Source organism: Olsenella sp. KH1P3, assembly GCF_900167315.1.
GTDB lineage: Bacteria > Actinomycetota > Coriobacteriia > Coriobacteriales > Atopobiaceae > Olsenella_J > Olsenella_J umbonata_A.
Map to the genome: position 1 here is coordinate 1 of NZ_FUWQ01000006.1, position 55,845 is coordinate 55,845.

The window sequence follows — 55,845 nt, forward strand, 5'->3', positions numbered from 1 at the left end:
TGGCAGTACCAGCAGGCCGGGTGGTGCAACAGGCTGAAGGAGGCGGGCGTCGTGCAGAGCATGTCCCGGAAGGGCAACTGCATCGACAACGGGGCGACCGAGCAGGTGTTCGGCCACCTGAAGGACGAGTTCTTCCGTGACCAGACATGGCCGAGCTTCGACGCGTTCAAGAGGGACCTCGACGCCTACGTCGTCCACTGGAACACGAGGAGGCGTCAGGTTAAGCTGAAGGGACTGACCCCGGAGGAGTTCCGGAATCAGTCCCTGCATGCGGCCTAGGCCGCTTTATTTGCCCGTCCAAGAACTGGGGCGCAGTTCACTTGGGAGGGGGGCCTTTTGTTGCGTGACGCCTCGGGCGCCACGCCCAACCGAAGCATCCGCCCGCTGGTACATGCAAGGCAGCGCCAGTAGGTAGGTAACCGTAAGCTAGAGAGCAGCCAGTTTTTCGGAAAGGTTTTGCAAGGGAGAAGACCAAGCACTTCTCGCCCGATGACGCCGCCGGCGTCCGGCGAAAGGAGTTCCGATGCTCTACAAGACCCTGAACAACGGCGTACGCATGCCCATGCTGGGCCTCGGCGTGTACCAGATGTCCCCGAACGAGACCGAACGCTGCGTGCTCGATGCGCTCAAGGCGGGATACCGGCTGATCGACACCGCGCAGTCCTACAACAACGAAGAGGGAGTCGGCACGGCCATCGCCAAGAGCGGCGTTCCGCGCGACCAGATCTTCGTCACCAGCAAGGTCCAGGTCAGCAACATGAACTACGAGCGGGCGCGCTACTCCATAGACCGCAGCCTGCGAAAGCTCAGGACCGACCACATCGACCTGATGCTGCTCCACCAGATGATGGGTGACTATACGGGCGCATGGCGTGCCATGGAGGAGGCCTACGAGGCCGGCAAGCTCCGCGCCATCGGCGTGAGCAACTGCCACTCGGAGCGCCTGGTCGACATGGCCCTCATGGCCGAGGTGCCGCCCATGGTCAACCAGATCGAGACGAACCCCCTCTGCCAGCGAGACGACGAGCACTTCGTGATGGATGGCCTCAGCGTCATCCACGAGTCCTGGGCCCCGTTCTACGAGGGACGGCAGGGCATATTCTCGAACCCCACCCTGTCCGAGATCGCCCGAAGCCACGGCAAGACCGTCGCGCAGGTCATCCTTCGCGCGCTGATTCAGAAGGACATCGTCGTGATCCCCAAGACCACGCACCTGGGCCGCATGGAGGAAAACCTGGACGTGTTCGGCTTCTCTCTGACCCGAGACGACATGAGGCGCTTCGAGATGCTGGAGGACCCCAACTACAAGAAGCTCTTCGACCACCGTGACGTGCGCACGGTCAAATGGCTCCTGGGCGAGATAGTCAAGAAGCAACAACTGCGCGGCGGCACGCTGTACTAGACAGCGCACCGCCGCACCACATGCGTTCTTTGGGATTCGGCTATTTGCCGGCCTCCACGAGTTCGACCGCCATCTCGCGCAGCTTGAACTTCTGCACCTTCATGGAAGGCGTCATGGGGAAGTCGTCCACCACGAACACGCGCTTGGGAACCTTGTAGCGCGCGATGCGAGGAATCGCCCACTCGCGCACGTCTGCCTCGGTGAGGCCCTCGTAGCCGGGCCTCGTGCGGATGAACGCGCCAACGATCTCGCCGTACTTGGCGTCGGGGATGCCCACGACCTGAGCGTCCAGGATGCCCGGGTGCCCCAGCAGGAAGTTCTCGATCTCGAGCGGGTAGATGTTCTCACCGCCGCGGATGATCATGTCCTTGATGCGGCCCGTGACGCGATAGTAGCCGTCCTCGTCGATCATGCCGAGGTCGCCCGAGTGCAGGAAGCCGTCAGCATCGATGGCCTCCGCGGTCGCCTCGGGCATCTTGTAGTAGCCCTTCATCACGTTGTAGCCCTTGCAGCAGAGCTCGCCCGGCTCTCCGGGAGCGCAGGTGTGGCCGTCGACGGGGTCGATGATGCGAGCGATGATGGGCGGGTGCGCCAGACCGACGGTGGTGCACTTGTGCTCGACGTCGTCGTTGACGGAGGTCTGGGTAAAGACGGGGCTGGTCTCGGTCAGGCCGTAACAGATGGTCACCTCGCGCATGTTCATGCGCTCCATAACCTCGTGCATGGTCTCGGGCGGGCAGGGACTGCCGGCCATGATGCCCGTGCGCAGGTGCGAGAGGTCGAAGCTCTCGAAGTTCGGGTGGTTGAGCTCGGCGATGAACATGGTGGGCACGCCGTAGAGTGCCGTCGCCTGCTCGCGCGAGACGGCTTGAAGCACCAGGCCCGGGTCGAACTGCTCGACGATGATCATGGTCGATCGATGCGTCAGCGATGCCATGACGCCCAGGACGCAGCCGAAGCAATGGAAGAACGGAACCGGGAGCGTAATGCGGTCCTCGGAGCCCAGACGCTGCCCCTCTCCAATGAAGAAGCCGTCGTTGATGATGTTACGGTGGGTCAGCATGACACCCTTGGGGAAGCCCGTCGTGCCACTGGTGTACTGCATCATGACGACGTCGTTGTTGTCGAACTTTTTCTCGGCCTCGCGCAGGGAGTCGTCGGGCATGTAGGAGCCCAGCAGGATGAGCTCGGGCACGCTGTAGCAGCCACGGTGCTTCTCGGGCCCCATGTAGATGATGCTCTTGAGCATGGGATAGGTCTCGGACTCGAGGCGCCCGCGCTCCTGCGTGAGGGTCTCGGGCACGAGTTCGCGAATGATCTCGAGGTAGTTGACGTCTCGGAACGCGTCAATCACGCAAAGGGCCTTCATGTCGGATTGCTTCAGGACGTAGTCCAGCTCGTGGCTCTTGTAGACCGGGTTGACCGTGACCATGACGACGCCGATCTTGGCACTGGCGTACATGAAGGTGAGCCAGTCCGGGATGTTGCGCGCCCAGACGCCCAGATGGTCACCGGGCTCGAGGCCGATGGCCAGAAGGCCCTTGGCAAGCTCGTCGGTGCGCCGGTCGAAGTCGGCGTAGGTCCAACGCAGGTCGCGGTCGGGATAGACCACGAACTCGTGGTCGCCGTCGACGACCGTCTGCTTGCGCAGGTACTCGCCTATGGTCAGCTCGGTGTGAAGCGGGTAGTCGGGAGCACCACGCGGCGGCAGCGGCTTGTCCTTGGGCCACTGGTCCAGGGTGAGGTGCTCGGGGTTGGTAATGGCCGCGATCTCCTCGGGAATGTTGATGCCCTGAGGGTCTGCGGCTGGGTCATAGCTTGACATGACGTCTACAGCCATTGGTCGCACGTCCTTCTCTGTTGGTAGTGAATTGTCTGCGAGAACGATGACTCGTCGACGGAGCCAAAGCCAAAGATCGGCTGGCTACACCGGCGTGTAGACGACTGCTAGGAACTTTGCCTGCTGCTGGTTGTAGGCACGAACCTGGTGGGGCACGATCGAGTCGTAGTAGATGGACTCGCCAGGCTTGATCAGGTAGTGCTCGTTGCCATACTGGACCTCGAACTCGCCCTCGAGGCCGTAGAGCCACTCCTCGCCCTCGTGCCCGACGAGCTTGTGGTCAAGCTCGCCCGAGGGGTCGATGGTGATGACGAAGGGGTCCATGTGACGGCTCGGACGGCCCGCGGCAAGACTGAAGTAGCGCAGGTCACCAGCATCAGACGAGGTCTCGAGCGACGTGAGGCGCGTGACCTCCTCCATCTGGTCGCCGCTCACGTACACGGGACCCTCGTCGTCGGCGTCGTCCATGAGCGTGCCCAGACGCACGCCCAGGGCACGCGTGACCTTGATGAGAGGTGCCAGCGAGGGCGGCAGCGCGCCATCCTCTAGGCCCCGAATGACCTCCACGTCGCAGTCGCAACGGTCAGCTAGGTCCTGCTGGCTGATGTGATGCGCGTTGCGCAGGGTTACGATCTTCTGGCCCAGCTTGGATGCCATGGGTTCCACCTCTCGATTTGCTCATGCCTATACGACAGCGCCCGCAGGCGCGTACAACGAGAATAGGCACTCGCACCCACGGATGAAAGCATTTGTAACGTTATGTGAGAAGAACGTAACGAAACCACTTCGAAAGACGTTCCTAGCGATTGTTTATCTGGTCGATCCACTCGGAAACGGCATCGTAAGTGTCGTGCTCCTCGAAGCGCATGGCCTTGAGCCACTCGACCCTCGTGTCCAGGGCGGCAAGCTCCGCCACGGCATCGTCGATTCCGGCAACGGCTGAGGTGCAGAAGGCGTAGACCTTCCTGCCGGCGAGCCCGGCGCCCTCGACGTAGGCGTACAGGGCACGCGGCGCCCTGTCGAACCAAATGGGGAACCCCACGAACACGGTCCCGTACTGGGACAGGTCGGGCAGGTCGCCCGCCAGCTCGGGCCGAGACTGCGCGTTGTCCTGCTCTCGCCTGCAACGCGAGTCGTCGTCGGCACTCAGGTCGGCCTCCACGTACGGCTCTTTGGTCTGCAGGTGGAAGCCGTCCGCGCCGCCGAGGATCTGGCACATGAACTTGGCGATGGACTCGGTGTTTCCCGTCTGCGAGAAGTACAGGACGAGCGTCTTGTCGCCCACCTTGCCCTCCGCCTGCGACGAGGACCCGGACTCGCTCGCGTCCTTCTCGTCCTGGGCGGCAGGCTCGAGAACGGTAGACCCAGAGCCGGAACCGCCTTCGTCCGAGGCTCCGGCGCCACCGCACGAGCTCAGTACCGCTGTGACGAGCGTGCCGAGTCCCAGCCCCACGAACCCCCTGCGGCTGATGCCGCCGAGGCGTCCGTCCTTCAGGTCGTCAAAGGTAACCATGTCGCTCCTCCCCCAGCCCCCTCAGAAGGCCCCAGAAGAAATCCGTCTGGCGTATGGGGGTTAGTCTACGTCAGGACGCGATACTGGTTGGGGGCATTTCGGCCACTGCAGAGTCGTCCCCCAACCGTCTGCATCCTCGTGCTCCTGGCAATTGCGGGCCAGATTGCACTGGAGCGCACGGGACGACGCGAGCCGGGCTCCTTCGAGTCGCATCGCGTTGCCCCGTCGGGCCTCCTCTCCCAATGGGGGCAAAGGCCGGGGAAGACGATATGCCAGGAACCCTTCAGCCCACGACGAGCGAGACGAGTGCAAGGTAGGCGCCGGAACGGCCTAGAACGTGATGTTACCGACCTCGGAGAGCTTGAGCCCCTCGTTGCGCTCGACGGCCCAGTTGACGTTCCACTCGTTGGTGAACAGCAGCAGGCGGCCGCCGCGCATGTCCTCGACGCGAAGGGTGTCTCGCGTCAGGTTGAGGCTGCGCAGGTCGAGCTCGTCGGGATCGTTGGTGATCCAACGAATCTGCGTGTACGGCAGGGGTGTGCGGCGGATGCCCACGTGATACTCGCTCTTGAGTCGACGCTCGAGGACATCGAGCTGAAGAACGCCCACGACGCCGACGACGACGCGCTCCATGCCCATGCCCCACTCGCGGAAGATCTGGATCGCGCCCTCCTGCGCAATCTCTTCCATGCCCTTGATGAACTGCTTGCGCTTGAGGGTGTCCACCTGCTCGATGCGCGCGAAGTGCTCGGGAGCGAAGGTGGGGATCTGCGGGTACTTGACGTGGTGGCGCATGTCGCACACGGTGTCGCCGATGCTGAAGATGCCCGGGTCGAACAGGCCCACGATGTCACCGGCATACGCCTCGTCGACGATGGCACGGTCGTCGGCCATCATGCTCGTGCCGGTGGCCAACTTGAGCTTGCGATCTCCCTGGACGTGCCAGGCATCCATGCCGCGCTCGAACTTGCCCGAGCAGATGCGCACGAAGGCGACGCGGTCGCGGTGGTTCTTGTCCATGTTGGCCTGGATCTTGAAGACGAAGCCACTGAACTCGTCGGTCGCGGGATCGACCTTCTGGCCGGTCAGCGTGTCGGTATAGGCCAGCGGCTCCGGCGCCATGCGCAGGAACTCCTTCAGGAACGGCTCGACGCCAAAGTTGGTGAGCGCGGAGCCGAAGAACACCGGAGAGAGCTTTCCGCAGCTGACGGCATCCATGTCGAACTCGTTGTCGGCACCGTCGAGGAGCTCGATGTCGTCCATCAGGTTCTTGTGGTTCTCCTCGCCGATGAGCTCGTCCAGCTTGGCATCGCCGAGCTCGGCCTCGATCTCGCCAACCTTCTTGGTCGCGTTGGCGTGGCCATCGCCCTGGAAGGCGAGCACGTGGCGCGACTGGCGGTCGAACACGCCGCGGAAGTTGCGTCCCGACCCGATGGGCCAGTTCATGGGATAGGTGTCGATGCCCAGAACGTCCTCGATCTCCTCCATGAGCTCGAAGGGGTCGCGCGTGTCGTGATCGAGCTTGTTGACGAAGGTGAAGATGGGGATGTGCCGCAGGGTGCAGACCTTGAAGAGCTTGATGGTCTGGGCCTCGACGCCCTTGGCGCCGTCGATAACCATGACCGCCGCATCGGCGGCCATGAGCGTGCGGTACGTGTCCTCAGAGAAGTCCTGGTGTCCCGGCGTGTCGAGGATGTTCACGAAGTGGCCGCCGTAGCTGAACTGCAGGACGGAGGAGGTGACCGAGATGCCGCGCTCCTTCTCGATGTCCATCCAGTCCGACACGGCATGCTTCGCGCTCGCCTTGCCCTTGACCGAGCCGGCCGTCTGGATGCTGCCGGTATACAGGAGGAGCTTCTCGGTAAGGGTCGTCTTGCCCGCGTCAGGATGCGAGATGATGGCAAACGTCCTGCGCGAGGAAATCTGGTCGGTAAGGTTGGACATGCGCGTTCCTTCTGCCGCGCACCACAGAAACCTCTGGGCTGGCGCGACAACTCGTCGAAAAATAGTGATTAACCTGTGGCATTGTATCTAATGGGACGGGTCGGCTCTAGAATGACCCCATGTTTGACCGAATTACCTCATTTGTGCGCCAGCAGCTCATGCTCTGCATCGCGCTGGCTGCGGCTGCCGTTACCACCACCATCGCCGGAACGGGCCCCTCGGAGGTCGCCCAGTCCATCGACTATCGCGTGCTCGCGCTCCTGTTGTGCCTCATGACCTCGGTCGCAGGGCTCGTTGGCTGCGGAGTGCTCGACCGCATGGCGCGCCAGCTGCTCGGCCGGGCACGCAGCACGCGAACGCTCAGGCTCGCGCTGGTGCTGCTCCCCTTCTTCTGCTCGATGCTGGTGACCAACGACGTGGCGCTGCTGATCTTCGTGCCGTTCGCCATCACCTCGCTACGCATGGCCGGACGCCAGGACGAGCTTGCCCACCTGGCCGCCTGCCAGGCCGTGTCCGCCAACCTCGGAAGCATGGTCACGCCCATCGGCAACCCCCAGAACCTGTTCCTCTACCTTCGCTTCGGCATCGACCCCATCGAGATCTTCCTGGCGATTGCCCCCTACGCCCTGCTCTCGCTTGTCCTGCTCGTCACGCTGTGCGTCGCGAGGAGAAGCCAAGCGGTCGAGAAGTACGTGGCGCCCTCGGGGGCGACGGGCACGGAGCCCAAACCGTCCAGCGCGGAGGGCAACGGGTCACGCAGATGCCTTCTGCCCATGTACCTCGCGCTCTTCTCGCTGAGCATCCTCACGGCGCTTCGCGCCGTGCCTTGGCAGCTGACGCTCCCCATGGTCCTGCTCGCGGTCTTGGCGCTCGACCGCCACGCGCTCAGCAAGGTCGACTGGGCCCTTCTTGGCACGTTTGCGTGCTTCTTCGTGTTCTCGCACAACATGGCGCGCATCGAGGCGGTGACACTGGTGCTCGGATCGGCCATGGGGACCGCGCCGTTCCTGACGAGCCTGGGCGCCAGCCAGGTCATCAGCAACGTTCCAGCGGCAATGCTCCTTTCCGGCTTCGTCCAGAGCTGGAGGCCGCTGCTGCTCGGCGTCGACCTGGGAGGGCTGGGCACGCCCGTCGCTTCCCTTGCGAGCCTGATCGCGTTTCGCATCTACCGCATGTCTCCGCACTCGTCTGCGCGGCGCTTCATGCTGCCCTTCGCCGCGCTCAACGTCGCCCTGCTGGCCTGCCTCTGCCTGCTATACCTGGCAATCGGCTAGTCGCCGCTTCGACGGGCGCTGAACCGTGCGAAAAAAGAAAGACGCCCCCGGCGATGCCTGCAGGCGTCTCGTCGAGAGCGTCGGTGCTTCTTGGCCAAGAGATGGCACTACCAGCTTAGGAGCTCATAGCCGTCGTCGGTTATCACGATCTGGACCTCCCACTGCGCAGAGTCGCTACCGTCCTTGGTCCGGACGATCCAGCCGTTCTCCTTGTCGATGGTCACGTCGGGGCCGCCGGCGTTAATCATGGGCTCAATCGTGAAGCACATGCCCGGCATCAGGACGGGGCCGGTGCCCTCCTCGCCCACGTGCGGAACGAAGGGCTCCTCGTGGAACTCGCAGCCGATGCCATGGCCGCCGAACATCTCGACCACGCTGTAGCCCGCGTCCTCGGCGACCTTCTGGACCGCAGCGCTCATGTCGCCAAGGTGGCCCCAGGGCTTGACGGCGGCCAGGCCGGCCTTCACCGCCTCGTGGCAGACCTCGACCAGGCGCCTACGCTCCTCGCTCACCTCTCCGATGCAGTACATGCGCGAGGAGTCCGAGTAGTAGCCGCCCTTGATGGTCGACATGTCGACGTTGATGATGTCGCCCTCCTTGAGGACGTCGTCCTCGTTGGGGAAGCCGTGGCAGACCACGTCGTTGATGGAGGTGCAGACGCTGTAGGGGTAGCCCTCGTAGTTGAGGTCGGCAGAGACCGCGTCGTGGGCGGCAAGGTACTCCTCGACCCAGGCGTTAATGTCGGCGGTGGTGGTGCCGGCGCAGATCTTCTGGCCCACATAGTCAAGAACGCCAACGTTCACCTCGGCAGACGCCTTGATTCCCACAACGTCGTCAGCCGTCTTGATGAGCGAGCGGGGCAGAACCTCCTCGCCGTCGGTCCAGAGGCGCTCGAGACGCGCGTCGATGGCAGAGTGGCACTTCTTGTACTTCTTTCCGCTGCCGCACCAACAGATGTCGTTGCGACCAGGAACGGACAGGTTGTCATACATGATGATCTCCCAATCAGGTAACTCTTTTTCTAGTGAGACCTTACCCCTAGAGAGACGGGCGTTGCGCGCAAAACGAGCGAATCGCGCAGTCTCCAGCGGGCCGCCGCAACTCCATGCGACAACGCGCATGGCCAGCCGCGGCAAGCACGGACGAGGGCATTAGTCTGGACAATTTGTCCATACGGTTAAGCTTGCCACCCGTCGTTGCAATTCCTTCTCCCCTGGCCTAATATGCGACGCGTTCTCAATTTGAAGGCAGGAGGTTCCGGTGGCACGAGGCCGATACAACACGGCGCATCGCGAGATGGTCACACGCTGTCTCGAGTCGCTGGGAGACCACCATGCCACGGCATCGGACGTGTTCGACCGGCTGCGCGCCGATGGCGCCGACGTGTCGCGCGCCACGGTGTACCGCCAGATAGAGCACCTGGTCGAAGAGGGCTCGGTGATTCGCTTCACCCCCGAGGGGGAGCGCCGCGCCTGCCTCCAGCTCGTGAGAACGGAAGGCTGCCGCGACGAGCACTGCTACCACCTCAAGTGCACCGAGTGCGGAAGGCTCATCCACCTTGACTGCGATGAGGTCAAGCCGCTTCTCGAGCACCTCGAGCGCGAGCACGGCTTCACGGTGGACGTGCATCGCACCGTCCTGATGGGCGTGTGCAGGGACTGCCGGAAGGAGCGCTGATGCCCCTCCGTCGCCTCGTCACAGACTGCCGTCCCGTCGCACGCCGCGCTGTCGCCCTGCTCGTCACGGTCACGCTCCTGCTGCCCGCCGTCTTCGTGGCCACGGAGGCCAAACACGACTGCACGGGAGACGGCTGCGTCGTATGTCAGGTCCTGCGCGGGGCAATCGCCCTGCAAGGCACATATGGCCCGACCCCCAGCAGGCCCCAGATGCCGCTCGCGCTTCCCCGTGCGGCGGCGCTGACAGTCGTCGTAATGCAGCTCCTCCTGATGGCCGAGACGCCCATCACGCTTAGGGACCGAATGGACGACTGACGTTCCACGCGCACCTCGACAGAAGTACCGCGTCACCCATGACGCCTAGGCATCGTCATCGCGAAGGAACGAGCACACATGAAGAAGAGCATCATCGCGGCAGCGGCAAGCGCCCTGCTCGCACTTGCCTGCGTAGCGGGCTGCGCATCAGGAACGGCCAGCAACAACCAGAGCGGCTCCGACCAGGGTCAGGAGACCAAGACCGTCAAGGTCGTCGCGTCTTTCTACCCCATGGCCGACTACGCCAAGAAGATCGGCGGCGACCGCGTCGAGGTCGTCAACCTGGTGCCCGCAGGCACCGAGCCCCACGACTGGGAGCCCTCGACCGACGACATGAAGACCCTCGAGAGCGCGGACGTCTTCGTCTACAACGGCGCCGGCATGGAGAAGTGGGTCGACCAGGTTTCCGACACGCTTTCTAACGACAGGCTCGTGAAGGTCGAGGCGTCCCAGGGCATCCAGCTGCGTGCGGGCGCCGACGAGGAGCAGGGCCAGTATGACCCCCACGTCTGGCTCAGCCCGCAGAACGCCAAGGTCGAGATGGCCAACATCCGCGACGCCCTGATCGCGGCCGACCCCGGCGGCAAGGACGTGTACGAGAAGAACTACGAGACCTATGCCGCGAAGCTCGACGAGCTTGACCAGCAGTACCAGCAGAGGCTCTCGGCCGTCCCCAACAAGAACATCGTCGTCTCGCACCAGGCGTTCGGCTACCTGTGCGACGCATACGGCCTCAACCAGGTCGCCATCGAGGGCCTGGACGCAGAGTCCGAGCCCGACGCCAAGACCATGGCCGAAATCGTCGACTTCGCCAAGGACAACCACGTCAAGGTCATCTTCGGCGAGGACCTGGTGAGCCCCAAGGTCGCCCAGCAGATCGCCGACGAGTCCGGCGCGCAGTGCAAGGTGCTCAACCCGCTCGAGGGGCTGACCGACGAGCAGCTTGCCGCAGGCGAGGACTACTTCAGCGTCATGGAGAAGAACCTGGACGAGCTCGTCGAGGCCCTCTCGTGAGCATAAGCGCCGTCAGGCTGTCGGGGGTTAGCTTCTCGTACCGAGAGCACCCCGTTCTTGCGGGGGCGAGCCTCGAGCTCGCCCCCGGCGAGTTCTGCGTTCTCGCGGGACAGAACGGAGCGGGAAAGACCACACTCACCAGGATCATCCTCGGCGAGCTCGAACCCGACGGGGGATCCGTGGCGGTGTTTGACCGGACACCCACCGCCGCGATTGCGGACGGCCTCGTGGGATACGTTCCCCAGCAAAGCCCAGACGACTATCGCCACATCCCCCTGACCGTTCTCGAGCTGGTCCAATCCAACCTCAACGCAACGCGGATCCTCCCCCACCGCCACGCCCGGGAGCGTTCCCTCGCGCTCGAGGCAATCCAGAGGGCGGGGCTCGCCGGATTGCACGACCGATTGGTCGGAGAGCTCTCCGGGGGCCAGTTCCAGTCCGCCCTCCTCGCCCGCGCGCTCGTGAGGAGCCCCTGGCTCCTGCTGCTCGACGAGCCGACGAGCAACCTGGACGACGCCAATGCGGCGGCCCTCATGCAAACCGTCTCCCAGGCTTCCGAGGGCGGGATGAGCACCCTTCTGATCACCCACGACCTCGCGCGCCTTCCCAGGCTCTACGACAGGACGGTCGTTCTCGGCCACGGCGTCATACATGAGGAATCGGACGAAAGGAGCGTCCACAATGGGCTTTGACATGTTCGAGTACGCCTTCATGCAGCACGCCTTTGTCGCGGGCCTCGTCATGGGCGTCGCCATCCCCTGCATCGGAGTCGTGGTCGTGCTCAGGCACCTCTCCATGATGGGCGACGCGCTCTCGCACGCGTCGCTGGCAGGCGTCGCCGGGGGCCTCGTTGCGGGAATCGACCCCGTAATCGGGTCCATCGTCGCCTGCCTGCTGGCCGCCGGCTCCACCGAGTTCGTCCGCAAGCACTTCGCAGGGCGCCAGGAGCTGGCCATCGCCGTCGTGCTCGCCTGTTCGGTAGGACTTGCGGGCGTCCTTTCGGGGTTCACGCCCAACGCGGCGAGCTTCTCGAGCTTCCTGTTCGGCAGCATCGTCGCGGTAAGCGACCGCGAGCTCGCCGTCGTGGTGGTGGTCGGCCTTGCCGTCGTCGCGTTCTGCGCGACGTTTCGCCGTCAGCTGCTGCTAGTCACCCTCGACGAGCAGCAGGCCCGTCTGGCCGGCGTGACCACGGGCGCGCTCAACGTCGCGTTCGTCATCGCGACGGCCCTTGCCATCTCGGTGGGCTCGCGCACCGTAGGCGCGCTGATCGTCTCGTCGATGATGGTCGTGCCGGTGGCCTGCGCGCTGACCGTCGCGCGCAGCTGGCGCCAGATGGTCGCGGTCTCGTGCGGCTGCGGCCTTGCCATGTCCGCAATTGGGCTCGTCATCTCCTACGCACTTGGTCTCAAGCCCGGCGGCACCATCGTGCTCGTCGGCATCGCCATCCTCGCCTTGCTCGCAGCGGGCAAGTCCCTGGCGCACAGGAATTCGAGGGGGTAGGGGCTTCGCGGAAGGCCCCGACCCCGTCCCTTCCCCGCCGACGATTTGCCACCAAAGAGGCAAGAAGTAGCAGGTCAGCCATGCGCGCGGCGCTAGGATGAGTCCATCCACGTCACTCGGGGGGCAGACATGACGACACGCCAGGAGAGCGCTCGGACCGGCGGGAGACACAAGAGATTCCCGCACGGCAGAGGGAAGCGCAAGGCAGACCCACGTCCCACCCTGCAAAGCGCCGGGCTCAGACCCCGGAGCAGGGCGGAGGGGGCCAGCCTCGCCATGGCGTTCGCCTTGCTGAGCCTCGCCTTGGGCCTGCTGGTAGGCTCTGCGGTGTTTCTCGTCATGAACCTCTCCGAGTGGCTCACCAGGCTCATCTGGGAGAGCCTCGGCTCGAGGCTGAGCATCCCCCTGTTTCCGCTCATCACCTGCACGCTCGGGGGCGCCGTCATCGGCGTATGGACCTACGTCTCGAACGACCGTGTCAAGTCCCTCGAAGAGGTGCTGGGCGAGTTCAAGCGTACGGGCTCCTACAAGACCCAAGGGGCCATACGGCCCGTCGTGACCTTCCTTCTGCCTTTGGCCTTCGGCGGCTCCATCGGATTCGAGGCCGGTCTGACCGGCCTCATAACCGCCGGGTGCTGCTGGGTTCGCGACCGCATCAAGCGCGCGGGGCTGAGCGTCGCCAGGCTGCACGTCGACGAGGTGGCCGACGCCTCCATCGCAGCCTGCGTATCGGCCATCTTCGCGACGCCGCTCGCCGGCATCGTCGCCGGAGTCGAGGACGCGTCCAAGCCCAACGCGAGCGACTACACCATGCGCCGCGGGGCCAAGGTCGCGCTCTACACCGCCGCGGCCTTCGGCGCGTTCGGCGGCATTCTGCTGTTCACCCGCATCTTCGGCTCCTCGAGCGGATTGCCGCGCTTCGACTCCATCGCGGTCGGGGACATCCGCCTGCTTTGGGTCATCCCCTGCATCGTTGCGGCATACGCCATGACGCTCCTGCACCACGCCTCGAGGCGCTTCTTCGCGTCGGCAGCGCGCCGCCTGGGCACCGGCGCGGTCGGCACCGTTGCGGCCCCCGTCGCGGCGGGAGCCCTCATGGGGACCGTGGCGACGTTTTTGCCCTACGTCCTCTTCCCAGGCGAGGCCCAGACCGCGGAGCTCATGCGCGAGTGGTCCGGCTGCCCCGCAATCGTCCTGCTCGCGACCGGCTTCGCCAAGGCGGCGATCACGCCCATGTGCCTCAGCATGGGATGGATGGGCGGAGACTTCTTCCCCAGCATCTTCTCGGGAGTCGCCGCAGGGTACGGCCTCGCCGCGCTCACGGGCGCGGACCCCATGCTCATGGTCACGGTCACCACGACGGCGTTTCTGGCCGGCGTCACGCGCAAGCCGCTGCTCACCCTGGCCATCCTGATTCTGTGCTTCCCGGCCAACGGGCTCATCTGGATGGGAGTCGCTGCCGTCATAGGGGCGGCGATGCCACTTCCGTCCTTCTCCTCGCTCGACGGCGCAGCCGACGCGCCCTCCATCGCCTCGGACGAAGGGGTCTAGCCCATGGAGAAGGACCTGCGTCCGCACCCCAAGGTCACACCGCGACCCTTCAGGTTTCGCGCTCTGGGACCCATCATACGCGCAGCTGGGCTGGGGCCCTGGACGGCCAGCTTCGTCATGCTGTTCGTCATCGCCTCCATGACGCTTGCCATGGCTGAGCCCGGCGTCAGGGGACTCGGCGACGCCGCCTGGATCCTCTTCCAGGCGGTCAGCACCATCGGCTTCGGCGACATCGCGGTCAACTCGATTCCGGGCCGCGCGGCGGTCGTCCTTCTCTCCGTCTACTCCATCTTCTACCTCGCGCTCATCACGGGTGCCGTGGTCAGCTTCTGCCAGGAGCGCATGCGCGCCTCGCGCGACGAGAGCGTCGCGCGCTTCATCGACCAGCTCGAGCACCTGCCCGAGCTCTCGCACGAGGAGCTCGTCGAGCTGTCCCAAAAGGTCAAGCGTCTCGACGGCAGGCGCTAGCGCCACGAAAAAAAGAGCCGGCCCCACACGGGGACCGGCCCAATCATCGTCTCGCTTCTTGCGCGGACGCCCGCAACCCTACAGGTCGAAGAGCGTCATGCGGTCCTCGTCCGATATCGAGGTGCCGGCGGAGGGCAGCTTGTCCACGACATAGCGCGCTGGGTCGGCGTCGGGCCCCAGGAACTCCTCGGGCTTGCCCACCGCGATGACCTCGCGCCCCTTCTTGCAGGTGAACGCGATGAGACCCTGGGTGCTGTTGGTGGTCTTGGTCTTCAGCAGCTCGGTGTTGAACGTTATCAGGCGCTCGTCGTTCGAGAAGAGCGTCACGTCTCGGTTCTCGCTCAGGACGATCGCGTCGACCAGCGGGCTGCCGACGTAGATGGCGTTCTTGAGCTTCTTTCGGTTCTGCTTCGTGACGTAGCCGGAGAGCGCGACGCGAGCCACGCGGCCGTTGCGGAAGATGTAGAGGATGTCGCTCTTGTAGTCGCCCGGATCGAGCACGTGGATGATATTCTCGCCATCCTCCATCTCGAGCTTGGTCGCAAGGAAGGTTCCCAGGTCGGCCGACTTGGTGTCGGACAGCGTGCAGACCTTCACCTTGTAGCACTGGCTCTGGTCGGTCAGCACCAGGAGCTCTCCCCTGTTGGTCGATGGGAACTCCAACCAGGGGGAGTCGCCGTCTTTGTACTTGAGGTCGGCCCCGGAGCGCAGGACGCGGTCGGTCAGCTTCTTCAGGTAGCCTTCCTTGGACACCATGATGGTGACGGGATAGTCCTCGACCTCGGGCTCCAAGGATACCTGGACGATGTCCTCGGCGTCGACGATGCCGGTCTTGCGCGGCGTGACGTACTTCTTGTTGATGGCGGCCAGCTCGTCGTAGATGACCTGCTTGACGTTGTCGTCGCTGCTCAGGATCTTCTTGAGGGAGGCGATCTCCTCGTCGAGGGCCTCGATGTCCTTGGTCCGGTTCAGGATGTACTCGCGGTTGATGTTTCGCAGCCTGATGTTCGCCACGTACTCGGCCTGCACCTGGTCGATGTCGAAGCCCCTCATCAGGTTGGGCACGACATCGGCCTCGAGCTCCGTGTGACGGATGATGTCGACGGCCTTGTCGATGTCGAGCAGGATTGCCTCGAGGCCGTGCAGCAGGTGCAGCTTCTCGGACTTCTTGTTCAGGTCGAAGCGCACGCGACGCCTCGTGGACTCCATGCGCCACGCGACCCACTCCGCAAGGATCTCGCGCACGCCCATGACCTTGGGGTAGCCGTCGACCAGCACGTTGAAGTTGCAGCTGAAGGTGTCCTGCAGCGTGGTCATCTGGAACAGCTTGGCCATGAGCTTCTCGGGGTCGGTGCCGCGCTTCACGTCGATGGCGATGCGCAGGCCCGAAAGGTCGGTCTCGTCTCGGATGTCCGAGATCTCGCGGACCTTGCCCTCCTTGGACAGCTTGACGATGCGATCGATGATCACGTCGGTCTTGGTGGTGTAGGGAATCTCGTAGACCTCGATGATGCGCTCGCTGGGCAGGTAGCGCCAGCGCGAGCGAACCTGGAAGCTGCCCAGGCCCGTGTTGTACACGCGCTCGAGCTCCTCGCGCTTGTAGATGAGCTCACCGCCGGTCGAGAAGTCGGGCGCCGACATGGTCTTGAAGAGGTCGTAGTCGGGGTCCTTCAGGAAGTGCATCGTGGCATCGCAGACCTCGTTCAGGTTGAAGCCGCAGATGTCGCTGGCCATGGCGACACCGATGCCCTTGTTGGCCGAGACCAGCACGTTGGGGAAGGCGGTCGGCAGCAGGCGCGGCTCCTGCATGGCGCCATCGTAGCTGTCGACGAAGTCGACCGGGTCCCTGTCGATGTCCTTGAAGACCTCCGCGCAGATGGGCGACAGCTTCGCCTCGGTGTATCGCGAGGCTGCGTAGCTCAGGTCGCCCGAGTAGTACTTGCCAAAGTTGCCCTTCGACTCCACAAACGGGGTGAGAAGTGCCTCGTTGCCGGTCGCAAGGCGAACCATGGTCTCGTAGATCGCCGCGTCGCCGTGGGGATTGAGCTTCATGGTCTGGCCAACGATGTTCGCGCTCTTCTGGCGCGCACCATTGAGCAGGCCCATCTTGTACATGGTGTAGAGCAGCTTGCGGTGCGACGGCTTGAATCCGTCAATCTCGGGGAACGCACGCGACACGTTGGTGCTCATCGCGTACGGCATGTAGTTGACCTCGAGCGTCTCGGTGATGGGCTGCTCCAGGACCTCGGAGTGCAGGCCGATGACGTTGGGGTTGTCCACGTGCTTCTTCTTGGGCGAAGCCTTCTTCTTTCTTGCAGCCATGTCCCCTCCTTACTGCAGGTCCAGTTGGTCCAGATACTCTTTGCCGTGCTCGGCAATGTGGCGCTTGCGTCCCGCGTCGTCGTTGCCCAGGAGCAGGTTGAACATGCGCTCCATCTGCTCGACGTCCTCGGGCAGGACCTTGATCAGGTGGCGCGTCTCGGGGTTCATGGTGGTGAGCCACATCATGTCCGGATCGTTCTCACCAAGACCCTTGGAGCGGCTGATCGAGCACTTCTGGTCGCCAATCTCCTGGAGGATGCGGGCCTTCTCGGGCTCGGTGTAGGCGAAGTAGGTCTTCTCCTTGCAGTTGATCTCGTACAGGGGCGACTCCGCGATGAAGACGTAGCCCTCCCTGATGAGCGTCGGGACAAGGCGGTAGAGCATCGTCAGGATCAGCGTGCGGATATGGTATCCGTCGACGTCGGCATCCGTACAGATGATGACCTTGTTCCAGTTGAGGTTGTCCAGGTCGAAGGTGCCCAGGTTCTTCAGGCGCTTGTCCTTCACCTCGACGCCGCAGCCCAGGACGCGCAGCAGGTCCATGATGATCTCGGACTTGAAGATGCGCGGGTAGTCCTCCTTAAGGCAGTTGAGGATCTTGCCTCGGACGGGCATGACGCCCTGGAACTCCGCGTCGCGAGAAGTGCGGCAGGCACCGGCCGCGGAGTCGCCCTCTACGATGTAGACCTCTCGGCGCGTGCGGTCCTTGGAGCGGCAGTCGATGAACTTCTGCACGCGGTTGGCCATGTCGGTCTTCTGCTGCAGGTTGGTCTTGATGCTCTGGCGCGTCTTCTCGGCGTTCTCGCGCGAGCGCTTGTTGATGAGGGCCTGCTCCATGATCTTGTCGGCCGACGGCTTGTTCTCGATCAGGTAAGTCTCCATCCGCTCCTTGATGAAGGCGGTCATTGCCTGCTGGATGAACTTGTTGTTGATGGCCTTCTTGGTCTGGTTCTCGTAGCTCGTCTGCGTCGAGAAGCAGTTGGTGACCAGGACCAGGCAGTCCTGGACGTCCTGCCACTTGATGGCGCTCTCGTTCTTGTTGTACTTGCCCTGCTTCTTGATGTAGGCGTCGATTGCGCTGGTAAATGCGCTGCGGGCGGCCTTCTCGGGCGAGCCGCCGTTCTCGAGCCACGAGGAGTTGTGGTAGTACTCCTGCATCGACATGGTGCGCGAGAAGCAGAAGCACGCGGTGATCTTCACGTTGTAGTCGGGAAGGTCGTCACGGTCGCGGCCGCGGCGGTTCGCTTCGATGAAGTAGGGCTCGGTCAGGTAGTTGGGCCCGACCTTCTCCATGACGTAGTCCTCGATGCCCTTGGGGTAGCAGAAGTCCTGCTCCTCGAAGCCGTCCGCACCCTCCACGCGCAGGCGGAAGGTCACGTTGGCGTTGACGACCGCCTGACGGCGAAGGGTCTGCTCGAACCACTCGCGCGGGATGTCGATTGACGTGAAGACCTCGAGGTCGGGACGCCACTTGATGATGGTGCCCGTGCGCTCCTCGTCGGTGGGCTCGACGTGGAGGGCCTTCTTCTTGCTGCCGACGACCTTGCCCTTGGCAAAGTGAAGGTCGTACTTCTTGCCGTCACGCCAGACCGTCACGTCCATGTACTCGGACGCGTACTGCGTCGCGCAGGAGCCCAGGCCGTTCGTTCCCAGCGAGTAGTCGTAGTCGCCACCCGCGTTGTTGTCATACTTGCCGCCCGCATAGAGCTCGCAGAAGACCAGCTCCCAGTTGAAGCGCTTCTCGCTGGGGTTCCAGTCAAGGGGGCAGCCGCGGCCGTGGTCCTCGACCTGGATGGAGCCATCCAGGAACTTGGTGACCGTGATCAGGCTGCCGAAGCCCTCGCGCGCCTCGTCGACGGCGTTCGACACGATCTCGAACACCGCGTGCGCGCAGCCGTCGAGGCCGTCGGAGCCAAAGATGACTGCGGGGCGCATGCGGACGCGCTGCTCGTCCTTGAGCTGGCGAATGCTGTCATTGCCGTAGCTTGCTGTGTTTTTTGCCATGGTGATGCTCTCGTTTCACACTGCGGCTGTGCCGCTCTCTTGCCCGGCGCCGCAAAGCCCGCGTGCCGGACGCAAATCTCGACTTACTACCCTACCTGTTGTATCGGCCAAATAATAAGAAATCCAGACATGTCACGACGGGAACCTGGCCACCTAGCGAGCAAGAAGGAGCATGGCTGCCAGCGGAAGTCCGTTTCCCACGACGTTCACGATGAGGTGCGCGGTCATCATCGCGTAGACGTTCTTGTGCCAGGCATAGGGAATCGAGAAGGACGCGCCAAGCACCGCGTAGGTCAGGACGCCAAAGGGGGCAAGGGCGTGCTCGAGGGCAAATAGAAGCGAGCTCAGCACGACCGTCACGACCGTCCGAGCCCCTCCCCCGAGTACGATGAGGGACTTCCTGAAGAACAGCTCCTCGGCAAGGGGCGGCAGGAGGGTCGTCTGCAGGGCGAAGAGAGCGATCTCGACGGGAGTTCGCGTAGGCAGCTCGATCTCGCCCAGGTCGAGCCCGGGGAGGCTAGCCTGGAGCAAGAGCATCAGCAGGAAGCCGGCAACGACGGCGCCCACCGTGGCCAGCGTCTGCCTCCAGAAGGAACCCTTTGCGAGCTCTTCCTTCCACCGGACCGGCGAGCAGCTTCCCAAGGCGGCGAAGTAGACCGTCACCACCGCATAGAACGCGAGGTTGAGATAGGTCACTCCCCTGCCGACAAGGGGGACGAGGCCGACAAACAGGGCAAGCGCCAGAAGCGGAGCCGCGTTTCTTGCCAAGTAGCCCTTGGCCCCACGCCCACTCGCAAACCCGCAAGAAGCCCCGTTCGCCACACCCATCCGTCATCCCTTCTCCTCGGCTCCTGCCAGCGGCAGGCAACCTCACAAGTATAGGCACGGGGCGGACGCAAGGGTAGCCGGCCCCAAGGCAGCAAACGCCCCTCTCGATACAAGAAGACCGCCCAGCGAGAGCTGGACGGTCCTTCTCCCCTGCGCATCATGCGTCTTGAAAGGCTATGCGTCCTTGGAGTGACGCTCGCCAATCTGGAAGTCGTCGGAGTGCTCGAACATGTACCTGACGGTGATGGGATCGTCGCCGGTGAGCTTCTTGAAGTCGTCGGTGAACTTGGCCATCTTGCCCTCGCGGATGGCCTGGACGAAGGTGACCATGCCGTCGGAGCTGAACGGCGCCTCGGAGCCCTTCTTGAACACGTCGTCGGTAGTGCGGGGGACGCCCATCGCGTCGAAAATCTGGTAGTTCTCCTCGTCTGTGACCTCCTGGTAGGTCACGTGGTTGCCCGTCGCCTCGTTGCCGATCTCGATGAACTTCGAGATGGTCATGAGCTCGGGGCCGTTGATGTCGAGCGCCGCCTGGTGGTACTCGTCGCCGCGGACGAGCGCATAGGCCACGGCCTTGGCGCAGTCCTTGCGAGAGATGTAGGCCATCAGTCCGTCGCCCTGGGAGTTGGTGAGGACGCCGGTGGTCTTCACGTAGGTGTAGTAGTTGGTGATCATGGCCTCGGCGTACTGGCTGTTGCGCATGAAGATGTAGTCGAGCCCGACGCTCTTGATGTACTCCTCGGTGTAGATGTGGTCCTTCTTCTCGACCGAGGGGTTCGTCGGGTCGTCGGCATTGACGAGGCTGGTGTACACGATCTGCTTGACGCCGGCCGCCTTTGCGGCGTCAACCGCGTTCTTGTGCGCGTTCTGGCGCTTTGCGCCCACGAACGGCATCGAGATGAGCGCCAGGCGCTCGGCACCCGCAAACGCGTCGGCAAGGCCATCGGGATCGTTGAAGTTCGTGACGTGGGTCTCGACGCCCATTGCCGCGTACGGCTCGAGCGACGCCGGGTTATAACCGCAGAAGATCAGCTGGTCGTGAGGGACGATGTCAAGAAGGACGCGCGCCGCCTCGCCTCCCAGGTTTCCGTCAACGCCAGTAAGAAGCATCTTTGCCATAGTGGCTCTCCCTTCGAACGGTTAACCAGGCGAAGTTATTGTATCAACCTCCACGCCTCACTCACGAGCGAGGCGTTCGGCCCGTAGCATGAGGTCAGTCAACCGACCACATGCGAACGCTCATGTCCAGCGGCTTGGCGCTGTACAGACAGGTCGTGGCGACGCCGTCGACACCCGTCACGGCATAGGACGCCGCATTCGATGGGTTGATTCCTCCAGCAGCGATAAGCGTCAGGCGCGGGTCTATGCTTCTAAGCTCAGCGACCAGGTCGGTCAGCTCGCCGGCCGGAACCTTGTCGAACTGGAGCCCGTCAACGCCCGCCTTCGCGAGCCTCACGGCGTCATGCGGACCTGCCTCGACGAAGACCTTCTTCTCTATGCAGCGGCGCTTGATCTGGGGGAGCTCGGCAAGAAAGGCATCCATTCCGCCCATGAGGTCGATGTGGTGGTCGAACACCAGGACGGTCTCGGATAGCCCCAGCCGATGCGGATATGCCCCGCCCACCATTACCGCCTTCGTCATGAGCGACTTCGTCCCCGGCATCAGCTTGCGCGTCGCGAGGACCTCGCAGTCGGGATTTGCGCCGTGGACCGCCTTGACCATGGTCGCCGTCTTGGTGGCGACGGCCGAGGTGCTGTCCACCATGTTGAGGCAGACCTTCCAAGCCATGTGAAGCGCCGAGGCGGGGCCAGAGACCCTCAGGAACGAATCGCCCGCATCGAGGCTCGCGCCGCTGGGCAAGAAGGACTCGACCTCGCAGCCCAGTCGTTCCGCGATCCTGGCAGATTCCTCGGACCCGCAGAGCAGGCACTTCTCCCTTGTGTAGAACTCCATGGAGGCAAAGACGGAACCTATCCCCATGACCTCGGTGGTCAGATCGATGTAGGGCACGTCCTCGGCAATGAAGGCGTCAAGCTGTGCGTCGGTCACGCGAACCATTTCGATTCCTCCCAAGAAACGCGGCCACGTCCTCGTCGCAGCCTTTGGTAAAGAGCTGGCCTGACGGCACCACGGCACGCAGCCTCCCGTCAAGAATGATCGCTATGCGGTCGGCCAGCAGCTGGGCCTCGTAAAAATCATGCGTCACGAACACGATGGTGCAGTCATATTCCTGGTTGACCGTACGGACGACCTCGTACATGTCCTCCCTTGTGGTGGGGTCGAGCGCCGAGAAGGGCTCGTCCATCAGGAGCAAGCGCGGGCGCAACACCATGGCTCGGGCAAGGGCAACCCTCTGGGCCTCGCCGCCACTGACCCCGAGGGGACTGCGGTCCCCAAGATGCGCGACCCCAAAGCGATCAAGCTCCGCGAGGGCCCGGCCGTGCGCCTCGGCCCTCTTGACCCCATGGCATTCCAGACCGTAGGCGACGTTGCCGACCACGCTCAGGTGGGGAAAGAGGGCGCAGTCCTGGTAGACGACGCCCACGTCGCGCTGGCGAACCGGCACCTTGGTCACGTCGACGCCATCGATCAGCACGCGCCCCTCGTCGGGATCGTAGGCGCCGGCGACGGTCTCAAGGAGCACGGACTTTCCGCTTCCCGTACGTCCCAGGAGGGCAAACACCTCTCGCTCTCCCACGCTCAGGGTAACGTCGCGCAGCTCGAAGGGTCCGAGCCTGACCGCAAGGTCCTGTATGTCAAGTCTAGCGCCCACGGCAGGCCCTCCCTCCGTCCACGGCATGCGCCCTCGGCCGGTTCAGCAAGTTGGCGAGGATTAGCGTCGCCGCCGAGAGCAGCAGCATGACCATGGCCGTCGCCATCGCCATGTCGTTGTTGCCCGTGGATATGTTGAGGTAGATGCTCCCCGGCAGCGTCTCGGTCTTCATCCTGGTGACCCCCACCAACATGAGGGTCGCGCCGAACTCCCCCATTCCCCTTGCCCACGTCAGCACGAAGGCCGATACGATCGAGTTGCGGCAAAGCGGCAAGATGATGGTCCGAAAGACGCGAAAGGGCGAGGCGCCCAAGGTCGCTGCAACAAGCTCAAGGCGTCTGTCGAGACCGTCAAGCGCGGTTCGCATCATCCTCACGGCAAATGGCAGGTTCACGATGAGCTGGGCCATTACGATGCCAGCCGGCTGAAAGACCACGGCAAAGCCAGCGTCGCGCAGCGCCTTTCCCATCGGGCTCGAAAAGACGAGCAGCAGCGCAAACCCCAGCAATATGTAAGGCAGCGATAGCGTGAGCTCGATAACCACCTCGACCAGGCGGTTGAGGGGCATGTGGGTTCGCGTCAGCGCGTATGCCGTGGGCAGGGACAGGAGCAGGCAGATGGTCGTCGAGATCGTCGAGGTCACGAGGCTCATACCAAGGCTGAACAGCACCTCGGGAGAAGTACCCGCCTCTACAAGGCGAGGAGTCCCCGCCACCACGACGGCCGCGATGGCGCCGCCCACAAAGAGCAGCACCAGCGCGGCCAGGGCAATGCACAGGTTTGCGAATGTCCCCTGAGCCCTCACGTGGTTATTCGCTTGCTTCCACGACCTCGTAGCCATATTTTGTCCAAATCTCCCGGGCGGCGTCAGACTGGAGGAAGTCGTTGAAGGCCTTTGCGGTGTCCTTGTCGGAGCAGCAGGTCAGTTGCGCGGCAGGAATGACCTTTACGGCCTTCTGCATCTGAGGCGTCTCGATGACGGTGACGCCGTCGCCGGCATTCTCCTTCCACACGATGCCCGCTTGCCCCTCGCCGTTGGCAAGCGCCGTGGCAATCTGGGGAGCCGTGGTCGTGGTGGTAATCTTCCCGTCCGCCATCATGGAGTCCCAAAGGCCGGCGTTGGTCAGGACCTTATTGGCGATCTTGCCGATGGGCGTCGACTCGGGGTCGCCCGCGAGAACGCGGTCACACTTTGCCAGGTCATCGATGGAAGAGACCTGGGCAGGATTGTCATTGGGGACCACCAGAACGGGAACGTGCTTCACCAGATTGGTGCTCGAGTCGACATAGCCCTCGACCGGCTGGAGCTCCTCCTTGGAGCCCGCAATGAAGAAGTCGCCCTCTTCGGTCGTCTTGATCTGGGTCTGGATCTGAGCGGCATTTGCGTACGTGACCTCTACCTTGCAGCCGGTCTGCTCTTCGAATGCCGCACTGATGTCAGTAAAGGGGTCCTTCATCCCAGCCCCGCAGTACACCTTCAGAGACTTGCCCTCAAGCGCGGGCTTGTCACTCGTCTCGCCGCTCGTAGAGCCGCTACCAGCGCATGCGCTTGCTCCAATGCACAGCACCAGCGCGAGCACGCTTGCCAGAATCGGCATAACCCTCTTGCGCAAACTCATTGTTCCTCCCTGTCCAGGGGTCCCACCCCCCCCGCGTTGACAAATTGTAAGGACAAAACAATCTTCTTAAGGCTAATTCTGCCGCCCAGGAAACAACATGCCAAAAAGGGCCAGCGGTTGCCATCTCTGCCGTCCTCGCATGCAGCCAGGCCACCCGTCTTCATTACAGGGGCCAACGCGCGCACGTCGCGCCGCACCGACGTTGAAGCGATGGATGGGGCCGAGGGCGACGCAGCGCTCGTCAGCCACGGCCCCTTCCACAAGTTCGGCCGGTGCCGTCGGCCTGCTCGCCATGAGCTTCTCGATGGCCCAGTCCTGCTGTCGTCCTTCCAACCCGGACCTCCAACGACGTCGCGAGCATGCGCCCGCCAGAGGCAGTCGGCCGACTCGCAACTCAACCTTAGACCGCGCAACTTGGTCGCTCCCGGTGCATCTTGGTCAGATGCCGCCGGGAGCGACCAAGCCAGCGTGTAGGATGTGCCTTGTCGAGAGGAGCAAGATGAAGATTACGATCGACGAGCAGCCGGGCATGATGGGCGTCGACGTCACGATCGCCTGCGGCAAGACGGACCAGCAGGTCCTCGACATCGTCGCAAGGCTGCGCATGTTCGACCGAAAGGTAACGGGCGGCTCAAATGGCAGCACGCACATAGTGAGCGCGGAGGACGTGCTCTACGTGGAGTCGGTAGACAAGCACACGTTCTTCTACACCAAGGAGGCGGTGTACGAGACCCCGCTTCGCCTTTACGAGATGGAGGACCGGCTGAGGGAATGCGACTTCATGCGCGTGGCAAAGGGCTGCGTGGTGAACTTCCAGAAGATCGCATCGCTCAAGCCGGACGTGAACGGACGAATCATCGCGACCATGACCAACGGAGAGCGAGTCGTCATATCGAGGCAGTACGCGCCCGCCGTCAAGCGCAAGCTCGGACTGATGTAGCGGAGCAGAAAAGAGGCAGACATGACACGCAAGGACATTATCGACACCGAGAGGAAGACCCCGGCGGAGGGTGCGCGAACATTCCTGCTCATGGTATGCGCGGAATTCTCCGTCGCGATGATCTTCTATCTGTTCTTCACCACGCTGTACGCCAGCTGGGGCGCTCACCTGGACCTCTGGGTCTGCTGGTCGTTCCTGGCAATCGCGCTCGTCGCAACCACACTGCAGCTCGTGTTCTTCACGCCGCTCGTCATCAAGCGCATGCCCTACCCACTGCGAATCGCAGCCTTCGGGGTCTGCCTGTACGCCGTCCTCTCGGCCGTCGCCGTGCTGATGGGCTGGTTCCCCGTCGAGAGCCCTGGCAGCTGGGCGCTGTTCACCACCACGTTCCTCGTCACGCTCGCGATCGCGACGGCCGCGGCAAGCCACAGGATGAGGCAAGAGGAGCGCACCCTCAACGAGGGCCTAAGCAAGTACCACAACGACGGCAAGTGAGGCCGGCGCTTGGGGCCAAGGACCCTATTGCGCCTCTCGCCTCTTGCCTCGCCTCACCCTGTTGACGTGCCTCTCGAAGTCCCCGCGGCCGATCAGCTCTGTCAGCAGCAGCTGCTCGAAGGTCGGAACGGTACACGAATAGAAGCCGAGCCTGGAGTCGTACCTCTGGACCAACTTCCGAGGCAGCACCATGTAGCCCACCCTGAGCGACGGGGATATCGTCTGGGAGAACGTGCTCAGGTAGACCACGTTGTCGTCGCCCGAAAGCGCAAAGATGGTCTCCTTGGTCTTTCTGAACAGGGAGAACTCGGATTCGAAGTCATCCTCGACGACGAAGCGGCTCCCCTGGCCCGCCCACCTGAGGTACTCGTGCTTCTTCGAGGCCGACGCGGTGACGCCCGAGGGAAAGCTTCGGTAGGGGAAAACGTGCAAGACGTCCGCCGACGTCTTGGCCAGGGCCTCGTTCACGATGCCATCCGCCCCCATGGGCAGCGGCTCCACGCGCGCTCCGGCTATCCTATACGTGTCTTCGATCTTCTCGTACGACGGATATTCCAGGGCAAACACGCTACCCCTTCCAAACCGCTCGACAATGAGCCCGTACATGTGCTCCCGGTCGCAGCCACGTCCGAAAGGGCAGGGAGCGCCTCCGCCAGATTGAGCGAATACTGAGGAGAAATCCCAACCACCCCGACCGCGAGCTGCTAGAGAGGCTCGCAAACGACCTGCGTGACGCGCTCGGACTTGGAGGTAACTGATGGACGAGACCAAGCTCAACACACTCCTGCTTGAGAGGTTCCCGGAGCTTACCGGGCAGTTCGAGGAGTACACCTCCTGGCAGGACGGCATCGAGACGGGCTGCTTCCTCACCTTCGAGGACCTTCTCCTTCCGCTCGCGCGGCAGGCGCTAAACGCACACGACAAGGACTTCCTCGCCCGCATGGGAGACTTCATCGAGGAACTCATGACCTCTGACGACGAACATGCGGTGAATGTCGCCACCGTCGGCCTCATCGAGGGGCTCAAGGCCTACGGCAACCCGCTCATCCGCTCGTTCCTTGGCCCCGTTTCCCTCGAGGAGTTCGACACGATGGCCTATTAAACCATCAAGTAAACAGCTACTGACGGTACCTCCTTGCTTTCATGTGGGGAGGTATCACAACCCACCCGTATACGGGCCTAAAGGCCCCCGTTCGGCCATCCCATGGTGAGCACGGCGCGCCTGGCGCCATTGCGCTCGATGCCCTCGAGACGCCGCCCCGTGTACGGGTCGTCGACCTCCTCGCGGGTGACGGGGTCGACGAGGATGCGCGGGACGTAGGTGTCCTTCCAGTCGCGGTACTCGTCGGGCGTGATCTCCCCCGCCTCGAGCTGCTCGCGCCTCCCGCCCCAGTCGCGCGGGGCCTTCGTGAGGTCATCGGATGGAGGAGGTCGCATTGGAGAAGAGGACGTACGGGGCGGGAGAGGTCGCACAGCTCCTAGGCGTGTCAAAGGCGTACGCATACAAGCTCAAACGTAGGCTCAACGCGGAGCTTGAGGCGGAGGGGATGCTCACCATCCCCGGCAAGGTCTCCGCGACCTACCTCGAGGCCGCTTCTTCGGAGACGCGTCCGTAGCCGAGAGGGGTAGCGAGGATGTCGGTTAGCAGGGACGAGGCGCGCGGCAGACAACACACCAGCATCCGCTGCGCACTCGCACAACCGCGATACCACACGCCCAAGGAAGGCCCCGTCCCCGCAGGACGGCTCGACGACACAGCCAGACAGGAGGTCTCTGTCGGTGGTGTATCCCGCTATGTCGAGGACGAAGTCGACCACCCAGTCCTTCGTGAATACAACTCCAGGCTCCGTCATGGAATGCGCCTCCACTCCTCGCATCAACTCACATCTACAATCGCTCCTACTAGGACAGCACATTATCGCGAGGCACTTGGAATGGAGGTACTTATCGATTGTCAAGCAACGCCACAAGCAAGGCATTTCTGCCCTTTATCAGGTCAAACGTAACGAGTGTCCCTCAACTGACTTGCAGGTCCAAGAACGCAAGACGACGCATCAGGTAGGCTAGACCCCACCAGATGCGCCGTCAGAGAGACCTCACGATAATGTGCTGAGCTATTCCCACTCAATATGAGTCGCGCGGCTGTGGTGGTTTGGGGTGGCTCGAAGCGCCCTCTCGTATCCACGCTGCGCGTCGTGGCTCCGGTTATCATCCCTGCGGACATCAAAGCGACGTCACGGGCACCTTTTCCCACACCCGTGACGTCGCCTCACTTCAAGTACGACGACGTCATGACGTCACCCGACCGCGTTTGCACTGGTAGCGATGATGGTTCAGGCTCATGGAGTAAGGAGCTCGCCCTCCTCCGCCATGAGGTCGGCCAGGTAGTACTACTCCTCCCCGCGCAGGGACCTGCGGGAATTGAGGTCGAACCGCTCGAAGAACTCGAGCACCATGGAAGACAACAGGCCCAGCTGGGATTACACCCCCTGCGCGGGCTGCTACGCCTGCGTTCACGCGTGCCCCAAGGCGGCCATCCGCTTCACCAAGTACCAGGAGCCCAACCCCGAGGTGCACTACCTCAATCCGCACGTGACGCTGGCGGACCTCATGAGAGCAGCTGGCTGACGCTAGAGAATGCGCAGATCGGCGAGCCTACACGAGCGCAAGCTCAATCTCGTCGAACCAAACACGTCACCCAATCCATTGCCCAGGCACGAGCCCGTGCCTGGGCAAGGCCGGTGTCAGCCCACTTCCACTAGCGCTGTGCCCGTCGTGTCGTAGTCGGAAAGGGCAACGCTTCTGATGGCCGGATTGTCGTAGGTGTTGTAGTAGTAGGTGTTCGTGCGCGTGGACAGGCCGCCGGTGTAGACGGTTATCTCGTAGGCGCCGTCGAGCATCTTGGATGCGCCATCAATCATCGCGACACTTCCCAGCGTGTGGAACATGCGTGACACGTTCTCGGCCTCGGTTTCCTTCTGCGGATAGAAGGCGTTGTGGTACGCGGCGCGCACGAAACGCGAAGGAGAGTAGCAGTCGCCGGGAATCCCGCGCATGCCGCTCCCAGTTCCGTAGGCCGAGAGCTCAGCAGCACGCCAGAAGACGGGGCCTTCAACTTCGGGAGAGCAGCCGATGTAGCTTCGGACGTTTTCCGCATGGTAGGCAAAACCGGGTTGGTTGGCTAAGACATCGAGTCCGTTGTCAAAGACCTGCATGCCCTGAGCCGTGTACTCCACCACGATGCTGTGATCAGCGTCGCCGATGATCCAATGCAGTAACGAGGACGGATAGCGATCGTTGATGGGCCTGTCCACGATGACCGTCTCGGCAAGAGCGGCCTTCACTTCATCCACCGTATGGAAGTTGGCAACCACCCACAAGGGGAACTCCCAGGCGCACACGTTGGTCTTGCCTTGCACCGGGGCGGATTCGTATTGGGCGTAGCCGGGAAAATTCAGGCCGGCAACGGCAAGGCCCGCATCGTTTGCGCAGTCAAAGTACAAAGGGGTGTTCTCAGCCACGATGCCCATGCCATAGACAGGCCGGCTAATTGCGTCGATGGCACCAAAGGGAGAATTGGGGCTCCAGCCAGTCGGAGTGATAACCACATGCTCGCCGTAGCCGCAGCTCCAGTCCAGGTTGCGCCCGAAGTACATGTTGCCTTGCCCATCTGAAAAGCGAATCCCCGTGCACATGGCAAGCTCCTCTCCGCTTGAAGCCATTTTGGCGCCTAACCGTATTATCGCCCGTGTTGCAGTGGTCTTTCATTACGGCGCAAAAGAGTGATTGAAGCGAGCTGCCTTCCGACGGCCCCCTCCCCTCCTACGGCGAGTTCGACTGGACGTCCGTGATGGACGCGGCGCGCGTCGTGGACTAATGGGAACCTGCCGCATCTGACGGCTCGGTAATGTGGGTGTCCTCGCGCGGGCCTTCGGCCGGCCGACTTGGTTGGAGGATACATCATGCATGGTTTCGAGGGGCCCTACGACGTTTACGTCGGACTTGACGTCGGCAAGCGGGCCCACCACGCCTGCGCCGTCCTGGCGGACGGCAGCGTCGCATTCAGGACGGGCGTCGACAACTCAGAGGCGGCGATAGACAGGGTGATCGCGGACGCGGCCGAGCTGGGGACTCCCCTGGTCGTCGTCGACCAACGCAGGAACATCGGCATGCTGGCGATCAGGCGCGCCCGTGCCGCGGGCGTCGAGGTCGCATACCTTCCCGGCATCTCCGCGAACAGGGCCTCGGCGCTCTTCCCCGGCGACGCGAAGACCGACGCGCGGGACGCCGAGGTCATCGCGAGGACGGCGATGGGGGTGCCGCAGTCGCTGAGGCCGGTTCCCGAGGAGGACGATCTGGAGGGAGCGCGCAGGCTCGAGGCCCAGCGCGCAGACCTGATCAAGGACAGGACGCACCAGGTCAACCGCCTGAGGTCCCTGCTGCTCGAGTCAAACCCTGACTTCGAGGGCGCGCTGGAGCCCGAGGCGACCTGGTGCGTCGCGATTCTCGAGAGGCTCGGCGGGCCCTGGAACGTCCTCGACTCCGGGAGGCGGCGCTTCCTTCGCGCCGCCTCGCAGGCGCCCCGGGAGAGGGCCGAGGCGGTATGGAGGAGCCTCGGGATGGCCACGAGGCCCACCGAGCGTCAGGTGGAGGCCGAGATGGTCCTCGTGCCGATGCTCGCGCGGAGGATCCGGGAGGACACGGAGCAGATCGAGGCGCTCGAGGAGCTCATCGACGATCAGGTCGCAGAAGACGAGACCTACCGCTGCCTCCTGACGATCCCCGGCGTCGCGCGCAGGACGGCGACGCAGCCCGTGCCCAACGTCAGGCTCGCGGACTTCGCCGACCACGACCACCTTGCGAGCTACTGCGGGCTGGCGCCCAGGAACCGGCAGTCGGGCACATCGCTGAACTCTGTCTCCTCCTCGCGACAGGGGAACAAGCAGCTGAAGAACGTGCTGATATTCAGCTGCAACAGCCTGCTTAGGTCGAAGGGGTACTTCCGCGAGTACTACGACTCCTGTCGATTCCGGGGCAAGACGCACAAGGCTGCAGTGAAGGCCACCGCACGGAAGAGGATGAAGGTCATCTACGCGGTGATGAGGGACCGCGTCCCCTACCGAGAGGACCTGCTGCGGCGCCAGACGCAGTAGCGGACCCACGGTCGACGCGCAAAAGAAGGCCCCTCATGGAGGGGCCTGGATCGTCATGCGAAGTGACGTGTTTTAAACGAGGGCGTTCCGCTTGACAAAACTATGGGAACACATTACGGCGCACCCTTCGGTTCTCACAGACATGATAACGGTATAGACAATACCCGCAATCGCGGCCCGCAAGCGGGCCGGGTCACCTGGATTTCCGACATCCCGGCTGCGCCGGGGATTGTCGGAGGATCCCCTATCCTCGCCGCGCCGTCGAAAACCCGACATCGCGAGCCACGAGGACGACGCCTGGCCCTCGGACCGGGGCATCATGGCACAGGCTCCTCCGAGGCGGCAGGCACCCCTAGCGCCGCCTCCGTCACCCGACGCGCCATCCCCTGCACGCGCCGCGCCCCGCCCGCAAACGGGCGCGCTCCGGGGATAGCGCTTGCCCCGTTGCCCCCGTCCGAGGGAAGGAAGAGCCGACCCTCACCCGAGCCCGAAGGGGGCAGACCATGAGCCAGACCGCAACCATCACCCCGACCGTTCCCGTCCACGAGCTGTGGGAGGCCACCGCGCCCGTCACGGGGGACTACGCCCGCGACTGCGCGGAGCTCGCACGCGAGGCCCTGTCGCACGTCGGCTTCACGGGCTTCGAGGAGACGCCCTTCGAGGACGTGCTCGCCTGCCGCGAGGGCGACCTCCCCGTCACCATCGCCGTGCTCCCCGTGCCCACGGAGGGCTTCGAGATGACGCTCGACGACCTCCAGTCGCTCATCGACGAGGACGTCGTCGCGCACGGCGCGGCGCTCTGCGTGGGCCGCGCGCTCGCGTCCGAGGGGCCCCTGCCATCTCACCTGCGCTTCGACGTCGTGAGCGTGTGCGTCAACCTCGACGCCGGGCGCGTGCGCGTCCACCACGTGCGCGGGGCGTGGCAGTCGTAGCCATGGCCGCTCATAGCACGACGCGGGAGCGCTCGCCACCAAGGCGGGCGCTTTCCTTTTGTGTGGTGTTTGTGCAGGTCAGGTGCCGTGAGGGCACGCAGCCAGGGCCGCGCCACGGCGGAGGCCAAGCCCCTCCGCCGCCCGTCCCGCACGCGCAGGCACCCCTTACGCTTGTGGGGACGGGGAATCGCACACTCCTCCCCCGGATTTGACCGCGAGAAAAGCAGGCGCTTCTTCCCACCCTCCAGTTAAGTGGAAGCGCCTACCACTCGACTAGAGGGTCCATGCTAGCTAATCTCACCAAGACGCAAATCGGCTCCGAGTAGGCCCGTGGAGGGCTCGTCGATTGTGCCAATTAGTAGGCCACGGTCAAGAAACCTGTTGCCGGCTTCGCACGAGGTCTCTGGCAATAAGGCGCAGTTGTAGCACGCTGCCAAGTTGCAGGAATCAAGACCTTGTCCATGGGACTCGATACACACTGGATCGCCAGAGCACCACAAGGCATCCTCGAGTGCTTTCTGGAGTATTCCTTCGAGCCTTCCCGGACGACCAGACCGCACGAGTCCCCCGAGCGATCCGTCCCCACTCTCGGATGCCGTATAGATGAGTATCCCATGCATGTCGCCATGGGTCTCAACCCCGTCGTTGAGAAACCTTTCGCAGTAAATCCTCTCCCTAAGCGAGGCTGCCGAGTAGCCGCATACTTGGCTAATGCCAAGTATGAGCAGATGAGCCAGGGTGTGCAGGGCAACGTACTTGGGATTGAGCTTCTTCGGGGCCTGGTTTCTTGACCTACGAGAGATGTCGAGGTTTCTCTGCATTTCCGAGAATCTCACGTCCACTGTTTCACGAGCAAGCCATTCTCCCAAGGCATCCTCATCAAGCTCAAGGAAAATTCCCTCGCCGACAGTCTGGACGGCCAGCGTCCATCCTAATGGCTTTCTTGAAAGGGCGGAGCGACGTTCCCTCATCTTTTTTCCGTCGTTTGCCTCTGGGTTGAGTCTCGAGAATCCCACGAGAGCTCGAGTCACTGTGAGGGTGTCAATGAGGGATACCGTCGAGAAGAATTCCTGCATGAGCTGCGAACGGTAGTTGCGGATGTCGACAGCCTCCCCGACGAATTCGCCCCGCTTTGTGATTGTCGGGTTCCGCAACGTTAGGTACTCGTCATACAGATACTCGTCGTCAGTCTGCTCCACGCCTCCAGCGTCCTTGAGCCTCTCGTACGCGAGGGCAATCGCGCTGGGGTCGGCCTCCTCCCGGCTCGCCAGGGATTGGATGAATTTGTCAAGTACTCCGGCTTTCTCCATCTCGGCCATCGTGTCTGACTCTTTTGCGACGATGTCCTTGACACGCTCGTCGAGTAAATCTGGTATCAGCACCGAGCTGACCGTATCTGCGTAGCAGACATTCGTTGCACCCATGATCGAGACGCGGAGGTTCTCGACTGGACAGTTGCAGCCCTTGCCTGACAGGTCTAACCATGGTTTCCGACCGGGGCAGTGATAGCCGATGCTGTTGAGACCGTTCGCCGTCGTCGCCCCTTGGAGCGTCCTCCAAGCTCCGCACGAGCATCTGTATACGATGTCCCCCATCGTCGCGCTGCCTCCGGTCGTTGTCCTAGTGACGATGTGGTTGGGGTCCTTAGGCGAGATGGAGGCGCCTCTGTGTAGCCACTGCATCACAGGGAAGTCATCGACGTGACCTTCTGGGCAGACGACGATGAAGCGCTCGGGGACGAGCCTTGGTCCCCACTTGTTCTTCTCGCGACACGCAGGATTGCTGCACGTGATGGAGGAGCTGGTATTGGTCGTGCTGACGTACTCCATCCTCTTGCATTTCGGGCAGTACATCCAGCCGGGGAACCTTACCGCGGGAACGAAGCCGCTGTCCTTCCTCACATGCTTCGGAGGGGCGAGCAGCTTCTCGACGCCTAGATGCTTGCAGAGGCGCCCGTCGCGAACTGTGTCCATTTTCTCAGTGTCGAAGGCGTCAAGACCCGCGATCATCACGATGTTGTTCGCGTCGCAGGGATAAATCGCCCCCACGCTGTATGGTCCGAGGAGTTGGCCCATTCGGATCGAGTAGTCCTTCGAGGTCTTCTCGCTCCTCTTCTGCCTGATGGTTTGTCTAGCCATTCTTCCTCCAGCTGTACTGCTTGTCATACCCAGCGTAGGTCCCCACGATCTTGACCCTGCACTCGGAGTCGACGCTCCTCATCGAAGTGGGGACCTCGAAGGTGCCTCCACTCCAAGCCTCCGACTCCTCCGCGCCTCGAGGGTGTATCAGCGGCGTCACGGGGTCGAAGTTCTCGGGCTTGAGCTCGCACCAGCGCCCATAGTCGTTTGTCTCCCAAATGTGGCGGTAGTACTCGATGTCCGCCTCAGTTCCCTCAGCTTCATCTGGATCGACCCTCTCCACCCTGTCGAGCACCGTTTCCTCTGCAAGGCTGAATGCCTTATCGTCGGGGAAGGCGTATGGTTTCGCCACCGACTCGTCCACGGCCGAGAGGTATATGCCCGCGAGAGTTCCGAAGAGCGCGCGGTCCCTGACCTGCCTGCAGAATGACGTTACGCTTGACGGTTCCACGTTCTGGTAGAAGCTCTGGTGGAACATGGCGAAGTTCTCGTAGTGGGACCTGTCTCGGGGCTTGGTCGTGCTGTACACCACGAAGACGATCCCCTTCGCCTCGCCGCGACCCACTCGGCTGGTCGCCTGGATGTATTCTGCAGTCGACTTCGGCTGTCCGGCGACGACCATGAGGCCGAGACGGCCGACGTCGAGGCCGACTGAAATCATGTTTGTTGCGAAGCATAGGTCGACCGCCGCTTTGTCGGGATAAGAGATCGAGAGGCTCGCTAGGCCGTTTCTCACCTCGTCCGCGTCCTTGCGCCCTGTCAGTTCGAGGGGAACGTTCATGTACCTGGCGGTGTCGTCGCCGTTTGCCTCGGCCCGTTTGCGGTGCTCCCAGAGGCGCTCGGGGATGTCGCCCCCCATCCAGGTCACGGCTTGGCCGAGCTCTCTCGTCGTTCCGTAGTAGCCAATCGTGGTCCAGTAGCGGTCCCTCCACTCGTCGTCCACGTCCCTCCACGTGGCTGGCTCCCACATGAGATCCGAGTAGAGCCTGATGTTCGTCGATGCCTCTTTGAGCGTTGGGACGAACACTCCGACGTAACGCCGGCCCCTCCCATCCTTGTCCTCGACGGCGAAGAAGGAGTCGTCGTAGTCGATGCCCGAGGGCGGGAACTGGAAGACGTTCTCCTCGCCGCATGCGTATAGCTGGTTGCACTGCTCCTTTGCCCTGCTCACGGTTGCTGTCGATGCGATGATCTTCGGCGTCACGAGCTCTCCGTCGACCTCTCGCTCGCATAGGGAAGAGATGAGTGTCTCGTAGTGCCCCGCCATCGATCCGAGTGGTCCAGAGATGAGGTGGAGCTCGTCCTGGATGATCAGCTTTGGCGGCCTGAGGCGCTTTCCATCCTTGATGCCGAACAGGGGGAGAGCCTCGTCGCGATAGGGAAGCATCGCGAACTTGTCGATGGTTCCCACCAGCAACGAGGGCGGCTGGAGGTAGATTTCGTCGTCGACGACGTCAAGTGGCAGCCCCTCATCTCCCGAGAACTCGCAATTGCTGTTCGGGCATCTGAATACGAGTCTCTTCATGCTGCCCGTAAGGACGTATGACCTTCGGCGGTCCTCCTCCATGCTGGAGCCGCACCACGGGCACTGCCGCACTGGGAACGGGTTCTTGTCCTCGCCCCTGTCGACGTATTTAACGCGCTCCCTCACCGCCTTCTCCCTCTTGTTCGGGCTCGCGTCGTCGCCGACCCATAGGCCTATCCTGAACTGCCTCTCGCCGAGCAGCGCAGGCAGGCGCCTGCGCATCGACTCCAGAGCGCAGACGAGTGATGAGGCCCTGTCGAACTGTTGGGAAGTGAGCAGTCTCAGGGTGTAGCGCATGAAGACGGACACTCCGGAGCTCGTGGTCCCGCAGATCCTTTCGTGGATGAGGGTGAAGGCTGTTAGGCCAAGGTAGGCCTCCGTCTTGCCGCCACCGGTCGGGAACCAGATGAGGTCGACGATGTCCCTCTCGCTGCAGGTCTCGTCGACGATGGGCCGGATGTTCATGAGTATGAAGGCGAGCTGGAATGGCCTCCAGCTACGAACGTACCCAATCGGGGCGTCGAGGCTGGCGCGCTCGCCGCTGACGACGCTGTAGTGCAGGAACTGCTCGTACATCGCCTCGTTTGCCATTATGAACGCCTGCCTTGCAGCGCCATCGGCTTCGAGCAGCGCAAGGCCGTCTTCCATCCTGGAGAGGCACCTCTTACATGCGGAGATGTTCCGCTCGGCCGCGGCGAGATGCTCCCTCGGCAGCGATGCGGAGGAGTGTTCGACCCCCTTGATCCACTGGTCGTATCTCCGGCACATCTCCCTCATCGAGGCGGACGTCTCGCCCCACCCCTCCGGCTTTCCGAAGGATTCGAGTGGGAGGCTCAGCCCCTTCATTGACGGGTGCATCGGCTTCATCGACCTGGTCTCTGCTGTTGGCATGACCTGCGTTTCTGCCCAAGAGACGCTGTCGCCTTGCGCCCATCGAGTTGCGCATCCGTGCCCGATCGCGTAGTTCTTCACGTTGCGGTAGATGAGGAGCCTCTCAGCCTCCTCTTCCGAGAGGCTGGCCTTGCCCGTGTCCGACCAGGCGGGCGGGACGAGGCCCTGCTCGGAGATAACCTTCATTGATGCTTGGAAGTAGCACTTCTCGGGGGTATCCCTGTCGCTCTCGTATGCGTTGCACAGGGCGACAGTGACCACGCTGGCCCCCGGGATGTGCCTCCTGAACACGACCCACAGCTCGAGCTTCCCCTCGTCGAGCCTGTAGCCCTTCGGCTTCCCAGCCTTTTGGGGTAGCTCGACTTCCTCGTACCCCAGCTTGAAGTTCATGGGGATCCGCCTGTAGTAGCTCTTCCCCTCGATGATGACGGCCTCGTATCGTGCCGCTTGGACCTCGAAGGACAATCTGTCGCCCTCTCGGACCGCGATTGTCATGCTCATGGCCGCCTGCTGCCGAGCATTCGATAGGGAGATGGGCTCCTCGAAGTCATCCCCGTCCGCCTGGTTCCCAGGGGCGGATCCGTCGGGCACTATCTCTGCTGAAGCCGGGACATCCGGGGCTTCTGAAAGGGAGGGATTGGCTTCTGGGCCTCCGTCGCTGCCTTCGACGACGTCCCCCAAGTCGAACTCGGAGCCCCTGGGATGGAGCACTCCGGCGTTGTACCTTAGTGTTGGGGAGACGTCGAGGAGCTCCTCCTCATTGAAGTCCCGTGGACCGACGAACTCCTCGTAGACCGCTCGGTAGAGGCGGTCTCTGAGGTCGTCGTCGAGGGAGCTTTTGTCAGGGGTCTTTTCCATATAGGGTTCTCCTTCTGCCTAGACGACGTAGGCGCGATCGACCGCGACGCGTGCCTCGTCGCCGATGGCGGTGATTCTGAGCAGCTCGACGTTCCCGCTCTCGTGCCTGTCGTCGAAGCCGCTGACTGCATCGTCGAGGCCATATCGCGACACGTCGTCGAGGAACAGTCCCACCATTTTCTCGTGCGCCATCATGCCGGTTCTCTGGTGCTGCCCGCGTATCAAGCTGGCGGCTCCCAAGATTCCCTTGATGTCCTCGTCCTTGATGAAGATCCTGAAGGCCGAGAAGATGGACCGGATGTCCTCTTCTGACTGCGGCGCGATGCGTTCCCCCTTCACCCATCCGCGGACCGTCTGGGTGCTTCTGGGGACTCGCAGGTGCGACTGGATGCGCTCGACGATCTCTGGGTCTGACATCCCGCTCATTCGCGCCCTGCTGATAGGCTCCTTCCACCTGTGAGCGACCTGCAGGGCGGCCTTGTATCCGTCGACCCTCTTCTCGGAGGCCTTTCGTATGTACGCCCTGTCTGAATGGGTCCGGAGGACCACGTCTCCGGGCAGGAGTGCGGAGGCGGGCTTTCTCTCGGGCTCGTCATTCTGGCCGTCGAGGCAGTCCGTGATGACGACAAGCTTTCCTCCACTCGAGGTACCGCCTCCCGATCGCAGCCAGACGTGCGTGCCGTCGTTGAACATGACGGGAACTGCGGTGACGGACTTCTCACCTTTGCGCGCCACGTCCTTCTGGAGGCGCCTCCTCTCGATCTCGGTGATGATGGCGGCTGGGGAGCCGTCTTTCTCCTTGTCGGCTGGGGTCCCCGATGCCTTCGCGTGGGTCACGCTCTTCGTCGGGCGGCCGATTGGCTCGATTCCCAGTTTCGAAAGGGAGCGGTCGGTCTCTTTCGAGCATCGGTCGGAGGCGATGTGCCACTGCTCGTTCGCGCGTCTCCACCACTCGAGCTCGAGGCCGCCCTTCCCGTCCGTATAGAGCACGAACGTCATGTCCGCGGAGATGCCCGAGTGGACCGCGCGGTCCATCACCCCTCGGTCGTACCATCCGCTGAAGATGACGCATTCGCCACCATCGATGCCTCTCGCGGCCATGAAGTCGCGGGTGTTGATGACGCGGAAGTCCTCGGCCGAATAGTCGTTGAATTCGAGCTCCTCGCGCCAGTACTCGTACGCTCGCTTGGTCCTGTTGCTGTCCACGACCAGTACGACGGCATACCCTGCGTCCAGACGGTCGGTGATCAGCTCGTAGATCTGTTGCTCCTTGGGGAGCGGCTTGCCGGGCTCGTAGATCGATGAGAGGATGTCACAGGCTTCGCACAGCTCGTTGAAGCTCTCTTGCTCCAGAGAGCGGGAGGCCTCTATGGCCTCGATTGAGGATGATATGAGGTCCCTCTGGAGGTCGCAGTACTCGTCGTCCGGCGCCTCTGTCATCCTGATGGCTGCACCGAGGGCGCGGAACAGGTCTTGCTTCGCCCTCCAAGCGTCGTCCGTGTACATTTCGACCTTGTCGAGACGGTCGTAGATTATTTCCTTGGCTCTCGAGAGCCCGCTTTCGCCAGCCTGGACGGGCATGACCTTTTCGTGCTGCCTCTCCAGCATGGTTCTCTGGACGGGAGAGAGCAGGCAGCCCTCCGCGCGGGTGGCCGCCTCGCAGTCGTCCCAGTCGAAGATGAGGAAGCCCTTTTCCTTGAGGAGGTCCATTCTGTCGAGGGTCCATCTGTCACAGAATCCCACTACGCCGATACCCATATCAACCAAGTCGAGCACGTCGGATAGCAGCGTCGTCTCGAGTATGTCGGGACTAGGTATGTTGAACGACACGAAGTCAACTGCCATTCCACCACGGGCAAGCTCGATTATCTGGTAGGCGCTCCCAATTCCGTCAGTTCGTGGCCCCACAATTATTGAGGGCGGGGCGTCGAATGGCCACTCGAAGCCATTTCGTATCTTCCCGCTTGGAGACACGTAAGAAATCGGGATGACCCTCGAGAGGCTGGCGCCAGCGCCATCTGCCATGATTTTGCCGCTCAGTATGTGGGTGGGAGGCTCATTGAGGTACTGGGAGGGCGAGGAGACGTAGCCTACCGCAGGTACGTCCTTTCCGCACATGTCGAGCAGGCGACGGGCCATGGGCGGCTGCATGTCATATTCGGCGGCGAACTTCTTGAGGGCGGAACCCTTCGTCTTCGAGAGCCTTGCGCCGGCCGAGGCCCTGTGAACCATCGGGAACTCGTATATCTCCCTGAGGTAGCCGACGCTTTGGTCACGGGAGTTGAGCATGACCTTGGTTTCGGTGACGTCGGTGATTTCCACCACGCAGTCGCCGATGGCTGCCGTCTCCCCAGCCATAGCCTCGTGCAGGCCGGGGTCACCTTCCGCCTCCAGTAGGTTCTGCATCGCTGCCAAGAACGTGATCGCCACGGACTCCCGCTCGAAGTCCGGGCAGCTGAAGATGATGCCCGGGCAGCCCTGTTCGCGGGCCCTTTGGAGAAGGAGCAGGTTCGCGCGGGTGATCGTCGTGAGACGCACGTTACCGAGGTTCTCGAACGAGAGGACCGCTCCTTCACCGACTCGAGTGCAGGAATCGAAGAACTCCTCGAGGCTTATCGCTCCCGGGACGGGGCCATTCATCCCAACCACCTCACAAGGCCACGCAGAACGACTTCTCGCGCTGGGTGACGAGGTCGAAGAAGTCGGCGACGTCCCAGAGCCAGGCTCTCTGGATTGGTGAGTACGTCTCATGGAGGGGGCGTGGCACGACGAGCTGGAGGCCCTTCTCCCTCATGTCGTCGGTCTGGCGCGTGCTGATCGCGCCTTCGAGCGTGACGAGGTGCTTCCTTGGGATGCGCTCGGCTTCGGACAGCACCTGCCGCCAGCGGTCTTTACACGTGGTCTTTGCCCCGAGTAGCGTCAGCCCCTCGGAGGGGAAGGATGGGTCGTGGTAGTGGCGTTCGGACGGGAACAGGAAGTCCGGCTTCTCATGATGCTCCGTCTCTCCCTGCGCCGTGTAGCTGATTCCGCGGGCGTCGAGCAGCGCCTCGAGCGAGTGCTCGAGCGACTTTCCCGCTCTGGACTTCCTTCGTTGGAACAGGCTCATCGAGTATTTGAGGAGGCCGTCGACGTCCATCGGGTCGGTGTACTTCGGGAACCCCATCTCTGCCTCGTGTCGCTCATAGGCTCGGAACAGCATCTCCTCGCGCTGGTACGCCGCATAGACGATCTCGTCTGGGTCCCCGCGGACGTAGTCTATCTCGCCTAACGTCGAGCGGCAGTAGGAGGAGAACTCAACGGTTGTGGGGAGCCTGTCGGGAAAGTGGAGGAGCATGTCGTCGAGCAACGATTCCGCAGTCGTGGGGACGTAAACCTCGATTCCGAGGGCCTCGAGCACGTTCGATGCGACTGCGTCGACCCTCATCCTCTCGTTGGTCCCGACGTAGTAGTTCCTGATGTGCTCCTCGCCGATGCCGAACAGCCACTTCACCTGGGTGTCGATGGTCGAGCCCCTGCGGGTGATGATGGCCGTGAGGGAGTCGTCGTCGAGGAGCGCGAGGGTCAGCGTGTCGCCTATGCTGGCGCGCTTGATCGGCTCGTTGTCGGTGTAGTAGAGCCGCCATTCCGCCGCCCTGTTGGGGTTCTTCCTGCGCGCGTCATACCACGAGAGTATGCCGTCGTCATAGATCGCTTCGTCGTCGTCATCCAAGTAGACGAATCTTGCGGGGATGCCCTTGCGATCCTCGTCCCCGAGCAGGTGCCTCAGTGGTCCGGAACCTTGGAACTCGTGCTGATGGCTCTTGTTGGCACCAATGATGTCGATGCCAGGCATCTCCTTGCACATCACTCCCTTGACGTAGTCCTGCAGCATCCCGTAGTCCATCGTCTACCCTTCTAAGGCCTTCTTCATGAGTCTTGCCACCTCTGCGACGGCTGGGACGCAGACCGAGTTTCCGAACTGCCTGTACGCCTGGGTGTCGGACACTGGAATCTCGAAGGAGTCTGGAAAGCCCTGAAGCCTCGCGCATTCGCGGGGCGTGAGCCTCCTTGGGTTCTTCCCCTCTTGGCGCACGAGCACCTCGGACCCGTCCTTGTAATACCTCGCCGAAATCGTTCGGGTGGTGTCTTCTGGCCCGACCAACCCGTATCCGAAGCCATTGCCACGGGCTTTGTGCCTCTCCGCGTAGTTGCGGAGGTACTCCCAGAGCTTGTCGGAGAGTGTGTACTTGTCAGGGACGTCTTGCTCCGCGACGTCTGCGAATACGCCCCCTCCACACTTCGGTAGGTCGAGGTCATCCCAGCTGAATGGCACGTCGTCAAGGAACCCGACTATGTAGATGCGTTCGCGGTGCTGGGGAGTCCAGTTCTTGCCGTCGATAATCTTCCAGTAGACGTGATAGCCGAGGTCCTCGGTGAGTACGGACATAATCACCTTAAACGTATTGCCCTTGTCATGGCTGACGAGGTTCTTAACGTTCTCAAGCAGGAAGGCCCTCGGTTTTTTGGCATCAATGATACGCGCCACGTCAAAGAAGAGAGTCCCTTGGGTCTCGTCCGCGAACCCCGTCGCACGCCCGAGGCTGTTCTTCTTGGAAACACCCGCTATGGAGAACGGTTGGCACGGAAACCCCGCAAGCAGGATGTCGTGGTCGGGAATCTCTTTGGAAGGAACCTCCGTTATATCACCGACGATGGGGAATGGATCCTCGAAGTTGGCAGCATAGGTCTGGTTGGAATACTTGTTCCATTCACTGACGAATACAGTCTCGACATCATCACCGAAAGCCTGCTCGACTCCAAGCCTGATGCCACCGATGCCGGCAAACAAGTCAATGCTGCGATATTTCACTACTCGTCCCTCTTCCAATCAATGCCCCAAGGCTCGACAAACGCGCACGTTCATCTTCATAGCATGTTGGGGGGACAGAAAAAGAAGCAAGCCTTCTGTCCCAGTGAATAATCATACCGCCAAAGGTCAAGGGCCTCTCACTTCGCAACAGAGCCTTCTTATCTCTCTAGCAAGTCGCGCCTAGCTTTAGTGGTATCACTCGACAAGATTCTAACCCCATGCCCCGCCCACACGGAGCAGAGCCCCGTGCCCCCTGGACCCCTCCCGGCCGCCCCGCACGGCGCCGGTCAAGGGCCCCATGGAACCTCGCACAAATCAAAGGGCAATTGGTGGAGGTTGCCATGGAGCTCCTGTGCCCCTCGCCTACCACGGGGCGGAAACCCTTGGCCTCCAAGGGTGGCAAGCACGCACGGAGGACGTGCGGGACCCGCCACCCGAAGGGAGACAAGGACATGGCAACCACCAAGAGCACCAAGCGCCACACGAGCAAGGCAGAGCGCCAGCAGGCGCGCGAGAGGGCACAGGCGGCGCTCGACCGCCTCGGTGAGGGCGTACGCGCCGTGTACGACTCCGAGCGCTGGGAGTCGTGGCTGCGGAGCCTCAGCAGGTTCTACGACTACAGCCTCGGCAACACCATCCTGATAGCCATGCAGATGCCGACCGCCACCCACGTGGCCAGCTTCAGGAGCTGGAAGCGCGATTTCAACCGCTACGTCAAGAAGGGCGAAAAGGGCATCGAGATCCTCGTGCCCATGCTCGTGAAGGACAGGGACGAGGACGCCGATGAGGAGCGCCGCCGCCTCGTGGGCTTCCGCGTTGGCCACGTCTTCGACGTCAGCCAGACCGATGGCGACCCCCTGCCGACGCTCGTGGACGAGGTCGCGGGAGACGTGGATCTCTATGCCGCCATCCTCGACGCCGTCCGCGCCGTCTCAGCCTACCCCGTCGAGTTCGTGGGCGACCTCCCCGAGGGCACCAACGGCTTTTTCCGCCGCGGCGAGCTCGTCGCCATCCGCGAGGGCATGAGCGAGGGCCAGACCGTGAAGACCGCCCTGCACGAGCTGGCGCACAGCCGCCTGCACGACGGCGACCCCGAGGGCATGCCCGACCGCGCCATGCGCGAGGTGCAGGCTGAGAGCGTCGCCTACGCCGTGAGCGCGGCGCTGGGGCTGGACACCTCCGGCTACTCCTTCGGCTACGTCGCCAGCTGGGCCGTGGGCAAGACCGACGAGGAGATGCGCGCGTGCCTGCAGGTGGTGCGCGACGCCGCCAAGGCGATGGTGGAGGACCTGCAGCAGGCCATGGCTGCGTAGCCAAGAGCACTCCGCGACCATAGGCGCCCGCCCCGGCGGGCGCCGAGACGCATGCTTCGCCCTGGCAAGAATCGGGCAAAGGACGCCCTGTCTCGCCACCCCGGAACCCCAGCCCTATCAAAACGTACCGATAGACATCAGAGCAACTCGGCAACTTCCTCAAGCCTTGAAGATATCGCTGAAAAATCTCTCCCCAAGTCAAGCGTCCAGAGGTAGAAGTCGTGTCCAACTTCGTTCCAATGTGACTGGCGATCCTCCTCGCTGGCAGTAAGTGCGTAGAGCAGCATGCCCGAAACCGGCCTTCCCGAGGCGAACTCCTCGTGTAGGACGTAGGAGAAAATCTGGTTCATATTCGATGGTGAGGCGATCTCGTGATTGTGGTGGGTCTTGAGAATCCGACCGTAGCACTTGCAGTCCACGATGAGGGTAGAGTCCTGTCCCACGAGTGTTATGTCCGTGTAGAGCCTCGGCAGGAATGCGGGGACGTCGCCGTCGACGGATCGACTCACCTCCTTGGCCGAGGGCTTCAGCTCCGGGTGGTGCCGCTCGAACCACGCCAGTACGAACGCCTCGTAGAGAGTGAAGAGTCTCTGCGAGTCCGCAAAGGAGGCGAGCCTCACCTCACCATCCTCCTGGGTGAGCAGCATCGACTCGACTACCATGTAGCACACATTCATCAGCAGCTGGTACGAAGCGTTGTTGCAGTGGTAGCGGAGCCTCCCCCACTCGATGCGCTTGGGGTCGACCGTCCCCACGTCGCGCAGGGCAAGGAGCGACCTCTTGAGCGCCTTCCTCCGCTTAGGATCAACGAGGTCAGAAGAAACGAGCAGACCGCCCACTGTCTTGAGAATGCGGTTCTTGTAGGTATCTTCGTCGAGCTCGTCCCACTCGCAAGCCACGCGGTAAGAGCTCCTCGCGACGAGGCGCGCCGTAGCCTGTACGTCGACTCTCCCCCGCACACCCAGGATGTCCTCAAGGACTGCAGAGTAGCCACGCTCGAACCCGCGTTTACGCTGCAGGTCAATGCCCATGGAAAGAATCGCCGCCATGAGGTCCTCGACCCCGTCGAACTCCTCGGTCTCGAGCCTCGCGTATGCCTCGATGTCCAGCGCTTTGAAGGCGTAGGCCATCATGTAGTAGATGTTGCGGACCACGACTCCCGTAGACGTGACGTCGCTCATACCAGCGCCTTCTCGAGTTTGTCGAGCTCCTGGCGCACTTTCTTAGGGTCGTCGAACCAGTACTCCTTAACAAGCGGGGCCAGCTCGTAACGCAGCACGAGCCTAGCATCCTTAGCTCCACAGAAGTAGCTGTGGCCTATACGGAATCCCTCCCCCAGGGCGGTATCTGCAGCGATATCCTTGTTGACCTCCCTGACTGCCTCGACGAGGGTCTTCATGCGCGAATCTTCGACATTATCGAGCTGCTCGAGAAACTTCGGGTGCCCGAGCGCTGGAGACATGTCGAAGAAGGCAAATCGGCGCCTGAGCGCATAGTCGATGAGCGCAAGCCCGCGGTCGGCGGTGTTCATCATGCCGATAATGTAGAGGTTCTTCGGCACAGCAAGCTCCTCGTTCGCAACTGTGAGGAGAGCAAACTCGCCGCGATGGTCCGCCTCGATGAGCATGAGCAGCTCGCCGAGCACCTTGGAGATGTTCGCACGGTTGATCTCGTCGACGATGACGAAATGGGGCCTCTCTGGGTCCCTCTCAGCCTCACGGCACGCCCTCACGAACGGTCCTTCTTTGATGACGAAACCCCCGCTGCCATCGGGCCTATACCCGCAGACAAAGTCATCATAGGTGGTCGACTGGTGGAACTGCACGAAGGTGATGCGGGTATCGTCCTTGCAACCCATAATTGCCCATGCGAGGCGTCTAGCGCAGAAAGTCTTGCCGGTGCCAGGACTTCCCTGAAGGATGAGATTCCGCTTGCGTTCGAGGAGGGCCTTCATATCTGCGAAGTCGTCCGTGTGGACGTAAACCTCGGAGAGGAAGTCCTCGTCAGAATATGCTTCAGCCTCGGTTTCGACGAAACTATCCCGCTCCGTTGTTCCCTCATAGTCCGAATATCGCCATTCGAGGAACTTCAGATAGTTGCCTAGGGCAGCAGACACTCGATTGTGCCACTCCCTGTTTGTCGGGGATTCCTTTGCGTGCAGATATGCTTCTTCAATTTCGCCACGATCAATACAATGGAAGGCGCTCTCGTACTGAGGAAGACACTCATCCATCAGGGTTGCCTCAAAGCTTTGTTTTGCAAGAATCTTCTGATTCTGGTGAGCATAGACTTCCTTGAGCCCGTTAACCTCAACGCTCCATCTGACAAACTGCTCCTCAATGCTGGCATCTGCGTAAATCGGATTCTCGGTTGTCAAATCGACGTCAGCCAACAAATGAATTTGATCCGACCTTGGCTGGACGTACAGTTTTACCCCCGATAGGTCCACTCTTTCCAAAGCCTCTGCCAGCTCATCGCGTAACTTCCAAACATAGGAACCCATTTCGCCCTTTTCGGCATGCTTGCCAACATAGAGCACAGGCCACCAGCGTGAGTTCTCCTCATCGTTGGGGAGAGGACAGTCAGTCGTCTCCTTTACGCGTCTAGCCAACGCTACAGACCCCGTAAGGTAGAAATTCTTTGTCTCCCCATACTTTTGAGCAAGCTGTGTACAGGTTGCAGAACCGCCATGGTCCCTCATCCTGCACACAATCTCGAGAGCAGATTCCGTGAACACCTCAGGGTCTCCCAGCAGCCCCTGCCATGTGTCGACATCGATTCCCGGGTCGTACTCATCCGAAGAGGGGAACCACTCGTCTTCGGACGAGTCACCGCTGTCTGCATCTTCGCTATCACGGTAATCCTTGTCGTAAGTCGTGATGTAGTAGACGATGTCCTGCACGAGCATGTGGTGGGCGGGATCGAACGTCGTGAGCTCTCCGAGTGTCGCATCACTCTCTTCGATGAGGCCACGTCTCGTCGCCACGAGATGGTTGAGTATTTGATCGCACATCTCGCGGTAGGAGATAACCTTGTCGAACTTGTTCCCGGGCCAGCCGACTCCGAGGTATTTGGCAGCCTCCGTGTACATCCTCGTCTTGTAAAGGTAATGCGCCTCCGGGTGCATGAAGGCAAGGTAGAGACTCATAGAGCGAGAGTCCTGGAAGTGATTCTTGGCTGGATCGTTACCAGCTGCCACCTGATCGGCGTTGACTCTGCCGAGCATCGACTTCGCCCAATTCTCAAACGCTACCATTCGAGACTTGAGGTCCACATCTTCGTTGTAAAGAGCATCGAGCGCCGCGAGGGTGCCCTTTGGATCAACACCAATGAACCAGTCGAGCATCCCGATAGGAAACCAGCTCGGACCGAATGCGAGGTTGAGCTTGTGCTTGTCGCCAACCTGATAGGCGTCGACAAGCATGGCGGACAGGTCATCCGCTGTTGGGTCGTAGGTCTCCTTGAAGTGCCTGACCGCTTCCCACTTGTACACCTCGTTGGGACGCGTAATGTCTAGATGTTCTTGGTATCTGTCCAGCACTCCGTCGAGCACGCTCAGGTCGATTTGCTCCATACGATGACCTCCGAGTTGAAACTTCTCATTCAATTTTAGGCCGTTTGCAAGACCACAACATGATGGCGTAAACATAGCTTCAGTGGACGAGAGCCCACAATAGCGAGAGCCCACAATAGCGAGCTGCCTATTCCATGTACAAGTCCATGGAATAGCTCGTCCGCACCGCTTGGAGGACGGTCGTCCGTTTGGTCTCGGCCTCATCGCGATGCTCCTCGGCCATCCCATCTTCCCTCCCGTCCCCGCCACGCGCGGAGCGGCCAACCCATGACATCGTGTCATGGGTGCCGCATGCGGGGGAGCCCCCGCGCCCCTAGGATTGGCATGACCCCCTGTACATAGATAACCCGTCCCAAGGAGGACCATGCCCAGACCCGTCCAGCTCCACGTCATGCTCTCCGAGGAGGAGATGTCCTCGCTGCGCTCGCTCGCCAACTCGCTCGGCACCACCGTCTCCGACACGGTGCGCCTCCTCGCACGGGCAGGAGCCGCATCACCAAGAGGAGCGGCCACAGGCGTCCTCGTCCTGGACCGACGGACCCTCGCCGCCTACGTCCGCAACGTGCGCTCGCTCGGCCACCTCCTCAACCAGTCGACCCACGCCCTCAACGCGATCGCCAAGGCGGTTCGCGAGTCGGGCGTGGACGCGCTCGACCTCGCCGAGGCGATGGAGGGTGTGTCGTACGGTCTCGACGAGGTGAGGCGCGACGCGACCGAGGTCAGGCACCAGGCCGCGGAGCTCACCGGCATGCCGGTCGTCTTCGGGGAGTAGCCATGCCATTCGTGAAGCCAATCTCCGGGCACACCAAGCTCGGCGCCGCGCAGCGCTACCTCGAGAGGGAGGGCCGCGCTCTCGCGAGGGACTTCCTCAACATCGACGCGCCTATGGCGGGCATCGGCGAGGACGGCCTCCCCGAGTACCGCGACTACGACTGGTCGTCAATAATGGACGAGACCCGAGAAAAACTGGGCAACGACAGCCCGTTTAAGGGCAGGAAGGCACGCACCTACAAGCATTATGTCTTCTCCCCCGACCCACGGGACTCCATAAGCCTCTCAGAGCTCCGGTCTGTCACCATGTCATGGGCGAGAGAGAACTTCGGCGACTACGAGGTAGCCGTCGTGTACCACGACGACAACGAGCACCGCATCCCGCACGCGCACGTCGTCGTCAACAACACTAACCTTGCAACCGGTAGACGCCTGCAGGACCCAGACCCCAGAGCGCTCAAGAGGTCCGCCCAGAGGATTGCCCGGGAGCACAGCCTCTCCTTCTACGAGGACAAGCCGAGGGACCCCGAGACGGGCGTCATACCCGACTCCGAGGCGTACGCCCGCAGGAACGCCCACATCGTTGAGAGGGACCGGATAGCTCGTGGAGAGTACTCCTGGGTCGGCGACATCCGCGCGAGGGTCGACGTGGCCAAGGGCATCGCGAAGAGTCCCGAGGACTTCCAGCAGGCGCTCCGCGAGATGGGCGTCAACGTGCGCGAGTCCGCATCGAGGAAGGGAGACTGGGTCTACTCCCTGGCAGGGACGCCTTCCCGCCAGGTGACGGGATCCAAGCTCGGTGCCTCGTACACAAGGCGCGAGGTCACGGGCTGGCTCAGGAGCCCCGCGAGGAGGGCGCCAGGGCCCGTCACCGTGCGCAACGTCCGCGAGGTCGCCGCGGGCGCCATCGAGGTCAAGGTCCTGCGCGAGCTCGTCGCACTCTCGGAGGCGGTGAGCGTCGTCTCCAGGGGAGGATTCAGGAGCCTCTCCGCCATGGACTCAGCCGCCAGCAGATCGACATCTACTGGGTGCACAACACCTCCGAGGCTCCCCGGTGGACGCGTGCGGTCGCCGAGTTCTTCGACGGTCAGGACGACGCGCCGATGATCGGCGTCTCCAACCACAACCTGGCGGAGATAAAGGAGGCTGACGCGATCCTTCGCGAGCACGGCCTGAGGCTCGGTGCCGTGCAGAACCACCTGAGCCCGATCAACCGCAGCTCCATCGACTCAGGCATCCTGGACTGGTGCAAGGAAAACGACGTCGTCTTCTTCTCGTACATGGTGCTCGAGCAGGGCGCGCTTTCCGGCAAGTACGACACGACCCACCCCATGCCCGAGGGTTCTGCCCGAGCAGCCACGTACAACCCGGTGCTCGACAAGCTCGAGGTGCTCAACGCCAAGCTCGCCGAGGTGGCCGAAGCGCACGGCGTGGGCATCGCGCAGGTGCCGATGGCCTGGGCCATCGCGAAGGGCACGCTTCCCATCGTGGGCGTGACCAAAGAGCGCCACGTGACCGACGCCGCAGCCGCAGCCACCGTCGAGCTGACCGACGCGGAAGTCGCCGAACTCGAACAGCTGGCCGACTCGCTCGGCATCAACGCAACCCGCTTCTGGGAAAAGGAGATGAGGTAATGAAGAAGAACATCGGCGCGGCGCTCGCGCTCTACCCCTCGCCCGTCATCGTGGTGTGCGCCATGGTGGACGGTAAACCCACCTGGACGCTCGTGGCGCACGCAGGCACCGTCGCCCACAGCCACCTGATGGTGTCGCTTGCGAAAGCCGACCTCATGGGCACGACGAGCGGCAACAAGGAAGATAAGTCAACCGCATTCGCCTACACCATGGGTGATGCAGGCGCACCGCTAATCGACGAGGCGAAGGTCTCGATCGAGTGCGAGGTCGATGGCAACTACGAGCTGGAGAAGTTCGACAACTTCTTGTGCAAGGTGCTTTCTGTCTACGCAGAAGAGACAGTACTCAACGAGAAGGGCAATATCGACTACCACGTGTTCAAGCCCGTGCTCTTCGAGTTTCCCACCTACGAGTACTTCGTCACCGGCGATAAAGTCGGCGACTGCGCGAAGATGAACCGCTAGCCTGGCTGAACTGGAGGCGAACATGGGATTCATGACGCGGCGGGCGTTCCTTGAGCTGGGGGCTCTCGCGGGAGGGACTGTTGCGTTCTCGGAGCTTACAGCCTGCACAAACGGCTCGCAGACATCTTCGGGCGCGACGACGTCAACCTCATCCGCAAGCGCGGATGCAGGTTCGGCCTCATCCCCCTCGGCATTTTCGTCCACTAACGCGAGCGTAGGTGCGCCTCGGGTCTATTTCACGCGCAAGCTCGACGACGCGTCGCTACAGACCGTTTTCGCAGCCATCGGACGGGGGCTTGGCGGCGGGCGTATCGGCGTCAAGCTCTCGACCGGCGAGCCCGGTGGGAACCACTATCTGAAAGCCGACCTCATTTCGGGCCTTGTGAATGCAGTGGGCGGCACTATCGTCGAGTGCAACACGGCATACTACGGTGCGCGCGGCTCCACCGATGCCCACTACCGAGTGGCAGCCGACCACGGGTTCACAGAGATCGCCGATTTCCAAATAATGGACGAGGACGGCTCGCTGGCGCTTCTGGTCGAAGGCGGTTACCACCTGACCGAGAACCTGGTAGGCGCGCATTTCGCCGACTACGATGGCTTCCTGGTCCTCTCGCATTTCAAAGGACACCAAATGGCCGGCTTCGGCGGAGCACTTAAGAACATCTCCATCGGCATGGCCTCGCGTGAGGGCAAACTGCTCATCCACTCGGCAGGAACGAATCGCACGAGCTGGTCGAGTGCCGCGACCCCCGATTTTCTGGAGTCGATGGCAGATGCGTGCAAGGCCGTGCTTACAGCCCAACCCAACATGCTGTTCGTGAACGTGATGAACAACCTGTCGGTCGACTGTGTCTGCGATTCCAATCCTACCGCACCTAAAATGACCGATATCGGTATTCTGGCTTCGGCTGACCCGGTAGCGCTCGACCAGGCGTGCGTCGACCTCATATATGCAAGCGATGACGATAGTGCCGACCTGATTGCGCGCATGGAGAGCCGCGACGGCGTCCACGTGTTGAAATCGGCAGAGCTTCTCGGAGTCGGAAGCCGAACATACGAATTGGTAGAAATAGGCTGACGGCCGTCTGCCCAAACGAGGGGTTTGAACTATGGACAAGATGTACACGATAGGGGACGCGGCGGCAGAGCTGGGCATGCCGGCCTCAACCATACGCTTCTACGAGAAGAACGGACTCATCCCCAACCAGCAGCGCTCAAGCGACGGAAGGAGGCTGTTCGACGAGGACGATCTGGAGTGATGCGCTTCGTGGAGCGCCTGAAGGTTTCGGGCATGCCCATCAAGGAGATCCGCGAGTACATACGGCTCTACATGGAGGGCGACTCGACCATCGAGGAGCGCAGGCGCATCGTCCACGAGCGCCGCGCCGCAATCGACGCGCAGCTCGAGGAGCTCAAGCTGGCTCGCGACTTCATAGAGTACAAGTGCTGGTTCTACGACGTGGCGGCCGAGTCAGGGACGTGCGACACCCCGCGCAACATGCCCTACGAGGAGCTTCCCGACGACATCAGGCGCATCAAGGCGAAGTGCAGGATAAACAGGTATTAGGAGGAGCAATGGAGGAGAGAATCGTCCAGACGGCTGGACGCGACGCCCTGGGTCAGTTCGCCCCGGAGTTCGCGCACTTCAACGACGACGTGCTGTTCGGCGAGAACTGGAACAACGGCGACATAGGAATCAAGACGCGCTGCATCATCACTGTGGTGGCGCTGATGGCGTCCGGGATCACCGACAGCTCGCTGGTTTACCACCTGCAGAACGCTAGGGCCCACGGCGTGACGCGCGCCGAGATCGCGGCGGTGGTGACGCACGTGGCCTTCTACGCCGGCTGGCCGAAGGCGTGGGCCGTGTTCAACCTGGCAAAAGGCGTGTGGGACGAAGCAGACGACGCGGCTGCGCCGGCTGATGCCAAAGCTGCCCACGAGGCCTCCATCTTCTTCCCCGTGGGCGAGCCGAACCCCTACGGGACGTACTTCACCGGCCAGAGCTACCTGGCGCCCGTGTCCACCGAGCAGGTTCCGATTTTCAACGTGACCTTCGAGCCGGGCTGCCGCAATTTCTGGCATGCCCACCATGCGGCAAGCGGCGGCGGGCAGATTCTTGTCTGCGTCGGCGGCCGCGGCTACTACCAGGAACGTAACGGCAAGACGGTGGAGATGGTGCCGGGCACGGTCGTGAACATCCCCGCGAACGTGGAGCACTGGCACGGCGCCGCGAGGGACTCCTGGTTCTCGCATCTGGCAATCGAGGTCGAGGGCGAAGGGGCCTCGACCGAATGGTTCGAGCCCGTTTCCGACGGAGAATACGGCAAGCTGGCATAGCGTCTCACTGACACTACCTGCCCAGAAGCAATCGGGACAGCTCGCCATATTCAAGAAAGAAATCATTTTGAGGAAAGAAGTTGATATGACAGAAAAATTGGTGGCGTACTTCAGCGCGAGCGGGACGACGGCAAAGGTGGCGAAAGACCTTGCTGCAGCAACAGGGGCCGACCTGTTCGAGATCGAACCCGAGAATCCCTACTCGAGCGCAGACCTGAACTGGCAGGACAAAAAGAGCCGCACGACCATCGAGATGAACGACGAGTCGTGCCGCCCGGCGATCGCGGGCGAGGTCGCGGACATGGGCTCCTACGACACGGTGTTCGTCGGCTTCCCCGTGTGGTGGTACGTTGAGCCCCGCATCATCGACACGTTCCTCGAGGCCTACGACTTCACGGGCAAGACGGTCGTGCCCTTCGCGACGAGCGGCGGCAGCGGCCTGGGCCGGGCACCCGAGCGCATGCAGGCGCTCGCGCCCGAAGCGAAGGTCCTTGCGGGCGGCCTCCTGAACGGGCGCCCCTCGCAGGCGAAGCTCAGTGAGTGGGCGGAAAACGCCCGGTAGTATGGCATTCGGCTAGAACGAGGACGCGATGGCTCTGACAATCAACATACGCTACACTGGCGCGCCAGGCGCGGCGCTCGCCTTCGCGCGCGAGATGGAGGCGAGCGGCACGGCCGATGCCGTCCGCGCCGAGGAGGGCAATGTGCGCTACGAGTACTTCCAGGCTCTGGCCGACCCCGACACGGTGCTTCTCGTCGACCGGTGGACCGACCAGGCCGCGCTCGACGCTCACCACGATTCGCCCATGATGGCGCGGATCGCGGAACTCCGCGACAAGTACGACCTGCACATGAGCGTCGAGCGGTACGCCGATGCGGATGGCGAAGGCGCGGACGACGCATTCGTGAGGAGATAACGATCTCCCGTGCGAAACGCGATTAAGGAGTGGCTAAGATGAATGTCATCGTGCTGCAGGGAAGCCCCAACGCGAACGGCTCGACCGCGCTTCTCGCCGCCGAGTTCGCACACGGGGCCCGCGAGGCGGGGCATGCGGTAGACGTCGTCGACGTGGCGGCGCTCGACATAGCGCCCTGCACCGGCTGCGTGGCGTGCAGCTACGAAGGACCCTGCGTGCTCTCCGACGTCTTCGGCGGCCTGCGGCAGAAGATCCTTGCCGCCGACATGCTCGTGCTCGCCACGCCCCTGTACTACTACGGCATGACTGCGCAGCTCAAAACCGTCATCGACCGCTTCTGCTCGGCAAACTCGAGCATAACGCGCAAGCGGATGAAGTCGGCACTGCTAGCCGTGGCGTGGAATTCAGACGACTGGACCTTCGACGCCCTCGAAGCCCATTACGACACGCTCGTTCGCTATCTGGACCTACGCGACTGCGGGCGCGTGCTCGGCTCGGGCTGCGGCACGCCGTCAATGACCGCGCGGTCGGGCTTCCCGGAGAAGGCCTACGCGCTCGGCAGGTCCGTCTAGGCTGCGCTCACAAAAGAGCGGTGAGGAGCCCAGCTTTCGCTAGCCGCAAAAAGACCGCTTAAGAAGGCTAATACGGACTTAAGATAGCCCCTCGCCAGCGAAATCGATGACGAGGGGCTATCGTGCTTAGCTGGGGAAATGCGGCTTTTGGCCGTAGAGGGTCACTCCCACTCGATAGTTCCCGCTTTTCCGAGCGGTGCTCCCTCGTCCATCTCGTGATAGCCCGTGCTGCCACGTCCGAAGAAATCCCACGATTTCGCGCTTCGGGGTGGTAGCCAGTTGGTAGCCAGAAAGTGGCTACCACCCTGGTAGCCAGTTATGGGGAGTAAATGCTCCCGGTATGGGGAGCAAACGCTCTGACCTGCGGAAACGGGTGGTAGCCAGTCCCGAGAAACGGCGAAGTGGCTACCACCCCCGAAATCGCCCTTTTGGGACCGTATTCGCATGAATATGGGGAGTAAAGGATGGGAGTTAATTTTCATGCCGCTTAACCTGCGGAAACGTCTCCAAAATACACGAAATGGTAGCCAGCTGGCTACCATTTCAAATCTTCGGACAATACCTCATCGGACGCTCTCATAGAGTCGCTCTGAAATCATCCAGGAACATGCTGGCGGCGTTGGAGAGCTTCTGGCCCCTTCTCCAGGCGAAGTCGATGTGCGCAACGATGGGGGGCCACAGCGGTCTGAATACCAATCCGGTGCTTGATCCGGTTGGGATAAGCGCATCGAGCCCGAGCATGTAGCCCGCACCCTCCCGCACGAAGACGCTTGCGTTGTAACCGAGTGTGTAGGTAACTGCAATCCCCGCCCGTGCGAGTGAACCGCCGAACCACGCCGTGAGCTCGTCGGTCTCCAGGGCTTGCTCGGAGGCGATGAGGGGCAGACCCTCGAGGTCTTCAGGGGAAACGACATCTTTGGCGGCCAGCGGGTCGTCTGCCGGGAGGTAGACCCCCCATGCATCGGTGTGCGGCAACCTCAAGTGCTCGTAGCGGTCTATCCCAGGGTAGCTGAAGAGAACCGCGAAATCGTCCAGTCCGCGTTCGAGGCGTTCGATGACGTAGTCGGCGTTGCCGCTATGCAGGCAGAAACGCACCTGGGGGTAGCGCATTCGGAACGCGCGCGCAGCCGAGGCGATGGGCGCGATTCCGCTCGACTCCCCACAGGAGATGCGGATGTCGCCGGCGACCACCTTTCCCCTCTCGCGGTACTCGCCCTCTGTCAGGTCCGCGAGCGAGACGATGTCTGCGGCGCGCGACATGAGGTGGAGCCCTTCCTCCGTGGGCTCAACGCTGCGGCTATGGCGTACGAGTAACACACAGCCCAGCTCGCGCTCCAAATCGGATATCTGCCGCGAGAGCGTGGGTTGAGTCACGTGCAGGCGTTCTGCTGCGCGGGACATGCTGCCCGTCTCGCACACAGCTAGGTAATAGCGCAGGGTCCTCAGCTCCATCGGTCCTCCTAAATATACGAATTACGCATAACATGATATTAAATCAAAGTAATTGTAATATCACGGTGGACCTCACACAATGGAGGCAGGCAAGAAACAAAGGAGGTCTCATGGCAATCAGGGTCAACCTGCGATTCGAGGATGTGTCCGTCCCCGCCGAGCTCAACGACACCGAAACCGCACTAGCCTTCGCACAGAAGCTGCCCGCCAGCATCCGCGTGAGCGGAACCGGCATCGACTTCTGCGGGAGGATGCCCTTTGAGCTTCCCTACGAGGAGTCACAGGTGGGGCGTGGCTGGAACAACGGCGACGTGAACTACAGCCCCGGCGGCGGATGGTTCGCGATCCTCTTCGACGACGAGGAAAACTCTTCGCGCTATGGCGATCAGGTGAACATGGGACACGTGACCGGTCCGCTGGACGTGCTGCACGGGCTCTCGGGAAGCTACGACCTCATCATCGAGAGGGCGTGAGGGCGATGAGGGTTCTAGTGCTGAACGGATCCGCCCGCAAAAACGGAGGCACCGCTGCCATGGCCGCGGCCTTCGCCCGCGGGGCGCGGCGGGCCGGCCACGAGGTGGACGTGCTCGACATCGCCTACATGGACATACGCGGCTGCCTCGGGTGCGAGTACTGCCACACACGCGGAGGCGGCGTTTGCGTGCAGCGCGACGACATGGACGGAGTGTACCCGCTGTGGGACGCCGCGGATGTCATCGTCGTCGCGAGCCCCATTTACTACGGCTCGTTCTCCGGGCAGATACACTGCCTGATTCACCGCACCTATGCGGGCGACAAGCCGAAGGGCTGCAAGGCGATGGCGCTTCTGCTCTGCTCGGGGGCGAAGGGCGTCTACGAGGCCGCCGAGCGAATCTACCACGGGTTCATGCAGGGCTACTACGGCGTTCAGGACCTCGGCGTCTTCGAGGCGACCACTGGCGAGGCGCTGTCGGGCGAGATGGCCGCGAGGATCGAGGATC

General features: G+C 62.4%; 55 protein-coding genes (1 of these 55 only partly in view). 31 read left to right on the forward strand and 24 right to left on the reverse strand.

All coding sequences use genetic code 11. The features are described 5' to 3' along the window. The first annotated feature begins 60 nt into the window (after positions 1-60). Both B5D13_RS07440 and B5D13_RS07445 read left to right on the forward strand, forming a co-directional pair. Positions 61-279: an IS3 family transposase gene (locus B5D13_RS07440; protein WP_369821286.1), complete on the forward strand. Its 219-nt coding sequence runs from the start codon at positions 61-63 to the stop codon at positions 277-279. A 244-nt stretch (positions 280-523) separates the two neighbouring features. Beyond that, positions 524-1,402, forward strand: coding sequence for an aldo/keto reductase (locus tag B5D13_RS07445; RefSeq protein WP_078687697.1), 879 nt, complete (start codon positions 524-526; stop codon positions 1,400-1,402). A 40-nt stretch (positions 1,403-1,442) separates the two neighbouring features. Here B5D13_RS07445 and B5D13_RS07450 read toward each other — a convergent pair whose 3' ends face one another. From B5D13_RS07450 to B5D13_RS07465, 4 genes are all read right to left on the reverse strand, one after another. Continuing rightward, positions 1,443-3,242: an AMP-binding protein gene (locus B5D13_RS07450; RefSeq protein WP_200802627.1), complete on the reverse strand. Its 1,800-nt coding sequence runs from the start codon at positions 3,240-3,242 to the stop codon at positions 1,443-1,445. An 84-nt stretch (positions 3,243-3,326) separates the two neighbouring features. Next, positions 3,327-3,899, reverse strand: coding sequence for a helix-turn-helix domain-containing protein (locus tag B5D13_RS07455; protein WP_078687698.1), 573 nt, complete (start codon positions 3,897-3,899; stop codon positions 3,327-3,329). A gap of 142 nt (positions 3,900-4,041) precedes the next feature. Next, positions 4,042-4,755, reverse strand: a complete 714-nt coding sequence (locus tag B5D13_RS07460) for a flavodoxin (protein ID WP_078687699.1) — start codon at positions 4,753-4,755, stop codon at positions 4,042-4,044. Between the two features lie 330 nt (positions 4,756-5,085). Continuing rightward, positions 5,086-6,699 (reverse strand): peptide chain release factor 3, encoded by a 1,614-nt coding sequence (locus B5D13_RS07465; RefSeq protein ID WP_078687700.1) that lies wholly within the window; start codon positions 6,697-6,699, stop codon positions 5,086-5,088. A gap of 119 nt (positions 6,700-6,818) precedes the next feature. Between B5D13_RS07465 and B5D13_RS07470 the strand changes: the two genes are divergently transcribed. Next, positions 6,819-7,973, forward strand: a complete 1,155-nt coding sequence (locus B5D13_RS07470; RefSeq protein ID WP_078687701.1) for an SLC13 family permease — start codon at positions 6,819-6,821, stop codon at positions 7,971-7,973. 107 nt (positions 7,974-8,080) lie between these two features. On the opposite strand, the gene B5D13_RS07475 is transcribed toward B5D13_RS07470, so the two are convergent. Beyond that, entirely contained in the window at positions 8,081-8,965 is an 885-nt protein-coding gene (locus tag B5D13_RS07475) for a methionyl aminopeptidase (RefSeq protein ID WP_078687702.1), read from the reverse strand. Between the two features lie 268 nt (positions 8,966-9,233). Here B5D13_RS07475 and B5D13_RS07480 point away from each other — a divergent pair, with 268 nt between their 5' ends. From B5D13_RS07480 to B5D13_RS07510, 7 genes are all read left to right on the forward strand, one after another. Then, positions 9,234-9,650: a Fur family transcriptional regulator gene (locus tag B5D13_RS07480; RefSeq protein ID WP_078687703.1), complete on the forward strand. Its 417-nt coding sequence runs from the start codon at positions 9,234-9,236 to the stop codon at positions 9,648-9,650. Beyond that, on the forward strand, positions 9,650-9,964 hold the full coding sequence (locus B5D13_RS07485) for a hypothetical protein (protein ID WP_078687704.1): 315 nt from the start codon (positions 9,650-9,652) through the stop codon (positions 9,962-9,964). Before B5D13_RS07480 ends, B5D13_RS07485 begins: the two co-directional genes overlap by 1 nt. Positions 9,965-10,042: 78 nt before the next feature. After that, entirely contained in the window at positions 10,043-10,978 is a 936-nt protein-coding gene (locus B5D13_RS07490) for a metal ABC transporter substrate-binding protein (protein WP_078687705.1), read from the forward strand. Then, complete coding sequence (locus tag B5D13_RS07495; protein ID WP_159444005.1) at positions 10,975-11,670, forward strand: metal ABC transporter ATP-binding protein; 696 nt, start codon at positions 10,975-10,977, stop codon at positions 11,668-11,670. Before B5D13_RS07490 ends, B5D13_RS07495 begins: the two co-directional genes overlap by 4 nt. Beyond that, a complete protein-coding gene (locus B5D13_RS07500) occupies positions 11,660-12,478 on the forward strand; it encodes a metal ABC transporter permease (protein ID WP_234970794.1) in 819 nt (272 codons plus the stop codon). The genes B5D13_RS07495 and B5D13_RS07500 overlap by 11 nt, the downstream gene beginning before the upstream one ends. Before the next feature lie 276 nt (positions 12,479-12,754). Further along, entirely contained in the window at positions 12,755-14,029 is a 1,275-nt protein-coding gene (locus B5D13_RS07505; RefSeq protein WP_159444006.1) for a chloride channel protein, read from the forward strand. Between the two features lie 3 nt (positions 14,030-14,032). Further along, positions 14,033-14,497, forward strand: coding sequence for an ion channel (locus B5D13_RS07510; protein WP_078687708.1), 465 nt, complete (start codon positions 14,033-14,035; stop codon positions 14,495-14,497). A gap of 78 nt (positions 14,498-14,575) precedes the next feature. On the opposite strand, the gene B5D13_RS07515 is transcribed toward B5D13_RS07510, so the two are convergent. From B5D13_RS07515 to modA, 8 genes are all read right to left on the reverse strand, one after another. Next, positions 14,576-16,819, reverse strand: coding sequence for a DNA gyrase subunit A (locus B5D13_RS07515; RefSeq protein WP_078687709.1), 2,244 nt, complete (start codon positions 16,817-16,819; stop codon positions 14,576-14,578). Between the two features lie 9 nt (positions 16,820-16,828). Next, positions 16,829-18,823: a DNA gyrase/topoisomerase IV subunit B gene (locus B5D13_RS07520; protein ID WP_078687710.1), complete on the reverse strand. Its 1,995-nt coding sequence runs from the start codon at positions 18,821-18,823 to the stop codon at positions 16,829-16,831. 153 nt (positions 18,824-18,976) lie between these two features. Next, complete coding sequence (locus tag B5D13_RS07525; RefSeq protein WP_159444007.1) at positions 18,977-19,591, reverse strand: CPBP family intramembrane glutamic endopeptidase; 615 nt, start codon at positions 19,589-19,591, stop codon at positions 18,977-18,979. A 234-nt stretch (positions 19,592-19,825) separates the two neighbouring features. Then, positions 19,826-20,770 carry an NmrA family NAD(P)-binding protein gene (locus B5D13_RS07530; protein ID WP_078687712.1) on the reverse strand — a complete coding sequence of 315 codons (945 nt, stop codon included), beginning with the start codon at positions 20,768-20,770 and terminating at the stop codon, positions 19,826-19,828. Positions 20,771-20,864: 94 nt separating this feature from the next. After that, positions 20,865-21,710: a ModD protein gene (gene modD / locus B5D13_RS07535; RefSeq protein ID WP_078687713.1), complete on the reverse strand. Its 846-nt coding sequence runs from the start codon at positions 21,708-21,710 to the stop codon at positions 20,865-20,867. Then, entirely contained in the window at positions 21,682-22,425 is a 744-nt protein-coding gene (locus B5D13_RS07540; protein WP_078687714.1) for an ABC transporter ATP-binding protein, read from the reverse strand. The genes modD and B5D13_RS07540 overlap by 29 nt, the downstream gene beginning before the upstream one ends. Then, positions 22,415-23,266, reverse strand: coding sequence for an ABC transporter permease (locus tag B5D13_RS07545; protein ID WP_078687715.1), 852 nt, complete (start codon positions 23,264-23,266; stop codon positions 22,415-22,417). Before B5D13_RS07545 ends, B5D13_RS07540 begins: the two co-directional genes overlap by 11 nt. Beyond that, positions 23,235-24,044, reverse strand: a complete 810-nt coding sequence (gene modA / locus B5D13_RS07550) for a molybdate ABC transporter substrate-binding protein (protein WP_200802628.1) — start codon at positions 24,042-24,044, stop codon at positions 23,235-23,237. Before modA ends, B5D13_RS07545 begins: the two co-directional genes overlap by 32 nt. Before the next feature lie 499 nt (positions 24,045-24,543). Between modA and B5D13_RS07555 the strand changes: the two genes are divergently transcribed. Together B5D13_RS07555 and B5D13_RS07560 are read left to right on the forward strand one after the other, a co-directional pair. Next, complete coding sequence (locus tag B5D13_RS07555; RefSeq protein ID WP_078687717.1) at positions 24,544-24,984, forward strand: LytTR family DNA-binding domain-containing protein; 441 nt, start codon at positions 24,544-24,546, stop codon at positions 24,982-24,984. 21 nt (positions 24,985-25,005) lie between these two features. Further along, positions 25,006-25,479 (forward strand): DUF3021 family protein, encoded by a 474-nt coding sequence (locus B5D13_RS07560; RefSeq protein WP_078687718.1) that lies wholly within the window; start codon positions 25,006-25,008, stop codon positions 25,477-25,479. A gap of 24 nt (positions 25,480-25,503) precedes the next feature. On the opposite strand, the gene B5D13_RS07565 is transcribed toward B5D13_RS07560, so the two are convergent. Continuing rightward, positions 25,504-26,046 (reverse strand): aminotransferase-like domain-containing protein, encoded by a 543-nt coding sequence (locus tag B5D13_RS07565; protein WP_078687719.1) that lies wholly within the window; start codon positions 26,044-26,046, stop codon positions 25,504-25,506. A 190-nt stretch (positions 26,047-26,236) separates the two neighbouring features. Between B5D13_RS07565 and B5D13_RS07570 the strand changes: the two genes are divergently transcribed. Continuing rightward, the gene (locus B5D13_RS07570) at positions 26,237-26,581 is read left to right on the forward strand and encodes a DUF7674 family protein (RefSeq protein WP_078687720.1); all 345 of its coding nucleotides are present in this window, start codon (positions 26,237-26,239) and stop codon (positions 26,579-26,581) included. Between the two features lie 77 nt (positions 26,582-26,658). On the opposite strand, the gene B5D13_RS08650 is transcribed toward B5D13_RS07570, so the two are convergent. After that, a complete protein-coding gene (locus B5D13_RS08650; RefSeq protein ID WP_143327766.1) occupies positions 26,659-26,916 on the reverse strand; it encodes a hypothetical protein in 258 nt (85 codons plus the stop codon). On the opposite strand from B5D13_RS08650, the gene B5D13_RS07575 reads away from it, so the two are divergent. Both B5D13_RS07575 and B5D13_RS07580 read left to right on the forward strand, forming a co-directional pair. Continuing rightward, positions 26,916-27,095 carry a hypothetical protein gene (locus tag B5D13_RS07575; RefSeq protein WP_234970796.1) on the forward strand — a complete coding sequence of 60 codons (180 nt, stop codon included), beginning with the start codon at positions 26,916-26,918 and terminating at the stop codon, positions 27,093-27,095. The genes B5D13_RS08650 and B5D13_RS07575 overlap by 1 nt on opposite strands. 838 nt (positions 27,096-27,933) lie before the next feature. Then, on the forward strand, positions 27,934-28,107 hold the full coding sequence (locus tag B5D13_RS07580) for a 4Fe-4S binding protein (RefSeq protein WP_143327767.1): 174 nt from the start codon (positions 27,934-27,936) through the stop codon (positions 28,105-28,107). A 116-nt stretch (positions 28,108-28,223) separates the two neighbouring features. On the opposite strand, the gene bsh is transcribed toward B5D13_RS07580, so the two are convergent. Then, the gene (bsh, locus tag B5D13_RS07585; RefSeq protein WP_234970802.1) at positions 28,224-29,201 is read right to left on the reverse strand and encodes a choloylglycine hydrolase; all 978 of its coding nucleotides are present in this window, start codon (positions 29,199-29,201) and stop codon (positions 28,224-28,226) included. Positions 29,202-29,441: 240 nt separating this feature from the next. On the opposite strand from bsh, the gene B5D13_RS07590 reads away from it, so the two are divergent. Then, entirely contained in the window at positions 29,442-30,632 is a 1,191-nt protein-coding gene (locus tag B5D13_RS07590) for an IS110 family RNA-guided transposase (RefSeq protein WP_078687724.1), read from the forward strand. A 503-nt stretch (positions 30,633-31,135) separates the two neighbouring features. After that, entirely contained in the window at positions 31,136-31,564 is a 429-nt protein-coding gene (locus B5D13_RS07600; RefSeq protein WP_078687726.1) for a hypothetical protein, read from the forward strand. A 287-nt stretch (positions 31,565-31,851) separates the two neighbouring features. Here the strand turns inward: B5D13_RS07600 and drmB are convergent, their stop codons facing one another. From drmB to dcm, 5 genes are read right to left on the reverse strand one after another with little or no spacing between them, the layout of a single operon-like run. Beyond that, complete coding sequence (gene drmB / locus B5D13_RS07605) at positions 31,852-33,702, reverse strand: DUF1998 domain-containing protein (RefSeq protein WP_159444008.1); 1,851 nt, start codon at positions 33,700-33,702, stop codon at positions 31,852-31,854. Then, positions 33,695-36,976 carry a helicase-related protein gene (locus tag B5D13_RS07610; RefSeq protein ID WP_078687728.1) on the reverse strand — a complete coding sequence of 1,094 codons (3,282 nt, stop codon included), beginning with the start codon at positions 36,974-36,976 and terminating at the stop codon, positions 33,695-33,697. Before B5D13_RS07610 ends, drmB begins: the two co-directional genes overlap by 8 nt. 18 nt (positions 36,977-36,994) lie before the next feature. Continuing rightward, positions 36,995-39,616, reverse strand: a complete 2,622-nt coding sequence (locus B5D13_RS07615) for a DISARM anti-phage system protein DrmE domain-containing protein (RefSeq protein ID WP_078687729.1) — start codon at positions 39,614-39,616, stop codon at positions 36,995-36,997. Positions 39,617-39,626: 10 nt separating this feature from the next. Further along, positions 39,627-40,859, reverse strand: a complete 1,233-nt coding sequence (locus tag B5D13_RS07620; protein WP_078687730.1) for a type II restriction endonuclease — start codon at positions 40,857-40,859, stop codon at positions 39,627-39,629. 3 nt (positions 40,860-40,862) lie between these two features. Beyond that, positions 40,863-41,825, reverse strand: coding sequence for a DNA (cytosine-5-)-methyltransferase (dcm, locus tag B5D13_RS07625; RefSeq protein WP_304528588.1), 963 nt, complete (start codon positions 41,823-41,825; stop codon positions 40,863-40,865). A gap of 452 nt (positions 41,826-42,277) precedes the next feature. On the opposite strand from dcm, the gene B5D13_RS07630 reads away from it, so the two are divergent. Next, positions 42,278-43,138 carry an ArdC-like ssDNA-binding domain-containing protein gene (locus tag B5D13_RS07630; protein WP_078687731.1) on the forward strand — a complete coding sequence of 287 codons (861 nt, stop codon included), beginning with the start codon at positions 42,278-42,280 and terminating at the stop codon, positions 43,136-43,138. Between the two features lie 137 nt (positions 43,139-43,275). On the opposite strand, the gene B5D13_RS07635 is transcribed toward B5D13_RS07630, so the two are convergent. Continuing rightward, the gene (locus B5D13_RS07635; RefSeq protein WP_078687732.1) at positions 43,276-44,319 is read right to left on the reverse strand and encodes a 5-methylcytosine restriction system specificity protein McrC; all 1,044 of its coding nucleotides are present in this window, start codon (positions 44,317-44,319) and stop codon (positions 43,276-43,278) included. Next, positions 44,316-46,712, reverse strand: coding sequence for an AAA family ATPase (locus B5D13_RS07640; protein WP_234970820.1), 2,397 nt, complete (start codon positions 46,710-46,712; stop codon positions 44,316-44,318). Before B5D13_RS07640 ends, B5D13_RS07635 begins: the two co-directional genes overlap by 4 nt. 364 nt (positions 46,713-47,076) lie before the next feature. Between B5D13_RS07640 and B5D13_RS07645 the strand changes: the two genes are divergently transcribed. The 11 genes from B5D13_RS07645 (at position 47,077) to B5D13_RS07690 (ending at position 53,413) form a co-directional block, all read left to right on the forward strand. Further along, positions 47,077-47,484, forward strand: coding sequence for a hypothetical protein (locus tag B5D13_RS07645; RefSeq protein WP_078687733.1), 408 nt, complete (start codon positions 47,077-47,079; stop codon positions 47,482-47,484). 2 nt (positions 47,485-47,486) lie between these two features. Beyond that, positions 47,487-48,590, forward strand: coding sequence for a relaxase/mobilization nuclease domain-containing protein (locus tag B5D13_RS07650; protein ID WP_078687734.1), 1,104 nt, complete (start codon positions 47,487-47,489; stop codon positions 48,588-48,590). Next, positions 48,512-49,117 (forward strand): aldo/keto reductase, encoded by a 606-nt coding sequence (locus B5D13_RS07655; protein WP_200802630.1) that lies wholly within the window; start codon positions 48,512-48,514, stop codon positions 49,115-49,117. The genes B5D13_RS07650 and B5D13_RS07655 overlap by 79 nt, the downstream gene beginning before the upstream one ends. Then, the gene (locus B5D13_RS07660) at positions 49,117-49,581 is read left to right on the forward strand and encodes a flavin reductase family protein (RefSeq protein ID WP_078687736.1); all 465 of its coding nucleotides are present in this window, start codon (positions 49,117-49,119) and stop codon (positions 49,579-49,581) included. The genes B5D13_RS07655 and B5D13_RS07660 overlap by 1 nt, the downstream gene beginning before the upstream one ends. Before the next feature lie 22 nt (positions 49,582-49,603). Then, positions 49,604-50,662, forward strand: a complete 1,059-nt coding sequence (locus tag B5D13_RS07665; RefSeq protein ID WP_200802631.1) for a DUF362 domain-containing protein — start codon at positions 49,604-49,606, stop codon at positions 50,660-50,662. Positions 50,663-50,693: 31 nt separating this feature from the next. Next, a complete protein-coding gene (locus B5D13_RS08740; protein WP_200802632.1) occupies positions 50,694-50,843 on the forward strand; it encodes a MerR family DNA-binding transcriptional regulator in 150 nt (49 codons plus the stop codon). Then, the gene (locus B5D13_RS07670) at positions 50,843-51,151 is read left to right on the forward strand and encodes a MerR family DNA-binding protein (RefSeq protein WP_234970826.1); all 309 of its coding nucleotides are present in this window, start codon (positions 50,843-50,845) and stop codon (positions 51,149-51,151) included. The genes B5D13_RS08740 and B5D13_RS07670 overlap by 1 nt, the downstream gene beginning before the upstream one ends. 8 nt (positions 51,152-51,159) lie before the next feature. Beyond that, positions 51,160-51,924, forward strand: coding sequence for a carboxymuconolactone decarboxylase family protein (locus B5D13_RS07675; RefSeq protein ID WP_078687738.1), 765 nt, complete (start codon positions 51,160-51,162; stop codon positions 51,922-51,924). Between the two features lie 85 nt (positions 51,925-52,009). Beyond that, positions 52,010-52,486 (forward strand): flavodoxin, encoded by a 477-nt coding sequence (locus B5D13_RS07680; protein ID WP_078687739.1) that lies wholly within the window; start codon positions 52,010-52,012, stop codon positions 52,484-52,486. 28 nt (positions 52,487-52,514) lie between these two features. Further along, entirely contained in the window at positions 52,515-52,841 is a 327-nt protein-coding gene (locus B5D13_RS07685; protein WP_078687740.1) for a putative quinol monooxygenase, read from the forward strand. Positions 52,842-52,879: 38 nt separating this feature from the next. After that, on the forward strand, positions 52,880-53,413 hold the full coding sequence (locus tag B5D13_RS07690) for a flavodoxin family protein (protein WP_078687741.1): 534 nt from the start codon (positions 52,880-52,882) through the stop codon (positions 53,411-53,413). Between the two features lie 576 nt (positions 53,414-53,989). Here the strand turns inward: B5D13_RS07690 and B5D13_RS07695 are convergent. After that, complete coding sequence (locus tag B5D13_RS07695) at positions 53,990-54,865, reverse strand: LysR family transcriptional regulator (protein WP_078687742.1); 876 nt, start codon at positions 54,863-54,865, stop codon at positions 53,990-53,992. 110 nt (positions 54,866-54,975) lie between these two features. Between B5D13_RS07695 and B5D13_RS07700 the strand changes: the two genes are divergently transcribed. Next, entirely contained in the window at positions 54,976-55,338 is a 363-nt protein-coding gene (locus tag B5D13_RS07700) for a cyclophilin-like fold protein (protein ID WP_159444009.1), read from the forward strand. A gap of 5 nt (positions 55,339-55,343) precedes the next feature. Then, positions 55,344-55,845, forward strand: partial view of a flavodoxin family protein gene (locus B5D13_RS07705; protein ID WP_078687744.1) — the 5' portion only. 32 nt of this gene lie beyond the right edge of the window; 502 of the gene's 534 nt are visible here — the first part of the coding sequence; the start codon lies at positions 55,344-55,346; its stop codon lies off the right edge, out of view.

What these genes read in the sequence shown, in the direction of transcription:
- B5D13_RS07670 (WP_234970826.1), top strand. Translation starts at nt 50,843, where the DNA reads ATGCGCTTCGTGGAGCGCCTGAAGGTTTCGGGCATGCCCATCAAGGAG.
- B5D13_RS07530 (WP_078687712.1), bottom strand. Translation starts at nt 20,770, where the DNA reads ATGGCAAAGATGCTTCTTACTGGCGTTGACGGAAACCTGGGAGGCGAG.
- B5D13_RS07615 (WP_078687729.1), bottom strand. Translation starts at nt 39,616, where the DNA reads ATGAATGGCCCCGTCCCGGGAGCGATAAGCCTCGAGGAGTTCTTCGAT.
- B5D13_RS07600 (WP_078687726.1), top strand. Translation starts at nt 31,136, where the DNA reads ATGAGCCAGACCGCAACCATCACCCCGACCGTTCCCGTCCACGAGCTG.
- B5D13_RS07440 (WP_369821286.1), top strand. Translation starts at nt 61, where the DNA reads ATGTCCCGGAAGGGCAACTGCATCGACAACGGGGCGACCGAGCAGGTG.
- B5D13_RS08740 (WP_200802632.1), top strand. Translation starts at nt 50,694, where the DNA reads ATGGACAAGATGTACACGATAGGGGACGCGGCGGCAGAGCTGGGCATG.
- B5D13_RS07465 (WP_078687700.1), bottom strand. Translation starts at nt 6,699, where the DNA reads ATGTCCAACCTTACCGACCAGATTTCCTCGCGCAGGACGTTTGCCATC.
- B5D13_RS07680 (WP_078687739.1), top strand. Translation starts at nt 52,010, where the DNA reads ATGACAGAAAAATTGGTGGCGTACTTCAGCGCGAGCGGGACGACGGCA.
- B5D13_RS07545 (WP_078687715.1), bottom strand. Translation starts at nt 23,266, where the DNA reads ATGGCTACGAGGTCGTGGAAGCAAGCGAATAACCACGTGAGGGCTCAG.
- modA (WP_200802628.1), bottom strand. Translation starts at nt 24,044, where the DNA reads ATGAGTTTGCGCAAGAGGGTTATGCCGATTCTGGCAAGCGTGCTCGCG.
- B5D13_RS07650 (WP_078687734.1), top strand. Translation starts at nt 47,487, where the DNA reads ATGCCATTCGTGAAGCCAATCTCCGGGCACACCAAGCTCGGCGCCGCG.
- B5D13_RS07505 (WP_159444006.1), top strand. Translation starts at nt 12,755, where the DNA reads ATGGCGTTCGCCTTGCTGAGCCTCGCCTTGGGCCTGCTGGTAGGCTCT.
- B5D13_RS07460 (WP_078687699.1), bottom strand. Translation starts at nt 4,755, where the DNA reads ATGGTTACCTTTGACGACCTGAAGGACGGACGCCTCGGCGGCATCAGC.
- B5D13_RS07580 (WP_143327767.1), top strand. Translation starts at nt 27,934, where the DNA reads ATGGAAGACAACAGGCCCAGCTGGGATTACACCCCCTGCGCGGGCTGC.
- B5D13_RS07445 (WP_078687697.1), top strand. Translation starts at nt 524, where the DNA reads ATGCTCTACAAGACCCTGAACAACGGCGTACGCATGCCCATGCTGGGC.
- B5D13_RS07470 (WP_078687701.1), top strand. Translation starts at nt 6,819, where the DNA reads ATGTTTGACCGAATTACCTCATTTGTGCGCCAGCAGCTCATGCTCTGC.
- drmB (WP_159444008.1), bottom strand. Translation starts at nt 33,702, where the DNA reads ATGGCTAGACAAACCATCAGGCAGAAGAGGAGCGAGAAGACCTCGAAG.
- modD (WP_078687713.1), bottom strand. Translation starts at nt 21,710, where the DNA reads ATGGTTCGCGTGACCGACGCACAGCTTGACGCCTTCATTGCCGAGGAC.
- B5D13_RS08650 (WP_143327766.1), bottom strand. Translation starts at nt 26,916, where the DNA reads ATGCGACCTCCTCCATCCGATGACCTCACGAAGGCCCCGCGCGACTGG.
- B5D13_RS07660 (WP_078687736.1), top strand. Translation starts at nt 49,117, where the DNA reads ATGAAGAAGAACATCGGCGCGGCGCTCGCGCTCTACCCCTCGCCCGTC.
- B5D13_RS07560 (WP_078687718.1), top strand. Translation starts at nt 25,006, where the DNA reads ATGACACGCAAGGACATTATCGACACCGAGAGGAAGACCCCGGCGGAG.
- B5D13_RS07590 (WP_078687724.1), top strand. Translation starts at nt 29,442, where the DNA reads ATGCATGGTTTCGAGGGGCCCTACGACGTTTACGTCGGACTTGACGTC.
- B5D13_RS07610 (WP_078687728.1), bottom strand. Translation starts at nt 36,976, where the DNA reads ATGGAAAAGACCCCTGACAAAAGCTCCCTCGACGACGACCTCAGAGAC.
- B5D13_RS07640 (WP_234970820.1), bottom strand. Translation starts at nt 46,712, where the DNA reads ATGGAGCAAATCGACCTGAGCGTGCTCGACGGAGTGCTGGACAGATAC.
- B5D13_RS07700 (WP_159444009.1), top strand. Translation starts at nt 54,976, where the DNA reads ATGGCAATCAGGGTCAACCTGCGATTCGAGGATGTGTCCGTCCCCGCC.
- B5D13_RS07485 (WP_078687704.1), top strand. Translation starts at nt 9,650, where the DNA reads ATGCCCCTCCGTCGCCTCGTCACAGACTGCCGTCCCGTCGCACGCCGC.
- B5D13_RS07570 (WP_078687720.1), top strand. Translation starts at nt 26,237, where the DNA reads ATGGACGAGACCAAGCTCAACACACTCCTGCTTGAGAGGTTCCCGGAG.
- B5D13_RS07620 (WP_078687730.1), bottom strand. Translation starts at nt 40,859, where the DNA reads ATGGACTACGGGATGCTGCAGGACTACGTCAAGGGAGTGATGTGCAAG.
- B5D13_RS07555 (WP_078687717.1), top strand. Translation starts at nt 24,544, where the DNA reads ATGAAGATTACGATCGACGAGCAGCCGGGCATGATGGGCGTCGACGTC.
- B5D13_RS07635 (WP_078687732.1), bottom strand. Translation starts at nt 44,319, where the DNA reads ATGAGCGACGTCACGTCTACGGGAGTCGTGGTCCGCAACATCTACTAC.
- B5D13_RS07675 (WP_078687738.1), top strand. Translation starts at nt 51,160, where the DNA reads ATGGAGGAGAGAATCGTCCAGACGGCTGGACGCGACGCCCTGGGTCAG.
- B5D13_RS07690 (WP_078687741.1), top strand. Translation starts at nt 52,880, where the DNA reads ATGAATGTCATCGTGCTGCAGGGAAGCCCCAACGCGAACGGCTCGACC.
- B5D13_RS07520 (WP_078687710.1), bottom strand. Translation starts at nt 18,823, where the DNA reads ATGGCAAAAAACACAGCAAGCTACGGCAATGACAGCATTCGCCAGCTC.
- B5D13_RS07665 (WP_200802631.1), top strand. Translation starts at nt 49,604, where the DNA reads ATGGGATTCATGACGCGGCGGGCGTTCCTTGAGCTGGGGGCTCTCGCG.
- B5D13_RS07685 (WP_078687740.1), top strand. Translation starts at nt 52,515, where the DNA reads ATGGCTCTGACAATCAACATACGCTACACTGGCGCGCCAGGCGCGGCG.
- B5D13_RS07515 (WP_078687709.1), bottom strand. Translation starts at nt 16,819, where the DNA reads ATGGCTGCAAGAAAGAAGAAGGCTTCGCCCAAGAAGAAGCACGTGGAC.
- bsh (WP_234970802.1), bottom strand. Translation starts at nt 29,201, where the DNA reads ATGGCTTCAAGCGGAGAGGAGCTTGCCATGTGCACGGGGATTCGCTTT.
- B5D13_RS07695 (WP_078687742.1), bottom strand. Translation starts at nt 54,865, where the DNA reads ATGGAGCTGAGGACCCTGCGCTATTACCTAGCTGTGTGCGAGACGGGC.
- B5D13_RS07500 (WP_234970794.1), top strand. Translation starts at nt 11,660, where the DNA reads ATGGGCTTTGACATGTTCGAGTACGCCTTCATGCAGCACGCCTTTGTC.
- B5D13_RS07510 (WP_078687708.1), top strand. Translation starts at nt 14,033, where the DNA reads ATGGAGAAGGACCTGCGTCCGCACCCCAAGGTCACACCGCGACCCTTC.
- B5D13_RS07645 (WP_078687733.1), top strand. Translation starts at nt 47,077, where the DNA reads ATGCCCAGACCCGTCCAGCTCCACGTCATGCTCTCCGAGGAGGAGATG.
- B5D13_RS07450 (WP_200802627.1), bottom strand. Translation starts at nt 3,242, where the DNA reads ATGGCTGTAGACGTCATGTCAAGCTATGACCCAGCCGCAGACCCTCAG.
- B5D13_RS07630 (WP_078687731.1), top strand. Translation starts at nt 42,278, where the DNA reads ATGGCAACCACCAAGAGCACCAAGCGCCACACGAGCAAGGCAGAGCGC.
- B5D13_RS07490 (WP_078687705.1), top strand. Translation starts at nt 10,043, where the DNA reads ATGAAGAAGAGCATCATCGCGGCAGCGGCAAGCGCCCTGCTCGCACTT.
- B5D13_RS07475 (WP_078687702.1), bottom strand. Translation starts at nt 8,965, where the DNA reads ATGTATGACAACCTGTCCGTTCCTGGTCGCAACGACATCTGTTGGTGC.
- B5D13_RS07455 (WP_078687698.1), bottom strand. Translation starts at nt 3,899, where the DNA reads ATGGCATCCAAGCTGGGCCAGAAGATCGTAACCCTGCGCAACGCGCAT.